This is a genomic window from Actinomadura sp. 21ATH (assembly GCF_041951345.1).
GTDB lineage: Bacteria > Actinomycetota > Actinomycetes > Streptosporangiales > Streptosporangiaceae > Spirillospora.
Genome location: NZ_JBGNUR010000005.1, coordinates 389473 through 445919, shown reverse-complemented (window position 1 = coordinate 445919; position 56447 = coordinate 389473). Strand labels below are relative to the sequence as shown.

At 73.2% G+C, this 56447-nt stretch carries 53 protein-coding genes and 1 tRNA gene (1 of these 54 running past the window's edge); 39 read left to right on the top strand and 15 right to left on the bottom strand.

The window, feature by feature from the left end:
• A protein-coding gene (locus ACA361_RS19315; protein ID WP_375013509.1) for a chorismate mutase crosses the window boundary here: on the bottom strand, positions 1 to 321 show its 5' portion. It extends 39 nt beyond the left edge of the window; the window shows 321 of its 360 coding nt (coding positions 1-321); its start codon is at positions 319 to 321; its stop codon lies beyond the left edge, outside the window.
• 334 nt (positions 322 to 655) lie between these two features.
• Here ACA361_RS19315 and ACA361_RS19310 point away from each other — a divergent pair, with 334 nt between their 5' ends.
• Complete coding sequence (locus ACA361_RS19310) at positions 656 to 1474, top strand: AraC family transcriptional regulator (RefSeq protein WP_375013507.1); 819 nt, start codon at positions 656 to 658, stop codon at positions 1472 to 1474.
• A gap of 242 nt (positions 1475 to 1716) precedes the next feature.
• Complete coding sequence (gene dnaE, locus ACA361_RS19305) at positions 1717 to 5247, top strand: DNA polymerase III subunit alpha (protein ID WP_375013505.1); 3531 nt, start codon at positions 1717 to 1719, stop codon at positions 5245 to 5247.
• A 180-nt stretch (positions 5248 to 5427) separates the two neighbouring features.
• Here dnaE and ACA361_RS19300 read toward each other — a convergent pair whose 3' ends face one another.
• Complete coding sequence (locus tag ACA361_RS19300) at positions 5428 to 6126, bottom strand: DUF6882 domain-containing protein (RefSeq protein ID WP_375013504.1); 699 nt, start codon at positions 6124 to 6126, stop codon at positions 5428 to 5430.
• Positions 6127 to 6255: 129 nt separating this feature from the next.
• Between ACA361_RS19300 and ACA361_RS19295 the strand changes: the two genes are divergently transcribed.
• Complete coding sequence (locus tag ACA361_RS19295; protein WP_375013502.1) at positions 6256 to 6858, top strand: hypothetical protein; 603 nt, start codon at positions 6256 to 6258, stop codon at positions 6856 to 6858.
• On the opposite strand, the gene ybaK is transcribed toward ACA361_RS19295, so the two are convergent.
• A complete protein-coding gene (ybaK, locus tag ACA361_RS19290) occupies positions 6742 to 7245 on the bottom strand; it encodes a Cys-tRNA(Pro) deacylase (RefSeq protein WP_375013500.1) in 504 nt (167 codons plus the stop codon). The two genes, ACA361_RS19295 and ybaK, sit on opposite strands and share 117 nt — an antisense overlap.
• Positions 7246 to 7313: 68 nt before the next feature.
• Positions 7314 to 7976 (bottom strand): LON peptidase substrate-binding domain-containing protein, encoded by a 663-nt coding sequence (locus ACA361_RS19285; RefSeq protein WP_375013498.1) that lies wholly within the window; start codon positions 7974 to 7976, stop codon positions 7314 to 7316.
• 184 nt (positions 7977 to 8160) lie between these two features.
• Between ACA361_RS19285 and ACA361_RS19280 the strand changes: the two genes are divergently transcribed.
• The 9 genes from ACA361_RS19280 (at position 8161) to hisF (ending at position 14770) form a co-directional block, all read left to right on the top strand.
• Complete coding sequence (locus ACA361_RS19280; protein WP_375013496.1) at positions 8161 to 8991, top strand: PhzF family phenazine biosynthesis protein; 831 nt, start codon at positions 8161 to 8163, stop codon at positions 8989 to 8991.
• A 73-nt stretch (positions 8992 to 9064) separates the two neighbouring features.
• Positions 9065 to 10381, top strand: coding sequence for a histidinol dehydrogenase (hisD, locus tag ACA361_RS19275; RefSeq protein ID WP_375013494.1), 1317 nt, complete (start codon positions 9065 to 9067; stop codon positions 10379 to 10381).
• Entirely contained in the window at positions 10378 to 11475 is a 1098-nt protein-coding gene (locus tag ACA361_RS19270) for a histidinol-phosphate transaminase (RefSeq protein ID WP_375013492.1), read from the top strand. The genes hisD and ACA361_RS19270 overlap by 4 nt, the downstream gene beginning before the upstream one ends.
• Positions 11472 to 12065, top strand: coding sequence for an imidazoleglycerol-phosphate dehydratase HisB (gene hisB, locus ACA361_RS19265; RefSeq protein WP_375013491.1), 594 nt, complete (start codon positions 11472 to 11474; stop codon positions 12063 to 12065). Before ACA361_RS19270 ends, hisB begins: the two co-directional genes overlap by 4 nt.
• Before the next feature lie 2 nt (positions 12066 to 12067).
• Positions 12068 to 12238 (top strand): hypothetical protein, encoded by a 171-nt coding sequence (locus tag ACA361_RS19260; protein ID WP_366619584.1) that lies wholly within the window; start codon positions 12068 to 12070, stop codon positions 12236 to 12238.
• Positions 12235 to 12876 carry an imidazole glycerol phosphate synthase subunit HisH gene (gene hisH, locus ACA361_RS19255; RefSeq protein ID WP_375013487.1) on the top strand — a complete coding sequence of 214 codons (642 nt, stop codon included), beginning with the start codon at positions 12235 to 12237 and terminating at the stop codon, positions 12874 to 12876. Before ACA361_RS19260 ends, hisH begins: the two co-directional genes overlap by 4 nt.
• Before the next feature lie 33 nt (positions 12877 to 12909).
• On the top strand, positions 12910 to 13629 hold the full coding sequence (priA, locus tag ACA361_RS19250; RefSeq protein WP_375013485.1) for a bifunctional 1-(5-phosphoribosyl)-5-((5-phosphoribosylamino)methylideneamino)imidazole-4-carboxamide isomerase/phosphoribosylanthranilate isomerase PriA: 720 nt from the start codon (positions 12910 to 12912) through the stop codon (positions 13627 to 13629).
• Positions 13626 to 14012, top strand: a complete 387-nt coding sequence (locus ACA361_RS19245) for a RidA family protein (RefSeq protein WP_375013483.1) — start codon at positions 13626 to 13628, stop codon at positions 14010 to 14012. Before priA ends, ACA361_RS19245 begins: the two co-directional genes overlap by 4 nt.
• Positions 14009 to 14770 (top strand): imidazole glycerol phosphate synthase subunit HisF, encoded by a 762-nt coding sequence (gene hisF, locus ACA361_RS19240; RefSeq protein WP_375013482.1) that lies wholly within the window; start codon positions 14009 to 14011, stop codon positions 14768 to 14770. Before ACA361_RS19245 ends, hisF begins: the two co-directional genes overlap by 4 nt.
• Positions 14771 to 14814: 44 nt before the next feature.
• Here hisF and ACA361_RS19235 read toward each other — a convergent pair whose 3' ends face one another.
• From ACA361_RS19235 to ACA361_RS19205, 7 genes are all read right to left on the bottom strand, one after another.
• A complete protein-coding gene (locus ACA361_RS19235) occupies positions 14815 to 16080 on the bottom strand; it encodes a YeeE/YedE family protein (RefSeq protein WP_375013480.1) in 1266 nt (421 codons plus the stop codon).
• Between the two features lie 250 nt (positions 16081 to 16330).
• The gene (locus ACA361_RS19230; protein ID WP_375013478.1) at positions 16331 to 18067 is read right to left on the bottom strand and encodes a CocE/NonD family hydrolase; all 1737 of its coding nucleotides are present in this window, start codon (positions 18065 to 18067) and stop codon (positions 16331 to 16333) included.
• Between the two features lie 90 nt (positions 18068 to 18157).
• Positions 18158 to 18496, bottom strand: a complete 339-nt coding sequence (locus ACA361_RS19225; protein ID WP_375013477.1) for a hypothetical protein — start codon at positions 18494 to 18496, stop codon at positions 18158 to 18160.
• 92 nt (positions 18497 to 18588) lie between these two features.
• Entirely contained in the window at positions 18589 to 19053 is a 465-nt protein-coding gene (locus ACA361_RS19220; RefSeq protein ID WP_375013476.1) for a hypothetical protein, read from the bottom strand.
• Between the two features lie 110 nt (positions 19054 to 19163).
• Positions 19164 to 20432 carry a hypothetical protein gene (locus ACA361_RS19215; protein WP_375013474.1) on the bottom strand — a complete coding sequence of 423 codons (1269 nt, stop codon included), beginning with the start codon at positions 20430 to 20432 and terminating at the stop codon, positions 19164 to 19166.
• A 70-nt stretch (positions 20433 to 20502) separates the two neighbouring features.
• A complete protein-coding gene (locus tag ACA361_RS19210) occupies positions 20503 to 22284 on the bottom strand; it encodes an ABC transporter ATP-binding protein (RefSeq protein WP_375013472.1) in 1782 nt (593 codons plus the stop codon).
• Positions 22281 to 24227 carry an ABC transporter ATP-binding protein gene (locus tag ACA361_RS19205; protein ID WP_375013470.1) on the bottom strand — a complete coding sequence of 649 codons (1947 nt, stop codon included), beginning with the start codon at positions 24225 to 24227 and terminating at the stop codon, positions 22281 to 22283. The genes ACA361_RS19210 and ACA361_RS19205 overlap by 4 nt, the downstream gene beginning before the upstream one ends.
• A gap of 198 nt (positions 24228 to 24425) precedes the next feature.
• On the opposite strand from ACA361_RS19205, the gene ACA361_RS19200 reads away from it, so the two are divergent.
• The 21 genes from ACA361_RS19200 (at position 24426) to ACA361_RS19100 (ending at position 46289) form a co-directional block, all read left to right on the top strand.
• On the top strand, positions 24426 to 25172 hold the full coding sequence (locus ACA361_RS19200) for a TIGR03085 family metal-binding protein (RefSeq protein WP_375013468.1): 747 nt from the start codon (positions 24426 to 24428) through the stop codon (positions 25170 to 25172).
• 255 nt (positions 25173 to 25427) lie between these two features.
• Positions 25428 to 25634 (top strand): cold-shock protein, encoded by a 207-nt coding sequence (locus ACA361_RS19195; RefSeq protein WP_018657218.1) that lies wholly within the window; start codon positions 25428 to 25430, stop codon positions 25632 to 25634.
• 107 nt (positions 25635 to 25741) lie between these two features.
• Entirely contained in the window at positions 25742 to 26140 is a 399-nt protein-coding gene (hisI, locus tag ACA361_RS19190) for a phosphoribosyl-AMP cyclohydrolase (RefSeq protein WP_375013466.1), read from the top strand.
• Positions 26137 to 26784 carry a Trp biosynthesis-associated membrane protein gene (locus ACA361_RS19185; protein ID WP_375013465.1) on the top strand — a complete coding sequence of 216 codons (648 nt, stop codon included), beginning with the start codon at positions 26137 to 26139 and terminating at the stop codon, positions 26782 to 26784. Before hisI ends, ACA361_RS19185 begins: the two co-directional genes overlap by 4 nt.
• Positions 26781 to 27464 carry a winged-helix domain-containing protein gene (locus ACA361_RS19180; RefSeq protein WP_375013463.1) on the top strand — a complete coding sequence of 228 codons (684 nt, stop codon included), beginning with the start codon at positions 26781 to 26783 and terminating at the stop codon, positions 27462 to 27464. The genes ACA361_RS19185 and ACA361_RS19180 overlap by 4 nt, the downstream gene beginning before the upstream one ends.
• Before the next feature lie 37 nt (positions 27465 to 27501).
• Positions 27502 to 27933 (top strand): DUF2752 domain-containing protein, encoded by a 432-nt coding sequence (locus tag ACA361_RS19175; protein ID WP_375013461.1) that lies wholly within the window; start codon positions 27502 to 27504, stop codon positions 27931 to 27933.
• A gap of 90 nt (positions 27934 to 28023) precedes the next feature.
• Entirely contained in the window at positions 28024 to 28845 is an 822-nt protein-coding gene (gene trpC, locus ACA361_RS19170; protein ID WP_375013459.1) for an indole-3-glycerol phosphate synthase TrpC, read from the top strand.
• 187 nt (positions 28846 to 29032) lie between these two features.
• Positions 29033 to 30295, top strand: a complete 1263-nt coding sequence (gene trpB, locus ACA361_RS19165; RefSeq protein ID WP_375013457.1) for a tryptophan synthase subunit beta — start codon at positions 29033 to 29035, stop codon at positions 30293 to 30295.
• Complete coding sequence (trpA, locus tag ACA361_RS19160) at positions 30292 to 31110, top strand: tryptophan synthase subunit alpha (protein ID WP_375013455.1); 819 nt, start codon at positions 30292 to 30294, stop codon at positions 31108 to 31110. The genes trpB and trpA overlap by 4 nt, the downstream gene beginning before the upstream one ends.
• 173 nt (positions 31111 to 31283) lie before the next feature.
• A complete protein-coding gene (locus ACA361_RS19155) occupies positions 31284 to 31769 on the top strand; it encodes a vitamin K epoxide reductase family protein (protein ID WP_375013453.1) in 486 nt (161 codons plus the stop codon).
• Between the two features lie 42 nt (positions 31770 to 31811).
• A complete protein-coding gene (locus ACA361_RS19150) occupies positions 31812 to 32582 on the top strand; it encodes a DsbA family protein (protein ID WP_375013452.1) in 771 nt (256 codons plus the stop codon).
• Positions 32583 to 32726: 144 nt separating this feature from the next.
• Complete coding sequence (locus tag ACA361_RS19145; RefSeq protein ID WP_375013450.1) at positions 32727 to 33461, top strand: DsbA family protein; 735 nt, start codon at positions 32727 to 32729, stop codon at positions 33459 to 33461.
• Between the two features lie 59 nt (positions 33462 to 33520).
• On the top strand, positions 33521 to 34816 hold the full coding sequence (gene lgt / locus ACA361_RS19140; protein ID WP_375013448.1) for a prolipoprotein diacylglyceryl transferase: 1296 nt from the start codon (positions 33521 to 33523) through the stop codon (positions 34814 to 34816).
• 24 nt (positions 34817 to 34840) lie between these two features.
• Positions 34841 to 35539 (top strand): VIT1/CCC1 transporter family protein, encoded by a 699-nt coding sequence (locus ACA361_RS19135; protein ID WP_375013446.1) that lies wholly within the window; start codon positions 34841 to 34843, stop codon positions 35537 to 35539.
• Between the two features lie 71 nt (positions 35540 to 35610).
• Complete coding sequence (locus ACA361_RS19130; RefSeq protein WP_375013444.1) at positions 35611 to 36420, top strand: hypothetical protein; 810 nt, start codon at positions 35611 to 35613, stop codon at positions 36418 to 36420.
• 1105 nt (positions 36421 to 37525) lie between these two features.
• Positions 37526 to 38257 carry a hypothetical protein gene (locus tag ACA361_RS19125; protein ID WP_375013442.1) on the top strand — a complete coding sequence of 244 codons (732 nt, stop codon included), beginning with the start codon at positions 37526 to 37528 and terminating at the stop codon, positions 38255 to 38257.
• 262 nt (positions 38258 to 38519) lie between these two features.
• Positions 38520 to 43076 carry a glutamate synthase large subunit gene (gltB, locus tag ACA361_RS19120; protein ID WP_375013440.1) on the top strand — a complete coding sequence of 1519 codons (4557 nt, stop codon included), beginning with the start codon at positions 38520 to 38522 and terminating at the stop codon, positions 43074 to 43076.
• Between the two features lie 17 nt (positions 43077 to 43093).
• Positions 43094 to 44557: a glutamate synthase subunit beta gene (locus tag ACA361_RS19115; protein WP_375013438.1), complete on the top strand. Its 1464-nt coding sequence runs from the start codon at positions 43094 to 43096 to the stop codon at positions 44555 to 44557.
• A gap of 114 nt (positions 44558 to 44671) precedes the next feature.
• Positions 44672 to 45250 carry a GNAT family N-acetyltransferase gene (locus tag ACA361_RS19110; protein ID WP_375013436.1) on the top strand — a complete coding sequence of 193 codons (579 nt, stop codon included), beginning with the start codon at positions 44672 to 44674 and terminating at the stop codon, positions 45248 to 45250.
• 60 nt (positions 45251 to 45310) lie between these two features.
• Positions 45311 to 45592 (top strand): hypothetical protein, encoded by a 282-nt coding sequence (locus ACA361_RS19105; protein WP_375013434.1) that lies wholly within the window; start codon positions 45311 to 45313, stop codon positions 45590 to 45592.
• Positions 45593 to 45605: 13 nt separating this feature from the next.
• Entirely contained in the window at positions 45606 to 46289 is a 684-nt protein-coding gene (locus tag ACA361_RS19100; RefSeq protein ID WP_375013432.1) for a helix-turn-helix domain-containing protein, read from the top strand.
• A 36-nt stretch (positions 46290 to 46325) separates the two neighbouring features.
• On the opposite strand, the gene ACA361_RS19095 is transcribed toward ACA361_RS19100, so the two are convergent.
• Positions 46326 to 47750: a pyridoxal phosphate-dependent decarboxylase family protein gene (locus tag ACA361_RS19095; protein ID WP_375013430.1), complete on the bottom strand. Its 1425-nt coding sequence runs from the start codon at positions 47748 to 47750 to the stop codon at positions 46326 to 46328.
• Between the two features lie 86 nt (positions 47751 to 47836).
• Between ACA361_RS19095 and ACA361_RS19090 the strand changes: the two genes are divergently transcribed.
• The gene (locus tag ACA361_RS19090; RefSeq protein ID WP_375013427.1) at positions 47837 to 48712 is read left to right on the top strand and encodes a hypothetical protein; all 876 of its coding nucleotides are present in this window, start codon (positions 47837 to 47839) and stop codon (positions 48710 to 48712) included.
• A gap of 18 nt (positions 48713 to 48730) precedes the next feature.
• Here ACA361_RS19090 and ACA361_RS19085 read toward each other — a convergent pair whose 3' ends face one another.
• Positions 48731 to 49447, bottom strand: coding sequence for a helix-turn-helix domain-containing protein (locus tag ACA361_RS19085; RefSeq protein WP_375013425.1), 717 nt, complete (start codon positions 49445 to 49447; stop codon positions 48731 to 48733).
• A gap of 61 nt (positions 49448 to 49508) precedes the next feature.
• On the opposite strand from ACA361_RS19085, the gene ACA361_RS19080 reads away from it, so the two are divergent.
• The 3 genes from ACA361_RS19080 to ACA361_RS19070 all read left to right on the top strand — a co-directional run bounded on the left by ACA361_RS19080 (position 49509) and on the right by ACA361_RS19070 (position 53197).
• Positions 49509 to 50063: a type 1 glutamine amidotransferase domain-containing protein gene (locus ACA361_RS19080; protein WP_375013423.1), complete on the top strand. Its 555-nt coding sequence runs from the start codon at positions 49509 to 49511 to the stop codon at positions 50061 to 50063.
• Between the two features lie 107 nt (positions 50064 to 50170).
• Positions 50171 to 51610 carry a pyruvate kinase gene (pyk, locus tag ACA361_RS19075; protein ID WP_375013421.1) on the top strand — a complete coding sequence of 480 codons (1440 nt, stop codon included), beginning with the start codon at positions 50171 to 50173 and terminating at the stop codon, positions 51608 to 51610.
• A gap of 201 nt (positions 51611 to 51811) precedes the next feature.
• On the top strand, positions 51812 to 53197 hold the full coding sequence (locus tag ACA361_RS19070) for an alanine/glycine:cation symporter family protein (RefSeq protein WP_375013418.1): 1386 nt from the start codon (positions 51812 to 51814) through the stop codon (positions 53195 to 53197).
• 63 nt (positions 53198 to 53260) lie between these two features.
• On the opposite strand, the gene ACA361_RS19065 is transcribed toward ACA361_RS19070, so the two are convergent.
• Positions 53261 to 54022 (bottom strand): helix-turn-helix domain-containing protein, encoded by a 762-nt coding sequence (locus ACA361_RS19065; protein ID WP_375013416.1) that lies wholly within the window; start codon positions 54020 to 54022, stop codon positions 53261 to 53263.
• Between the two features lie 63 nt (positions 54023 to 54085).
• Positions 54086 to 54160, bottom strand: a tRNA-Leu gene (locus ACA361_RS19060).
• A gap of 98 nt (positions 54161 to 54258) precedes the next feature.
• On the opposite strand from ACA361_RS19060, the gene ACA361_RS19055 reads away from it, so the two are divergent.
• Together ACA361_RS19055 and ACA361_RS19050 are read left to right on the top strand one after the other, a co-directional pair.
• Positions 54259 to 54876, top strand: a complete 618-nt coding sequence (locus ACA361_RS19055; RefSeq protein WP_375013415.1) for an ANTAR domain-containing response regulator — start codon at positions 54259 to 54261, stop codon at positions 54874 to 54876.
• A 355-nt stretch (positions 54877 to 55231) separates the two neighbouring features.
• Positions 55232 to 56347, top strand: a complete 1116-nt coding sequence (locus ACA361_RS19050; protein ID WP_375013413.1) for a branched-chain amino acid ABC transporter substrate-binding protein — start codon at positions 55232 to 55234, stop codon at positions 56345 to 56347.
• The last annotated feature ends 100 nt before the right edge of the window (positions 56348 to 56447 follow it).

The following is a 56447-nucleotide window of genomic DNA, read 5'->3' as shown; positions in this document are numbered from 1 at the left end:
GGCGGCGTCCAGCCCCGCCTCGATGACCGCGTTCATGATCTTGGCGAGATGGCCGGCCGCGAGGGAGGGGGCGCGCTCGGCCATCGCGGCGACGATCAGCCGCTCGCGCTCGGCGTCGCGGCCGGCGAAGCCGCCGACCGGCTTGAGCCGCTGGACGACCCCGGCGACCGCGGCGCGGCGCTCCAGCAGCGCGGCCAGGGCGGCGTCGATGCCGTCGATCGCGGCGCGGGCGTCGGCCAGCGTGGCCAGGCGGTCGGTCCGGGGCAGCGCCACGGTCAGTTCCTCGGCGGCGGCCGTGGTGGTGGCGGTGGGTTCGCTCATCGGTCGTCCCTCTCAGGCGTGTACGGCGGGTACGGCGGGGCGGGTACGGCGTGACGGGTGCGGCGCCGCGGCCGGCGTGCCGGAGGGGGATGCCTGCCCGGGGCCGCGCTCGCAAGAGAAAAGGCAGAGTCCGCGGGACTCTGCCTTCTGCCGGCTCCGGGGTCGTCGCTCAGGTCGCGGCGACCGGCTCGCCCGGAGCCGGCTGCGTAAACCCGAAATAGCGACGTTCCATGGCCCCGATGGTAGGCGACCGGAGTCCGGCGGCGCCAATCCGTGGACCTGATGTCTCAGCTCATGAGACAGGACGTTCTGGAGGAGAGCTAGCATTCCAGGCATGACAGGCGAGGTCGCACACTACTGGAGCCATCCCGGGCTGCCCGGGGTCGACCTGCTGCGCGCCCGCTTCGTGACCCACCGCTACGACCGGCACACCCACGACACCTACGCCATCGCCCTGATCGAGGACGGCGTCGAGGAGTTCGAGTACGCGGGCCGCACGCTGCGGGCCGGGCCGGGCTCGATCGCGCTGGTCAACCCCGGCGTGGTGCACACCGGGCAGGCCGGCGTCCCGGAGGGCTGGGCGTACCGCGTGCTCTACCCCTCCATCGAGGTGATGAGCGCGGTCGCCGCCGACCTCGGCGCGCCGCCCGGCACCCCGCACTTCCCCGAGACGCTGGTCGTGGACCCCGAGGCCGCCCGGCTCGTGCGCGCCGTGCACCGCGCCGGCGAGCACGGCGACGCGCTGGCGACGTCCTCGCTGTTCCGCGCGGCCGCGGAGAGCCTGCTGCGGCACGCCGGGCACCTCCCGGACGAGCGCGCCGCGGCGCGGATGCCCGCCGCCGTCGCCCGGGCCCGCGAGATCCTGCACGAGAGCCTGCTGGACCCGCCCCGCCTGGACGACCTGGCCGAGGCCGTGGGCGTCGGGACGTTCCAGCTGGCCAGGGCGTTCCGGGCGGTCACCGGGCTGCCGCCGCACGCGTACCTGAACCAGGTCCGGGTGCGCCGCGCCCGCGGCCTGCTGGACGCGGGGATGCGCCCGGCGGAGGTCGCCGCCCGCACCGGGTTCGCCGACCAGGCGCACCTGACCCGGCACTTCAAGCGCACCGTCGGCGTGCCGCCCGGCGCGTACCGCGAGGGCCGCGCGACCGCCTGAACGGGTCACGCCCGGTGGCCGGAACGAACCGGTGCGTAACGGTCCGGCGCGGGCCGGGCGCGCGCCGGAGTGTCGGGGTACGAGGCCGGCCCGGGGAGGGTTAGGCTCTCAGGACCGCGTCGTCCCGGACCCCGATCCGGGTCGGCGATCTTCCCCCGGAGACCGACCTTCGCGACACGTGCCACCGCACGTGGGCGGTCGCATGCGATGACAGGCTGCTGAGACCAGGAGGCGCACGAGGCATGGCCGACTCGTTCGTACATCTGCACGTTCATACCGAGTACTCGATGCTGGACGGTGCCGCCCGGCTGAAGCAGATGTTCGAAGAGGTCGGCCGGCAGAGGATGCCGGCCATCGCGATGACCGACCACGGCAACATGCACGGCGCCTACGACTTCCACAAGCAGGCCATGGCCGCCGGGGTCACCCCGATCATCGGCATCGAGGCGTACATGGCGCCCGAGTCCCGCTACCACAAGAAGAAGGTCCAGTGGGGCGAGCCGAGCCAGAAGCGCGACGACGTCTCCGGCGGCGGCCTGATCAACCACAAGACGCTGTGGGCGCGGAACAAGACCGGCCTGCACAACCTGTTCAAGCTCTCCAGCCGCGCGTTCACCGAGGGCTTCGTGTTCAAGTACGCGCGGATGGACGAGGAGCTGCTGGCCGAGCACGCCGACGGGCTGATGGCCACCACCGGCTGCCCGTCCGGCAAGGTGCAGACCCGGCTGCGGCTGGGCCAGTTCGACGAGGCGCTCAAGGCGGCCGCCACGTTCCAGGACATCCTCGGCAAGGAGAACTACTTCCTGGAGCTGATGGACCACGGCCTGGACATCGAGAAGCGCGTCCGGCAGGGCCTGATCGACATCGGCAAGAAGCTGAACATCCCGCCGGTGGTGACCAACGACTCGCACTACACCCACGAGAGCGAGGCCACGGCGCACGACGCGCTGCTGTGCGTCCAGGTGGGCAAGCAGCTGGCCGACCCCGACCGGTTCCGCTTCGACGGCAGCGGCTACTACATCAAGACCGCCGACGAGATGCGCGCGATCGACGGCTCCGACATCTGGCAGGAGGGCTGCCGGAACACCCTCCTGATCGCCGAGCGGGTCGAGCCGGAGGGCATGTTCGAGTACCGCGACCTCAGCCCCCGCTTCCCCGTCCCGGAGGGCGAGACCGAGGAGAGCTGGTTCCGCAAGGAGGTCTGGAAGGGCCTGGAGCGGCGCTTCCCGGACGGCCTGCCCGACGGGTACGCCGAGCAGGCCGAGTACGAGATGGACGTCATCCTCGGCAAGGGCTACCCGTCGTACTTCCTCGTCGTCGCCGACTTCATCATGTGGGCCAAGGAGAACGGCATCCTGGTCGGCCCGGGCCGGGGCAGCGCCGCGGGCTCGCTGATCGCGTACGCGATGGGCATCACCGACCTGGACCCGATCCCGCACGGGCTGATCTTCGAGCGGTTCCTCAACCCCGAGCGCGCGTCGATGCCCGACATCGACATCGACTTCCCTGAAGACCGGCGGGCGGAGGTGATCCGCTACACCACCGAGAAGTGGGGGGCGGACAAGGTCTCGTTCATCGCCACGTTCGGCACCATCAAGGCGAAGGCCGCCATCAAGGACGCCGGCCGCGTCCTGGGCTTCCCGTACGCGCTGGGCGACCGGATCTCCAAGGCGTTCCCGCCCGCCGTGATGGGCAAGGACATCCCGCTGTCGGGGATCTTCGACGAGAAGCACCCGCGCCACAGCGAGGCGGGCGAGCTGCGCAAGCTGTACGAGGAAGAGCCCGACGTCAAGCAGATCATGGATCTGGCGCAGGGCCTGGAGGGCCTGATCCGGCAGACCGGCGTGCACGCGGCCGGGATCATCATGTCCGGTGAGACGATCACCGACCATGTGCCGATCATGCGCCGGGACGCCGACGGCGCGATCATCACGCAGTTCGACTACCCGACCTGCGAGACGCTCGGCCTGCTCAAGATGGACTTCCTGGGCCTGCGCAACCTGACGATCATCGATGACGCGCTCAAGGGCATCAAGAAGAACAAGGGCATCGACGTCGACCTGCTCGCCCTGGAGCTGACCGACCAGCCCACCTACGACCTCCTCGCCCGCGGCGACACCCTCGGGGTGTTCCAGTTCGACGGCGGCCCGATGCGCTCGCTGCTGCGGCTGATGAAGCCGGACAACTTCGAGGACATCTCCGCGGTCGGCGCGCTCTACCGGCCCGGCCCGATGGGCGCCAACTCGCACACCAACTACGCGCTCCGCAAGAACGGCCAGCAGGAGATCACCCCGATCCACCCGGAGCTGGAGGAGCCCCTCAAGGAGATCCTCGACACGACCTACGGCCTGATCGTCTATCAGGAGCAGGTCATGGCGATCGCGCAGAAGGTGGCGGGGTACACGCTCGGCAAGGCGGACCTGCTCCGCCGCGTCATGGGCAAGAAGAAGAAGGCCGAGCTGGACGCCCAGTTCGTCGGCTTCGAGCAGGGCATGATCGACAACGGCTTCTCCAAGGAGGCCGTCAAGACGCTCTGGGACATCCTGGTCCCGTTCTCCGACTACGCGTTCAACAAGGCGCACTCCGCCGCGTACGGGCTGGTCTCCTACTGGACGGCCTACCTCAAGGCCAACTACCCGGCCGAGTACATGGCGGCGCTGCTGACCTCCGTCGGCGACGACAAGGACAAGAGCGCGCTCTACCTGAACGAGTGCCGCCGGATGAAGCTGACGGTGCTGCCGCCGGACGTCAACACCTCCGAGGCCGACTTCACCCCGATCGGCGACACCGAGATCCGGTTCGGCCTGTCGGCGGTCCGCAACGTCGGCACCAACGTGGTCGAGGGCATCGTGGCGGCGCGCAAGGAGAAGGGCGCCTACACCGACTTCAACGACTTCCTCAACAAGGTCCCGCCGATCGTCTGCAACAAGCGGGTGGTCGAGTCGCTGATCAAGGCCGGCGGCTTCGACGAGCTCGGCCACCAGCGCAAGGCGCTGCTCATGGTGCACGAGCAGGCCATCGACTCGGTCATCGACATCAAGCGCAAGGAGGCCATCGGCCAGGACTCGCTGTTCGGCGCCCTGGAGGACGACGGCGGCGAGGACGCGTTCGCGGTGGCGATCCCCGAGGGCGAGGAGTGGGACAAGACCACGCTGCTGGCCTTCGAGCGGGAGATGCTCGGCCTGTACGTGTCCGACCACCCGCTGCTGGGCGTGGAGCACATCCTGGAACGCGAGGCCGACTGCACGATCGCCGCCCTCAACGAGGGGAGCCGCCCGGACGGCCAGGTGGTGATCGTCGCCGGGCTGCTGAGCGGGCTCCAGCGCAAGGTCACCAAGCAGGGCAACTCGTGGGCGATGTTCCAGCTGGAGGACCTGGCCGGTTCGATCGAGGTGATGTGCTTCCCCTCGTCGTACCAGCTGTGCTCCACGCTGCTGGCCGAGGACGCGATCCTGGTCGTCAAGGGCCGGCTGGACCGCCGCGAGGACGTCGCCAAGATCATCGCGATGGAGGTGACCCAGCCGGACCTCACCGTCACCGACGCCACCGGCCCGCTCTCGGTCACCCTCCAGATCGGCCGCGTGGCCCCGCCGCTGGTCTCGCGCCTCAAGGAGGTGCTGGTCTCCCACCCCGGCACCGCCGAGGTGCACCTGCACCTCCAGAACGGCCCCAGGACGACGGTCGTCCGCCTCGACGACAAGCTCCGGGTGGCGCCGTCCCCGGCGCTCATGGGCGACCTGAAACAGCTCCTTGGCCCCTCCTGCCTGAGCTGACAGCGTTCAATGCATCGCCCTTGGCGTCAGGCCGTGGACGGCCTTCCTTCGGCGGGCACTGCGGCGATCGCTGGCATCGCTCCGGCTCGCCCGGGGGCTCGCTGCGCGATCAGCTGCTCGCTTGCGCTCGCATCTGCCTTCGGACGCGATCGCAACGCTTCAGGCTGAGTGAGAGGTGATTCAGAGGTTGGCCGGGGTCAGCTCCGACTGCCACTGGACGAACCGGCCGAGTCCGTCGAAGTGGGCGCGGGCGGTGCCGCCGCCGGGGAGGTCGAGGTCGATGCCGCCCTCGGTCTCGCGGTAGCCGACGCGGTGGCGGCTGAGGAGGCGGACCAGGGTGAGCCGGGGGTCGCGCGGGAAGAGGCTGACCGCGTTCGCCAGGAGGCGGGGGACCGGGACGGGGTCCCAGGGCGCGGGCGGGGCCTGCGGGTCGTCCACGTGCAGGTAGGCGGAGCCGCCGTCGTAGCCGGCGCCGATGTAGCCGCCGCCGCCCAGGACGCCGCCGGCGGCCATCGCCAGCAGCTCGCCGCCGTGCCCGGCGGGGCCGTCGTACCAGCTCAGATCCACCTCGGGGGTGGTGAACTCGGGGATGCCGAGCCGGGCGCCCAGGCCGCGGATGGCCAGGGTGGGCTCGACCGCCGGATGGGACTCGCCGAACTGCGGGTTGGCCCAGCCCCACAGCCAGGTGCGCTCGCGCGCGGCGTAGCTGCCCAGCAGCGCCACCTGGACCGTGACCCCGCCGCTGGAGTAGGTGCGCGCGGTCAGGTCGGCGCTCCAGTCCTCGCGCGGCAGGAACTCCGCCAGCGTCTCCTGCTGCTGGAGGACCACCGCGGCGAGCGCGGCGCCGAGGCGTTCGAACGCAGGGCTGAATCCGGACATGTCGGGCACATTATCTCAGTAGTCGGGCCGCTCGGCGGCGTGAACGGGGCAGCATCCGGTTGTCGATCGGCCGGTCGGGCCAGGCTAGGCTTTCGCTGTTCCGGCCAACCGTCAAAAGGAGCGTACGAGGTGCGGCGACCGACCGTGCGGACCTTGCGGACCTGGGCGGTCACCACCCTGATCATCGCACTTCTCGGCGTCCCCGCCGGGCTCCTCTGGGCGGAGATCTCCCCGAAGGTGACCCACGTGGTCGTCCAGGGCCGTGCGCTGCTGGCCGAACCCGAAGGTCAGGCGCCCATCGCGGTGGACGGCCGGTTCGCGCTGATCGCCCTCGTCGCGGGCCTGGCGTGCGGCGCGGCGGCCTACGCCGCCGGCGGCCGCGGCAACGACGTGGCGCTGCTGTTCGGGCTGGCGGCGGGCGGCCTGGCCGCCTCCCTGGTGGCCTGGCGGCTCGGCCAGCACATCGGCCTGGACGCCTTCCAGCGCGCCGTGCGGCGGGCCCCCGACGGCCGCACCCTCGCCGGGCCGGCCGAGCTGCGCGCGACCGGCCTGCTGGTGGCCTGGCCGCTGTTCGCGGTGGGCGCGTACGGGGTGCTGGAGGCGCTGGTGAAGCGGCTACCCGCGGGCGATCCCCGCGGTCACGGCGCCGGTGAGCCGGACAAGGTCGGCGGGGGAGAGCTCGATCTGCAGTCCGCGCCGACCGGCCGAGACGTAGATCGTCGGGAAGGCTGAGGCGGACTCGTCCACCACGGCCGGCAGCCGGCGCCGCTGGCCGAGCGGGCTGATCCCGCCCACCACGTACCCGGTGGCACGCTCGGCGTCCTTGGGGTCGGCCATCCTCGCCTTCTTGCCGCCGGCCGCCGCGGCCAGGGCCTTGAGGTCGAGCGTGGCCGAGACCGGCACGACCGCCACGGTGAGGCCGCCGTCCACCTCGGCGAGCAGCGTCTTGAACAGCCGCTCGTGCGGGACGCCCAGCGCGTCCGCCGCCGCCTGACCGTACGACTCGGCGGCCGGGTCGGCCTCGTAGGGGTGGAGTTCGTAGGTGATGCCCGCCTCGGCGGCGGCCACCGTCGCCGGGGTCCCCTTGCCCTTGCCGGCCTTGGACTTGCCTGAGCTCATGGGACCCAGTCTGCCGCCGATGATCGCCGAGTGCCCGCGGATTTCGGCGGGAGGGTCCCCGCGGCGCCTCAGTTGGGGTGGAACGAGGTGTCCAGGAACTGCCCCGCCGGGACGGTCGGCAGCGACCCGAGCAGCCGCGTCTCGCGGGCCAGCAGGTCCTGGAGGGCGCGCAGCCGGATGGCGGCGTCCTCGGCCTCCAGCAGCCGCTGCTTGTCGTGGCCGTCCAGGACGGCGGCCGCGGCGACCAGGTACGACAGCCGCACCGGATCGTCGGGCAGGGCGGCGGGCTCGGCGACCCGGGCGCCCGCCGCTGCGAGCCGGTGCCGGTAGAGCCGGAACAGCAGCCGGACGCGGTCCGCGTACGGGCGGGGGTCGGCGCCGGGCTCCTCGGGAAGGAACTCGACCTCGCCGCGCAGGTACGGCCGCGCCCGGTCCAGCTCCTTGATCCGGAACCGGGTCGCCCCGGTGGTGACGATGTCGTACCGGCCGTCGGGGCGGGGGTCGACGCGGCGCACCTCGGCGGCGCAGCCGACCTCGGCCAGCCGCATCCCGGCGGTGTCGCCGACCTCGTGGCCCAGCTCGATGCCCACGATGCCGAGCAGCCGCGGCTCGGGCCGCTCCAGCAGGTCGCGGACCAGCAGCCGGTAGCGCTCCTCGAACAGGTGCAGCGGGAGCACCAGTCCCGGGAACAGGACCGTGCCCAGCGGGAACAGCGGAAGCCGCTCAGTCACCGCACAACCCCCCACACGCCCGCCTCTGGCGTGCGTTCATCGAAAGAGCGCCTCGCGTTCCAGCGTACGCCGGGTTCGATGATCATGAAACGGTGAAATTCTCAGATACTGAAGAGTCTCCGGTGGGCCACTCCCTGCGGATTGGCCGTTTTCCCGGCCGCGGACGCTGGCTAGCGTCACGGGCATGCGAATGCTCGTCGTCGACGCCTTCACCGACCGTCCCTTCGCCGGAAACCCCGCGGGCGTGTGCCTGCTGGACGCCCCGGCCGACCCCGCCTGGATGCAGCGGGTGGCCGCGGAGATGCGGCACTCGGAGACCGCCTTCGTCCGGCCCCTGGAGGGCGACCCGGAGGCCGGTCACGAGCTGCGCTGGTTCACCCCGTCGGTCGAGATCGCCCTCTGCGGCCACGCCACCCTGGCGAGCGGCCACGCGCTCTACTCGGCCGGCCTGGTCCCGGCCGGCCGGCCGATCCGGTTCCGGACGCTGCGCAGCGGGGTGCTGACCGTCCGCCAGGGCGAGGGCGGCGGCCTGGAGATGGACTTCCCCGCCGACCCGCCCGAAGCCGCCCCGGCCCCCGCCGGCCTGGCCGGGGCGCTCGGCACGGAGATCGTCTGGTCCGGCCGCAACGGCCAGCCCGACCTTGTGGCCGAGGTGGCCGACGAGGACACCGTGCGCAAGCTCGACCCCGACCTCGACGCCCTCGGCCGCTTCGGCGCCCGCGTCGTGATCGTCACCGCCCGGGCCGACCCCGGGAGCCCGTACGACTTCGTCTCGCGGGCCTTCGGCGGCGCGGTCGGCGTCGGCGAGGACCCGGTGACGGGGTCCGCGCACTGCGCGCTCGCCCCGTTCTGGTCGGCGCGGCTGGGCCGCGACACGCTGACCGGCTACCAGGCGTCCGAGCGGGGCGGGCTCGTCGGCACCCGCCTGGACGGCGGCCGCGTCGTGCTGTCCGGCACGGCGGTGACCGTCCTGGACGGCGAGTGGACGGCGCCGGCCGCCGGGCACCCGGTGTGAGACTGGTCGCACGGGGCGTCTCGGCACGTGAGACGATGCGCGGGAGGGCGGCCGTCGTTCGTAGACTGGGCGGGTGATTTCCCGTATCGACCTGCGCGGCTCGCTTCCCGGCGACCTGCGCTCCGTGCTGCCCCGCGCCGAACTCGACGTCGAGGCCGCCCTCGAGAAGGTGCGGCCGATCTGCGAGGACGTGCGCCATCGGGGCGCCGCGGCGGTACTGGAGCACACGCGCCATTTCGACGGCGTCGAGCTGGAGAGCGTCCGCGTCCCGGTCCAGGAGATCCACCGGGCGCTGGCCGCGCTCGACCCGGCGCTGCGCGACGCGCTGGAGGAGGCGATCCGCCGCACCCGCCTGGTGCACGCCGACCAGCGGCGCACCGACGTGACCACCCGGGTCGTGCCGGGCGGCACGGTCACCGAGCGGTGGGTGCCGGTGCGCCGGGTGGGCCTGTACGTGCCGGGCGGCCAGGCCGTCTACCCGTCCAGCGTGATCATGAACGTGGTGCCGGCGCAGGAGGCCGGGGTCGAGTCCCTGGCCGTGACGTCCCCGGCCCAGAAGGAGTTCGGCGGGCTGCCGCACCCCTCGATCCTGGCGGCCTGCGCGCTGCTGGGCGTCGACGAGGTGTACGCGGCCGGCGGCGCCCAGGCGGTGGCGATGTTCGCCTACGGCACCGCCGAGTGCCCCCGCGCCGACCTGGTCACCGGACCCGGCAACGTCTACGTGGCCGCCGCCAAGCGGCTGCTCAAGGGCGTGATCGGGATCGACTCCGAGGCCGGCCCGACCGAGATCGCGGTGCTGGCCGACGCGACCGCCGACCCCGTCCACGTGGCCGCCGACCTGATCAGCCAGGCCGAGCACGACACGCTCGCCGCGGCCGTCCTGGTCACCGACTCGCCCGAGCTGGCCGACGCGGTCGAGGGCGAGCTCAAGGCCCAGGTGGAGCGGACGCGGCACGTCGAGCGGATCACCGCGGCGCTGGCCGGCCGGCAGTCCGGCATCGTGCTGGTCTCCGGGCTGGAGGACGGCCTCAGGGTCGTCGACGCCTACGCCGCCGAGCACCTGGAGATCCAGACCGCGGACGCGCGCGGGCTGGCCGCCCGGGTCCGCAACGCCGGCGCGATCTTCATCGGCCCGCACGCCCCGGTGTCGCTGGGCGACTACCTGGCCGGGTCCAACCACGTGCTGCCCACGGGCGGCTGCGCCTGCCACTCCTCGGGGCTGTCGGTGCAGTCGTTCCTGCGCGGGATCCACGTCGTGGAGTACGACGAGGCCGCCCTCGCCGAGGCCACCGCCCGCGTGGTGACGCTGGCCGAGGCCGAGGACCTGCCCGCCCACGGCGCCGCTCTCAAGGCCCGCTTCGGCTGGACGATCCCGGGAGGCGCCGCGTGACCTCGCTGAACGACCTGCCGCTGCGCGACGACCTGCGCGGGCTAAGCCCCTACGGCGCGCCCCAGCTGGACGTCCCGTACGCGCTCAACACCAACGAGAACCCGTACCCGCCGTCCGAGCGCCTCGTGAAGGCCCTCGGCGAGGCGGTCGCGGGCACGGCCGGGCGGCTCAACCGCTACCCCGACCGCGACGCCGTGGCGCTGCGCGCGGACCTGGCGGCGTTCCTGAACGCCGACACGCCCGGCGCCGGGCTCACGGCCGGGCAGGTGTGGGCGGCCAACGGCTCCAACGAGATCATCCAGCAGATCCTGCAGGCGTTCGGCGGCCCCGGCCGCAGCGCGGTCGGCTTCGAGCCGTCGTACTCGATGCACCCGATCATCACCCGGGTCTCCGGCACCCGCTGGATCGACGCGCACCGCGACGAGGACTTCGGGCTGGAGCCCGCGCGGGCCGTCGCGGCGATCGAGGAGCACCGGCCCGACATCGTGTTCCTGACCTCGCCGAACAACCCGACCGGCACCGCCCTGCCGCTGGAGTCGATCGAGGCGGTGCTGGAGGCGGCGCCGGGCATGGTGGTGGTGGACGAGGCGTACGCCGAGTTCCGCCGCGCCGGCACCCCGTCCGCGCTGACGCTGCTGCCGGGCAACCCGCGGCTGATCGTCACCCGGACGATGTCCAAGGCGTTCGCGATGGCCGGCACCCGCCTCGGCTACCTGGCCGCCGACCCGGCCGTCCTGGAGGCGCTGCTGCTGGTCCGGCTGCCGTACCACCTGTCGGCCGTCACCCAGGCCGTCGCCCGCACCGCGCTCGCGCACGGCGACGAACTGCTCGGCTCGGTCGACCGGCTGCGCGCCGAGCGCGACGCCGTCGTGGCCTGGCTGCGCGCCGAGGGCTTCACGGTGGCCGACTCCGACGCCAACTTCGTGCTGTTCGGCCGCTTCGCGGACCGCCGCCGGGCCTGGGAACAGATGCTCGAACGCGGCGTGTTGATCCGGGAGGTCGGCCCGCCCGAGTGGCTGCGCGTCAGCGTCGGCACCCCCGAGGAGATGGCCGCCTTCCGGACCGCCCTGACCGCAGTGAAGGAGATCTCGTGAGTCGCACCGGCCGCATCGAGCGGGGCACCAAGGAGACGCAGGTCCTGGTCGAGATCGACCTGGACGGGACCGGCGCCGTCGACGTGGCCACCGGCGTCGGCTTCTTCGACCACATGCTGGCCCAGCTGGGCAAGCACGGGTCGTTCGACCTGACCGTCAAGACCTCCGGCGACCTGTACATCGACAGCCACCACACGATCGAGGACACCGCGATCGCGCTGGGCCAGGCGTTCCGCCGGGCGCTGGGCGACAAGTCGGGCATCCGGCGGTTCGCTGACGCGTCGATCCCGCTGGACGAGGCGCTGGCCCAGGTGACCGTGGACGTGTCCGGCCGCCCGTACCTGGTCCACGTCGAGCCCGAGGGCATGGCGCCGATGATCGGCCCGGAGTACGACACCACGATGACCCGGCACATCTTCGAGTCGTTCGTGTCCAACGCGCAGGTCGCGCTGCACGTCCACGTCCCGTACGGCCGCAACGCCCACCACATCGTCGAGGCCCAGTTCAAGGCCCTGGCCCGGGCGCTGCGCGACGCCGTCGCGTTCGACCCCAAGGTGCACGGCATCCCGTCCACCAAGGGGGCGCTGTAGCCGTGACCATCGGCGGCCTCGAGTTCACCTACGGCAACGTCCTGCTCTTCGGCCTGGCCGTCTTCCTGCTGATGGGCGTGATCAGCTTCATCAAGCAGGGACTGAAGATCGCCGCGGTGGTGGTCTTCGTGCTGATGGCGCTGGCCTTCGCCGCCGGGGTGATGAACCTGTGAGCAAGAAGATCGTCATCCTCGACTACGGCTCGGGCAACCTGCGCTCCGCCGAGCGCGCCGTCGCCCGGCACGGCGTGGACGTCACCGTCACCCCGGACCGGGACGCGGCGCTGGACGCCGACGGGCTGATCGTTCCGGGCGTGGGCGCGTTCTCGGCCTGCATGGAGGGCCTGCGCGGCGTCCGCGGCGACCAGATCATCGGCCGCCGCCTGGCCGGCGGCCGGCCGGTGCTGGGCATCTGCGTCGGCATGCAGATCCTGTTCGCCAAGGGCATCGAGCACGGCGTCACCACCGAGGGCTGCGCCGAGTGGCCCGGCACCGTCGACCGCCTGGAGGCGCCGGTGGTGCCGCACATGGGCTGGAACACCGTCGACGCGCCCGAGGGCAGCGAGCTGTTCCGCGGCATGGACGCCGGCACCCGGTTCTACTTCGTCCACTCCTACGCGGCCCGCCGCTGGGAGCTGGCGCCCGACCCGTCCGGTCTCATCCAGCCGCCGCTGGTCACCTGGGCCGAGCACGGCGACCGCTTCGTCGCGGCCGTCGAGAACGGGCCGCTGTGCGCCACCCAGTTCCACCCGGAGAAGTCCGGCGACGCCGGCGCCGAGCTGCTGAAGAACTGGCTCGCCACCGTCTCCTGAGCCCGTCTCCCACCGTCGATAAGGTCTATCCCCATGACACTCACGCTCCTTCCCGCAGTCGACGTCGCCGACGGCCAGGCCGTGCGCCTGGTGCAGGGCGAGGCCGGCACCGAGACCTCGTACGGCGCGCCCCTGGAGGCCGCGCTGGCCTGGCAGTCCGCGGGGGCGGAGTGGATCCATCTGGTCGACCTGGACGCGGCGTTCGGCCGCGGCTCCAACCGGGAGCTGCTCGCCGAGGTCACCGGGCGGCTGGACGTGAAGGTGGAGCTGTCGGGCGGCATCCGCGACGACGCCTCCCTGGAGGCGGCGCTGGCCACCGGCTGCGCCCGCGTCAACATCGGCACCGCCGCGCTGGAGGACCCGGAGTGGTGCCGCAAGATCATCGCGTCCCACGGTGACAAGATCGCGGTGGGCTTGGACGTGCGCGGCACCACGCTGGCCGCGCGCGGCTGGACCCGCGAGGGCGGCGACCTGTGGGAGGTCCTCGACCGCCTGGAGGACGACGGCTGCCCCCGCTACGTGGTCACCGACGTCACCAAGGACGGCACGCTGCGCGGCCCCAACACCGAGCTGCTGCGCGAGGTCTGCTCCCGTACCGCCAAGCCCGTGATCGCCTCCGGCGGCGTGTCGTCCCTGGACGACCTGCGCGCCCTGGCCGGCCTGGTGGCCGACGGTGTCGAGGGGGCGATCGTGGGCAAGGCCCTGTACGCGCAGGCGTTCACCCTCGAAGAGGCGCTCGAGGCCGTGAAGTGATCGAGCGGATCTCGTCCGGCGGGCCGTGGGAGGACGAGTTCGGCTACTCCCGCGCCGTCATGGCCGGGAACCTGGCGCTCGTCGCCGGCTGCACCGCCACCGTGGACGGCAAGGTCGTCCACGTCGGCGACCCGTACGAGCAGACCAGGACCGCGTTCCAGATCGCCCTGTGGTCGCTGGAGCGGCTCGGGCTGACCCGCAACGACGTCGTCCGCACCCGGATGTTCATCACCCGGGCCGGCGACTCCGCCGACGTCGGCCGGGCGCACGGCAGCCTGTTCAAGCACGTCCGCCCGGCGGCGACCGTGCTCGTCGTGGCGGGCCTGATCGACCCGCGGATGCTGGTCGAGGTCGAGGTCGAGGCGTACCGGGGGGAATCATGACGGTTGCGGTGCGGGTGATCCCGTGCCTGGACGTGGACGCCGGGCGGGTGGTCAAGGGCGTCAACTTCCAGAACCTGCGGGACGCCGGGGACCCGGTCGAGCTGGCCCGCCGGTACGACGCCGAGGGCGCGGACGAGCTGACGTTCCTGGACATCACCGCGTCCAGCGGCGACCGCTCCACCACCTACGACGTGGTGCGGCGGACGGCCGAGCAGGTGTTCATCCCGCTGACGGTCGGCGGCGGCGTCCGCACCGTCGAGGACGTCGACCGGCTGCTCCGCGCGGGCGCCGACAAGGTGTCGATCAACACGGCGGCGATCGCCCGGCCCGAGTTCCTGCGGGAGGCGGCGCACCGGTACGGCTCGCAGTGCGTGGTCCTGTCGGTGGACGCCCGGCGCGCCGCGGGGACCGGGAGCGGTTTCGAGGTCACGACGCACGGCGGCCGCAAGGGCACCGGGATCGACGCGGTCGAGTGGGCGCGGCGTGGCGAGGAGCTGGGCGTGGGGGAGATCCTGCTCAACTCCATGGACGCCGACGGCACCAAGGCCGGGTTCGACCTGGAGATGCTGCGGCGGGTGCGGGAGGCCGTGACCGTCCCGGTGATCGCCAGCGGCGGCGCCGGGGCGCTGGAGCACTTCCCGCCGGCGATCGCGGCCGGGGCGGACGCCGTGCTGGCCGCCAGCGTGTTCCACTTCGGCGAGCTGAAGGTCTCCGAGGTCAAGGACGCGCTCCGGGCGGCGGGCAGCCCCGTCCGCTGACGGTCGCCCGGCCGGACCGGACGGTCCGGCCGGGGACGTGATCGTCAGCACACGCTGTCGCGCGGGGTGGGGTTGGCCAGGCCGAACAGGGCGCGGGCGCGCAGGCCCACGAAGGTGCCGCCGAGCGCCACCAGGCCCCACAGCCAGCCGTGCAGGCTGCCGGAGGCGATCCCGGCCAGGTAGGCGCCGATGTTGCAGCCGCCGGCCAGCCGGGCCCCGATGCCCATGAGGATCCCGCCGAGGACGGCGGCCGCGGCGGTACGCGCCGGAATGCCGCGGTGCAGGGTCCACGCCCCGCTCGCGGCGGCGGCGACGGCGGCGCCGAGCATGATCCCGATGTCGGTGAGGCTGGTCTTGTCGGCCAGCACCGGCCCGGCCAGCTGCGCGGCCTGCCGGGGCGCCTCCCAGTACGTCCAGGTCTCCGGCTGGAGCCCGATCGCCTGCAGGAACTTCGCGCCCCAGAGCGCGAACGCGCTGGTGATGCCCCAGGCGCCGCCGGACACCAGCAGGACGGCGCCGCCCAGCGCCGCCAGCACCAGGGCGCCGGCGAGCAGCGGCCAGGAGCCGCGGACGATCCGGAGCGGCCCGCGGGCGGTCGGGACGGCGCCCACCGGCGGCGGGTTGCGGCGCTTCTGGATCACCCGGGTGAGCGCGGCCACGGCCGCCAGCGCGGCGATGGTGACCGCCCACGAGCCGAACCAGCCGATGTGGTCGGACATCACCACGCCGGGGACGGCGGGCAGGTCCTTCACCAGGTCGAACTGCCAGGTGTAGAGGATCGAGCCGGCGATGAAGCCGCCGAGCGTCAGCACGATCGCCGACTGGCCGGAGCCGATGGCGAACAGCGTCCCGGACGCGCAGGCGCCGCCGAGCTGCATGCCGATGCCGAACAGGAAGGCCCCGGCCAGCAGCGCGACGCCGAGATCGCCGTCCGAGGGCGCCGGGGTCGAGCCGAACAGGCCGGTGCCGGTGCCGATGATGAGCGCGAAGAGGGTGGCGGTGGTGCCGAGCAGGAGGGCGTGGGCGCGCAGGCCGGTGCCGTTCCCGACGGCGACGAGCTGCCGCCAGGCGGAGGTGAAGCCGAACCGGGAGTGGAACAGCGCCAGCCCGAGGCCGAGCCCCAGCAGCAGGAGGACGCCCTGCTTGGCGCCGTGCTGCCACCACACGTACGCGGTGAGGGCGGCCGAGCCGAGCCCGGCCAGCGCCAGCGGGACGCGGTTCACGGGCTTGAGGCCGCCGGCGGCGGGCGGCGGGGCGGAGGTGGGCGGCGGGGCCGGCAGGCGCAGGCGCGAGGGCAGCGTCGCGGACAACGTGGATCTCCAGGGAGCGAACGGGACCCGGGCGGCGCGCGAGGGCCGCGCGGTCCGACCGGGGAGGCGGGGGAGGCGGGGAGAGCGGCGGGGCGGCGGATCAGGGACGTCAGGGCGTCAGTGACACCGGCGCCGGCGGTGCCGGCATCGCCGACACAGGCCGTCGTCGACGCAGGCCAGCGCCATGGTGAACAGCACCATGCGCAGGCTCGCCGTGGTTCCGGAACCGATCATGATTCCGACATTCTACCTAGGGTTCGCCGGGAAGGCCCGGCCCGGCCTCCTCGTCCGGGGCGGGGGAGGCGGCCTCCGGCGGCCGCCCGGCGACCGGCAGCAGGATCGCCGACGGGTGGTCGGGGTCGTGGAAGACCTCCTGGTCGGCGGGCACGGACGCGCGCGCGGTCGCGATCGGCTCCCCGGTGCCGGGGTTGGCCGCCACCTTCGGGTACGCGCCGCTGGTCACGTGGACGCGGACGCGGTGCCCGCGGAGGAACCGGTGCCCGGCCGGCCACAGGTCGACGGCCAGCCGCCGCACGCCCGCGGTCCCCACCGGCTTGTCGGCGGCCGGCCGGTCCGGATCCAGGCGCAGGCCGCCCTCGCAGACGTTGCGGGACGTGCCGTCCGGCGCCACGTCGCAGAGCCGGACGATGAAGTCGGTGTGCTCCCGGTCCGACCGGACGAACAGGTCGGCGCCGACCGGGCCGATGACGTCCAGGTCCGCGTCCAGCACGGGCGAGGAGAAGACCAGCACGTCCGGGCGCCGCTCCAGGGGCCGGTTGTCCACCGGCCGGGAGCTCCCCAGCAGCGTGGGGCCGCCCAGCGCGGGCGTGGGCCTCGTGGGATGGAAGCGGTACCGGCTGGGCGGCGCCTCCCGCGGCCCGTCCCGGCCGAGGCCGCCTCCCGAGTGCAGGTGCCAGCGCTCCTGCCGCATCCCGGGCGGCGGCCAGTCCCGGTAGTCGCGCCACTCGCGCGCCCCGGTCACGTACAGGCGCACGGGCTCGGCGCGCAGCCAGGAGGGGTCGCCGCGCAGGTGGGCGCGGAACCAGGCCAGGGAGTCGCGGAACGCCGCCAGGCCGTGCCGCGCGTCGGCGTGCCACCACGGGCCGATCGTGAGGTACGGGCGGTGCCCGGCCGCCCGCAGCGCCAGGTAGTCCCTGACCTCCCAGGGCAGGAACACGTCGTACCAGCCGCCGACCATCGACACCGGCGCCGCGACTTCGCCGACCGTCCCGCTGAAGTCCCGCTTGAGCCAGTACGCCGAGCCGGGGTCGCGGTGCGCGGCGAGGAGGTCCTGGTAGAAGCGCATCGGGGCGCCGCCGGCCAGCACGTCCAGCTCCGCCAGCGGCCGCCCGGTGCGGGCCGCGCGGATCGCGCGGCGCCGCGACAGCAGGGGAGCGGTGAGCATCCCGAACCGCCGCTGCTGCCGGTGGGTCAGATCGGTCCAGGTCAGCGTGGACTCCAGCGCGAACGAGCCGCCGACGTACGCCGCGTCCCGGAACGAGGAGGCGGTGACCTGCACCGCCATCGCCCTCAGCTCCGGCCCGGCCGCGGCGGCCAGCGCCCAGGCCGCGTACCCCAGGTAGCTGGCGCCGTACATGCCGAACGTCCCGCCGAACCACGGCCGCTCCCGCAGCCACGCCACGGTGGCCAGGCCGTCGTCGTGCTCGCTGCCGAGCGGGTCGAACTCGCCCTCCGACCCGAACGTCCCGCGCGCGCTCTGCACGACCAGCTGGAACCCGAACGGCACGAACGGCAGCCCGTTGAGCACGGCCGCCGGGCCGCGCCGCCCGTACGGGGTCCGCACCAGGATGGTCGGGGGCGGGCGGCGCGCCCCGAGCGGGACGTACCGGTCGGCGAGCAGCGTCGCCCCGTCCGGCATGGTGACCGGCAGGTCCCGCTCCACGTGGTACGGCCGGAGCCGGCGGGCGCGCTCGCGCGCGCGGGAGGCGGGTCGCGGCGGGGCGGCGGAAGGATCCCTGAGGGTCATGTCCGGTCTCCAGAACGCGGGCTACTGCCTAGTAACGTAACCGTTTCCGCGCGCCGCGACACCTGCCCGGGACGGGGCCGCCCCCGCGGATCAGCCGCCGCCGCCGTTGGAGATCTTGACGACCACGTTCTCCTGGGTGACCGACTGGACCGTGACGTTGAACCCGTCGGCCTGCTCGCCCTCACCGACCGGGACGGTGATCTGCTGGCCGGCGACCTTCATCGTGACGTTCTGCCCCTGCACGCTCACCAGCTCGGCCTTGACGCCGAGGATGGACGCGCTCGCGTCGACCCCGCGGTCGAAGGTCACCGTGCAGGAGTTGAGGTTGCAGTCGGTCTGGGCGCCCTCGCCACCGCAGGCGGCGGCCGCACCGAGCGGTAGCAGGACCAGGGGCAGTACGGCCAGTGTCCGTCGCAGAGGGGAGATCATGGCTGCGAGTCTAGACGGCGGTGCCCGCCCCGCCCCCCTCCCTCGGAGGGAACCTCGGGCGGCGGAAAGTAGTACCCCGCGGTGATGGCGGGTCAGCTCCCGTGGCCGCTGCCGTGCTGCTGCCCGCCGCCCCCGCCTCCGCCGCCGTGGTCGTCGCCCTTGACGATCCTGCCGCCGACGTCCTTGCGCAGCGTCTCCAGGATCTGCGGGGTGGCGACGGCGACCCACTTCGGGCCGACCAGGTACGTGCCGCCCCACGGCTTGGCCTCGGTGAGCCAGGAGTCCCTGGTCTTGTCGGAGGTGAAGCTGACCAGCACGTACCGGCCCTTGCCGTTCTTGCACTGGCCCTGCTTCAGTTCCGCCGCCTTGCGGGTGCCGGTGAGCGTGCAGCCGGTCCGCTCGGCGAGCTGCTCGATCGTGGCCTCCTTGGCGGCCGGGGCCCCGTCCGCGCCGTGCCCGCCGTGCCCGCCCGAGCAGCCGGCGGCGGCCGCCGGCAGGACGAGGGCGGCACCGCACAGCAGCACGGTCTTGACCGGGGTGTGGAACAGGGAGCCCATGGGCCGTCCTTCCGCGATGCAGATGCGCGATTCGACGGAAGGTACGCAGCGGCGGCGGGCCGGGTTCAGCGCCGCGGCCGCGGATCACATCGCGCGGTCAGGGCGGCCGGTCACAACAGGCGGCTCGCGGCGGTCGCGCGCACGCCCGGGTCCTCGGCGGCGTCATGGTGCAGGCGCTGCATGCGGATGCGCGTCTCGGCGGTGACGGGGGCGGTCCGGACGGCGACCTCCCGGACGCCCTCCTCGCAGTCCCACAGGCCCTCGACGGTGAAGGACTCGGCGGTGTGGGGGGCGGTGCGGGTCAGCGCGGTCAGCACCCGCGGCCGCAGGTAGGAGTAGGCCGACTCGGACCAGGCGTCCTTCAGCAGCGGGACGGACTCGCCCGCCCGCAGCCTCCCCAAGCCCTCGATGGGTCCGGCGGCATCACCCCAATCGCGGCGCTCCAGGGCGCCGTGCAGCTCGTTCATGAGCAGGGGGATGTCCTGCCTGGTGCCGTGCCTGGCGAGGATGCGCAGGCCGATGCCGGCGCAGCCGCCGTGCGTCGCCGCCCACGCGCGCGCCCGAGGCAGCGCCTCCGGCCCGTACTCGCGCAGCGCCCGGCACACCGCGCCGCCCCATCTGCCGGGACGCTGCGGCAGCAGCTCCTCGGCCAGGTCGAGCAGCCCCGGCGCGCGCCGCCGGCCCAGCTCGAAGATCGCGGCCACGGCGCCGTCGTCGCGCCGCCTGGCCAGGTCCAGCAGCTCCGCCTCGGTACGTTCCGCCCGCCCTCCGCGTACCGTGGCGCCGCCCCCCGGCCGCCGTGGCCGCCCCGCCGCCCGCCGTTTGGCGAGCGCGTCGGCGATGCGGGGCTGCCGCGCCGCCCAGCTCTCGATCACCGCGCCGCGCGCGCCCGCCGCGCCCGCCACCAGGCAGTCGAGCGTGGACTCGTCGCAGCGGTCCGCGACCAGCGCGTCCAGGCCGCCCGCCAGCGCCGGATCGCCCAGCTCCGCCAGCGCGTCCAGGGCGTCGAACCAGTGCGTGCCCTCCTCGGCGTACCGCCGCAGCGGCACCGCGGCCTCCCGCCGGCTCAGCCGCACCAGCTCCACCAGCACGTCCAGCGCCAGCTGCACGCGCCACTCGTCGCCGTCGGCCTGGTCGGCGGGGTCGAAGAGGTGCTCGGCCACCGGTCCCGCCGGCAGCTCCAGGTCGACCATCAGCCGGGCGTAATAGAGGCCGCGCTCCTCGCACTGCCGGTCCCAGCGCGGATCCCTGCGTATGCAGTCGAAGACGTACTCGCCCGCGCCCGGAGTGTCGGCGGCGCGCCGCGCCGCCCGGCCCAGACCCCGCTGCAGCTGACCGTGCAGCGTGCCCGCTGTTTGCATCACGACCTCGTTGTTCACGACAGCAGAATGCGCACCCGACCAGATAACGGGCAAGTGCTTTAGCCCTGATCGTTGTCCGTTGACCGGATCAGATCGCCCGCTGGGCGATCCACGAGGCGTGCAGATCCGCGTAGACGCCGGGCTCGGCGACCAGCTCGGCGTGCGGGCCCCGCTGGACGATCCGGCCCGCGTCGAACACGATCACCTCGTCGGCCGCCTCCGCGGTCGACAGCCGGTGCGCGATCGAGATCGCGGTGCGACCCCGGGTCACCCCGTCCAGCGCCCGCTGGATCCGGACCTCGGTGGCCGGGTCGACCGCCGAGGTGGCCTCGTCCAGGACGAGCAGGTCCGGATCCGCGACGTACGCCCGCGCCAGCGCGACCAGCTGCCGCTCGCCGGCCGACAGCGACTCGCCGCGCTGCCCCACCGGCGTCTCCAGGCCGCGCGGCAGCCCGTCCAGCCAGTCGGCCAGGCCCAGCTCGGTCATGGCCAGCACGAGGTCCTCGTCGGAGGCGCCCGGCCGGCCGTACCGGATGTTGTCGGCGAGCGAGGCGTCGAACAGGAACCCGTCCTGCGGCACCATCACGATCCGCTCGCGCAGCGACGAGAACCGGACCCGCTCCAGGGGGACGCCGTCGACGAGCACCCGCCCGGAGGACGGGTCCATGAGGCGGGTCAGCAGCTTGGCGAACGTCGTCTTGCCCGACCCCGTCTCGCCCACGATGGCGACCCTGCTGCGCGGCGCGATCGCCGCGTTCACCCCGTGCAGGACGGGCGGCCCGCCCGGGTAGGCGAACCCCACGTCCTCGAACCGCACCTCGATCGGGCCGCGCGGCAGCACCTCGCCGTCCTCGCCGGGGTCGGCCACGTCGGGCTCGGTGTCCAGGACGCCCAGGACACGCCGCCAGCCGGCGATCGCGTTCTGCGCCTCGTTCAGGACCTCCGTGGCGGTCTGCATGGGGCTGACGAACAGCGTCACCAGGAACAGGAACGCCACCAGCTTCCCGGCCGTCAGGTGCCCGCCCACGCCCAGCAGCGTCCCGGCGACGACCACGCCGGCCGTGGCGGCCGCCGCGACCAGCTCGCTGGAGGGGAACGTCAGCGCCACCAGCCCCTGCGCCTTCGTCTGCGCCTTCCGGGTGGCGTTCACCGTCCGGTCGACCCGCTCGGCGGTGCGCTCCTCCGACCCGTACGCGCGGATCACCGGGGCGCCCACCACCGACTCGCTGACCGCCGCGAGCAGGTCGCCCGTCCGCTCCCGGACCTGCGTGTACGCGGCCGACACCAGCCGCTGGAACCAGCGCAGCGCCAGCGCCAGCGGCAGGAACGTCAGCCAGACCAGCAGCGTCAGCTGCCAGGAGTAGACCGCCATCAGCACGCTCGCCACCACCAGCTGCCCCAGCGAGACGACGATCATCAGCCCGCCCCACTGCATGAACTGGCTGATCTGGTCGACGTCGCCGGTCACCCGGGACACCAGCGCGCCGCGCCGCTCCCCGCTCTGGGTGAGCATCGACAGGTCGTGCACGTGCCGGAACGCCTTGACCCGCAGCGTGGCCAGGCCCGTCTCGGTGGTCTTGTAGAGCCGCACGTTCATCAGGTACGCGCTCAGCGCCGTGATCCCCACCGCCACCGCGCACAGCAGCACGGCGGTCCGGATGAAGCCCACGTCGGGCCCGCCGGCGGCGCCCAGGCCCCTGTCGAGGGTCTGCTGGACGGCGATCGGCACCACCACCCGGCCCGCGGTCGCGACCAGCGCCAGCAGCAGCGTCCCGGCCAGCCCGGCCTTGAACTCCGGGCTCAGCCGCAGCCCGCGCCCCAGCGTGCGGAGCGCGCCCTCGCCGGCGGCGACCTCGTTCAGCGTCGTCATCGCAGCGCCTCCACTTCCTCGCCCTCCTCGCCACCGGGGCGCTCGTCCGTTCCGGCGCCCGCGCCGCCGGCCTGGGCCTGGGCCTCGGCCTCGGCGTCCAGGGCCTCCTGCTCGGCCTCGGCGCGCTCGTAGGCGTTGACGAGGTTGCGGTAGCCCTCGGAGCGGTCCAGCAGCTCCGCGTGGGAGCCGCGGTCGATCACGCGGCCGTGCTCCATGTAGACGACCTCGTCCGCCAGGGCGATCGTGGCCTTGCGGTAGGCGACCACGACCACCGTCGCGCCGCCCTCGCCGCTCTCCTGCGCGTCCCGGATGCCCTGGAGGATCCGGGCCTCCACCTGGGGGTCCACGCTGGACGTCGCGTCGTCCAGGACCAGCAGGCGCGGCCGCCGCACCAGCGCGCGGGCCAGCGCGAGCCGCTGCCGCTGGCCGCCCGACAGCGTCGCGCCGCGCTCCCCGACCCTGGTGTCCAGGCCGCCCGGGAGCGCCGCGACGAAGCCGTCCGCCTGGGCCAGCCGCAGGGCCTCCCAGACGCGCTCGTCCGGCACGTCCAGGCCCAGGGTCACGTTGCCGCGGACGTCGTCGTCGAACAGGAACGTCTGCTGCGGCACCAGCGCCGCGGTCGCGGCGATCCCGCCGCGCCGCACGTCGCGCGCGTCCACGCCGTCCAGCAGCACCGAGCCGTCGGCCGGGTCGACGAGCCGGACCAGCAGGGACGTCAGCGTGGACTTCCCGGAACCGGTCGGGCCCACGACCGCGACCGTGCGGCCGGGCTCGGTCGCGAAGCTGACGTCGTGCAGGACCGTGGGCGCGGGGGCCCGCCCGCCGTCCGCGCCCTCGCGGTCCCCGCCGTCCTCGCCGTGCCCGCCTTCCTGGAGGTCCTCGCCGCGCTCGCCCGCCGTCTCGTAGGCGAAGCGGACCTCGCGGACCTCCAGGGCGGCCGCCTTGCCGCCGCCGCCGTCCAGGCCGTCCTCGCCGTACGGCAGGGAGCCGCCCGCGTCCAGGACGCCGCGGACCCGCCGCCAGCCGACCACGCTGCGCGGCACCTCGGCCAGCACCCAGCCGAGCGCCCGGATCGGCCAGGCCAGCAGGGTGAACAGGTACGCCACGTGCACCAGGTCGCCCGCCGTCATCGCCCCGGCGTCCAGCCGGGCGGACCCGACCAGCAGCACGGCCAGCACGCCCAGGTTGGGCAGCGCCTCCAGGACCGGGTCGAACAGCCCGCGCACCCGCCCCACCGCGATGTTGGCGTCGCGCAGCGCGTCCGCCGCGGCGGCGAAGCGCTCGGTCTCGGACCGCTCGCGGCCGAGGGTCTTGACCACCAGGCCGCCCTCGAAGCTCTCGTGCGCGACCTCGCTCACCTCGGCCCGCAGCTGCTGGGCGCGCGTGGCCACCGGCGCCAGCCTCCGCTGGTAGAGGACGTTGAGCAGCGCGATGGCCGGGAACACCAGGAACCCGACGATCGCCACCGTCACGTCGGTCAGCACGATGGACACCGCCGCGATCACCAGCATGAACACCACGCCGACGGCCATCGGGAGCGGCGCGATCGGCGCCCAGGCCGCCTCGACGTCGGCGTTGGCGTTCGACAGCAGCTGCCCGGTCGGGTGGCGGTGGTGCCAGGCGAGGGGGAGCCGCAGGTACTGGCGGGTGACCGCGCGCCGGTAGCGCGCCTGCATCCGGTACTGCATGAGCCCCGCGAAGAAGCGGCGGCCCGCCACGCCCAGCGCCTTGAACAGCGCCACGGCCATGATCGCCACGGCGGCGGCGGCGAGCGCCCCCGCGGTGGTGTCACCGGACCGGAAGGCGGGCAGCATCACCTCCTCGGTCGCCCACCCGAGGACCTGCGCCGTCCCCACCGTCATCGCCGCGTACACCCCGCTGGCGATCACCGAGAGCGCGAACACCCGGGGCTCGGCGCGAATCGCCACCCCCAGCACCCGCATTCCCTCTCTGAGTATGCGCGGGTCGACGCGCGGTGACCCAGCTGGCACGGCCACTCCTCCTCATAGACCTCAAAAGCTCGACGCCCAGGGTTTCCCCCGGCGCCGGGCGCCGGCGGGGGGAGTTGCGGGCCTGCACATGCCTACCATCCACCCAGGGCGCTTATTCCCGGCGAGCAGCGCGCGATTTACCATCGCCGGATGAATCCGACATCCGGCCCGGACGACTCCCCGGCGCCGCCCCCGGAGCCCCGGCGGGCCCCGGGCGACCCGGTACGGCGGGAGCGCGAGCTGCTCTGCGACGCCCTCCTGGCCGCCGGGCCCGGCGCGCCCACCGAGTGCGCGGGCTGGACGGCCGCCGACCTGGCCGCCCATCTGGTGGTCCGGGAGGGCCGGCCGGACACCCTCCCGGGAATAGCGGTGCGGCCGCTGGCCTTCCATACCGAGCGGGTACGGCGGCGCACCGTCCGGAAGGTCCCGTTCGAGCGGCTCGTCGACCGGATTCGGCAGGGACCGCCGAAGTGGTCGCCGTACGCGGTTCCGGGCGTGGACAAAATCGCTAACGGGGTGGAGTTCTTTGTTCACCATGAGGACGTCCGGCGTGCACGGCCCGGCACCGACCCCAGGCCGCTGAGCCTGCCCCTGGAGGAACTTCTGTGGCGGCGCATAAGAATTGCCCGCTTTGCCCTCAGAAAAGTGCCCGTTGACGTGACCTTGATCCGGCCGGATGGAAGAAGCGTGCGGATCTCGGCGGGACGCCCCAGGGGGTCTGTCCGTAAACCCCGTTCCGGACCCCGTTCGGCCCCCGGAGGCGCCGCCGTGCGCGTGCACGGACCCGTGGGGGAACTGATGCTCTGGGCGCTCGGCCGCACCGATGTCGCACAGGTCCGCCTCACCGGTTCCCAAGAGTCTGTCAAGGCCCTCACCGAGTCGGGTTGGGGCCTTTAACGGCTCGGTAACGACGAGGTTCGCCGAGAGGTGAATCGCGCGGCTTGTAGCTCCTCCGCTTTACGGGGAAGCGGTGATACGGTGGGGCCTGTCGGTTGCAGTCGTGGTTCTCGATCGTTTGTCCAGACGCCCGCGGACTGATGGCAGCGGGCGTTTTGGCTTTTCCGGGACCGTACCGGGAGGCGAGAGCGTTCCGCAGCGACCGCGCTGGGCCCGCGAGGTGTGTGGCCCATGTTTTGCCGCAAGGAGAAAGACATGCCCCAGCAGGGCACCGTGAAGTGGTTCAACGCCGAGAAGGGCTTCGGTTTCATCGCCGTCGACGGTGGTGGCCCGGACGTGTTCGTGCACTACTCGGCGATCCAGAGCTCCGGGTACCGCACCCTGGACGAGAACCAGCGCGTCCAGTTCGAAGTGACGCAGGGTAACCGGGGTCCGCAGGCCGACCAGGTCGTCCCCCTGTAACAACAGTTACACCCTAGCCGTGCGCAGGGCCCGCACCCCGGTTCCGGGGTGCGGGCCTTGTCGTGTCCGGTGCGGGACACGGGGCGGGAGCGGGCACAATGGATCCCATGTCCGCACCCGCGTCCAATCTGGACCCCAAGATCGCCGACCGTCTCAAGCGCGACGAGAACGGCCTCTTCCCGGCCATCGCGCAGCAGTACGACACCGGTGAGGTGCTCATGCTGGCCTGGATGAACGACGAGGCCCTGCACCGCACCCTGACCACCGGCCGCTGCACGTACTGGTCGCGCAGCCGCCAGGAGTACTGGGTGAAGGGCGAGAGCTCGGGCCACCAGCAGTGGGTCAAGTCGGTCGCGCTCGACTGCGACGGCGACGCGGTGCTGGTGAAGGTCGACCAGGTGGGCGGCGCCTGCCACACCGGTGACCGCACCTGCTGGGACGCCGACGAGCTGGACGCCGTGGTGGGCGAGCGCCCCGAGGAGCCCGGGGAGTCTGACGCGCAGTGACGCCGAGCCGTGAGCGCGGCCTCGCCGCGCTGGTGTGCGCGGCCGGGGCCGGGCTCACGCTGCTGGCCGCCGGCCGGCCCTGGGCCTCGGTCCGCGCGCGCGACGCCATCACCCCGTTCGCGCAGGAGCTGGCCGGGCGCGATCTGAGCACCGTCCCGGGCGCCCTGGGCTGGGCCGCGCTGGCCGGGCTGGCGGCGCTGTTCGCGACGCGCGGCCGGGTGCGCGCCGGCGTGGGCGCGCTGCTGGCGCTGTTCGGCGCCGGCATCGGGTACGCCGCCGTGACGTCCGTCCAGCGGGCGGACGTGGCCGCCGCCGCGGGGGAGAAGAGCGCCATGCTGCGGCTGGCGGGGAGCCTCTCGGTCGATGTCGCGCCGTGGTGGGCGGTCTCCCTGGCGGGGGGCGTCCTGCTGGTGGCCGCGGGCCTGTTCACGCTGGTGCGGGGCGCGCGCTGGCCGGGGATGTCCGCGCGGTACGAGCGCACCCGCGCTCCGGAGGGGGAGGCCAAGGCCGCCTCCAAGGGCTCGGGCTCGGGGGCGGGCTCGAAGGGGAAGCGTCCCGCCGCGCCCGAGGCCGACCCGGCCGGGCTCTGGAAGTCCCTGGACCGGGGCGAGGACCCCACGGCGGCCGAAGAACGCCGGGCATGACCGCCGACGGCGGCGGGCTCGTCCTGGTGGTCGAGCACGAGGCGGCCGTGGCGGAGCTCCAGCGCCGCTACCTCGCCCGCGCCGGCTACGACGTGCGGATCGAGGCCGACCCGGCCCGGGCCCCCGCCGAGACGGGGCGGCTGCGGCCGGATGTGGTCGTCCTGGACCTGTCGGACGCCGCGCGGCCCGCCGATCTGTACCGGCGGGTGGCCGAGGCGGCGGGCGCCGCCCCCGTCGTGGCCGTCACCGCCGGGCCGGGCGAGCCGGACGCGACCGGCGCGGCCGCCGCGTGCGGCCTGGGCGAACATCGGGTGGCGCGCCCGTTCAGCCCGCGCGTCCTGGTGGCGACGGTGGCCGAGGCGCTGCGCCGCGGCGCGCCGGGAACGCCGCCGGGGGAGCTGCGGGCCGGTCCGGTCGTCCTGGATCCGCGCGCCCGCAGCGTGCTCGTGGGCGAGCGCGGCGTCGCCCTCACCGTCACCGAGTTCGACCTGCTGGAGTTCCTGATGGGGAACGCCGGCCGCGTGTTCACGCGCGAGCAGCTCCTGGACGCCGCGTGGGGGCCGGGGGCGGGCGCCGGCAGCCGCACCGTCGACGTCCACATCGCCCAGCTGCGCGCCAAGCTCGGCGAGGGCAGCCCCATCCGCACCGTGCGCGGCGTCGGGTACGTCCTGGACGCCTGACGCGCGCCCCGCGCGCCGCACGTCCTACGCTGGACGCGTGGCAGAGGCACCCGTGCGACGTCCCCCGGCGCCCTCGCGGCGCGCCCTGGCCGCGCCGCTGGGCGTGCTGGGCGCGGTGTCGGCCGCGGCGGCGGTGGTCGCGTTCCTGGACCCGCACGAGCCGGGGCACTACCCCACGTGCCCGTCCCTGGCGCTGACGGGCTTCTACTGCCCCGGCTGCGGCGGGCTGCGGATGGCCCATTCGCTGCTGCACGGGGACGTGCCGGCGGCGTTCGGCATGAACCCCCTGGTCATGCTGCTGCTGCCGGTCGCGGCGTACCTGTGGGCCCGGTGGACGGTGAGCGCGGCGCGGGGCGTCCCGATGCGGTCCGTCCTCATCCGGCCACCGGTGCTGTACGGGTTCCTTGGGGTGCTTGTTTTGTACGGGATTGTACGGAATATGCCGTTTGCCCAGGTGCTCGCGCCGTAGCGCCCCGGCGCTCAGGGGCGGGTGCGGGCGGTGTCCGCGGGTGCGGCTACGATCGGTCCACGGAACGACCGGAGCGAGGGGGCCTACAGCGTGAGCGGGCAGACCGGCAGCGTGCTCGACGAGATCATCGAAGGCGTCAGGGCCGATCTCGCCGACCGGCAGCGTGAGGTTTCGCTCGACGACCTCAAGCGCAAGGCGGAGGCCGCCCCGGCCCCGCGCGACGCCCTGGGCGCCCTGCGCGGCGCGGGCGTCTCGGTCATCGCCGAGGTGAAGCGCAGCAGCCCGTCCAAGGGCGCGTTGGCCGCGATCGCCGACCCGGCGGCCCTGGCCCGCGACTACGAGGCCGGCGGCGCGAAGGTGATCAGCGTGCTGACCGAGCGCCGCCGCTTCGGCGGCAGCCTCCAGGACCTCGCCGACGTGCGGGCCAACGTCGACATCGCGGTGCTGCGCAAGGACTTCATCGTCAGCTCCTACCAGCTGTGGGAGGCGCGCGCGTACGGCGCCGACGTGGCGCTGCTGATCGTCGCCGCCCTGGAGCAGGACGCGCTCGTCTCGCTGGTCGAGCGGGCCGAGTCGATCGGCCTGCTGCCGCTGGTCGAGGCGCACACCGAGGAGGAGGTGGCGCGCGCCGTCGACGCGGGCGCCAAGGTCATCGGGATCAACGCCCGCGACCTGAAGACCCTCAAGGTCGACCGCGACGTGTTCGCCCGGCTCGCGCCGCTCGTCCCCAAGAACGTCGTCCGGATCGCCGAGTCCGGCGTGCGCGGCCCGCACGACCTGCTCGCCTACGCCTCGCGCGGCGCCGACGCGGTGCTGGTCGGCGAGAGCCTGGTGACCGGCCGGGACCCGCGCGCCGCCGTCGCCGACCTGGTCGCCGCCGGCGCCCACCCGGCGCTGCGGCAGAGCGGCTGACCGGCGCCGGGCGGGGCGGCGGGACCGAGTAGGGTACGGGCATGCGGAACGAGTCATTGGAGGGGGCGGGCCCCTCCCGGGGACCGGCGGTGTCACTGCGCGAACGATGGCGGGTCCATCCGGCATCTCACTGAGATGTGAACGCTGACCGGAACGGCCTCCCATCACTTCGACAGGACAATCTCTGATGACCACCGACACCGGCCCCGGCGCCCCCGGGGCCTCCGCCGCCGTGCCCGACGCCACCGGCCACTTCGGCCTCTTCGGCGGGCGGTTCGCCCCCGAGGCGCTGATGGCCGCGCTGGACGAGCTGGACCGCGCGTTCGCCGAGGCCCGCCGGGACCCGGCCTTCGTCGCCGAGCTCGACGGCCTCCTCAAGGACTACGCCGGGCGGCCCAGCCTGCTGACCGAGGCCCGGCGGTTCGCCGAGCACGCCGGCGGCGCCCGGATCCTGCTCAAGCGGGAGGACCTCAACCACACCGGCTCGCACAAGATCAACAACGTGCTGGGCCAGGCGCTGCTCACCCGCCGGATGGGCAAGAAGCGCATGATCGCCGAGACCGGCGCCGGCCAGCACGGCGTGGCCACCGCCACCGCCGCCGCGCTGCTCGGCCTGGAGTGCACCGTCTTCATGGGCGAGGTCGACACCGAGCGGCAGGCCCTCAACGTCGCCCGGATGCGGATGCTGGGCGCCGAGGTCGTCCCCGTGCGGAACGGCAGCCGCACCCTCAAGGACGCCTGCAACGAGGCGTTCCGCGACTGGGTCGCCACCGTCGAGGACACCCACTACTGCGTCGGCTCCACGATGGGCCCGCACCCGTTCCCGATGATCGTCCGGGAGCTGCAGCGGATCATCGGCGTGGAGGCCCGCGCCCAGGTGCTGGAACTGGCCGGCCGGCTGCCGGACGCGGTCGTCGCCTGCGTCGGCGGCGGCTCCAACTCCATCGGCGCCTTCCACGCCTTCGTCGACGACGCCTCCGTGCGGCTGTGCGGCTTCGAGGCCGCCGGCGACGGCGTCGAGACCGGCCGGCACGCCGCGACGATCTCCGCCGGCCGGGTCGGCGTGATCCACGGCATGCGCACCTACCTGCTGCAGGACGAGGACGGCCAGACGATCGAGTCGCACTCGATCTCGGCCGGCCTGGACTACCCGGGCGTCGGCCCCGAGCACTCCTGGCTGCACGACACCGGGCGGGCCGAGTACGAGCCGATCACCGACGCCGAGGCGATGGAGGCGTTCTCGCTGCTGTGCCGCACCGAGGGCATCATCCCGGCGATCGAGTCGGCGCACGCCCTGGCCGGCGCGATCAAGGTCGGCCGGGAGCTCGGCCCGGACGGGCTCATCGTCGTCTGCCTGTCGGGCCGCGGCGACAAGGACATGCACACGGCCGCCGAGTACTTCGGGCTGATGCCCGGGAGCACCGGCGGGACCGAGGGAGAGGCCAAGTGACCGCCCAGCTCGCCTACGACAGGGCCAAGGCGGAGGGGCGCTCCGCGCTCGTCGGCTACCTGCCCGCCGGCTTCCCCAGCTACGAGGGCGCGATCGAGGCCGCCAAGGTCATGGTCGACGCCGGCTGCGACGTCATCGAGCTCGGCCTGCCCTACTCCGACCCGATGATGGACGGCCCCGTCATCCAGGACGCCGTCCACCGGGCCCTGCTCGGCGGGATCCGCGTCGCCGACGTGCTCCGCACCGTCGAGGCCGTGGCCGCCACCGGCGTCCCCACCCTCGTCATGACGTACTGGAACCCCGTCGACCGGTACGGCGTGGACGCGTTCGCCCGCGACCTGAAGTCGGCCGGCGGCGCGGGCCTGATCACCCCGGACCTGTCGCCCGAGGAGGCCGGCCCCTGGCTGGAGGCGTCCGACGCGCACGGCCTCGACCGGGTCTTCCTCGTCGCGCTCAGCTCCACCGACGAGCGGATCGACACGATCACCCGGAACTGCCGCGGCTTCGTGTACGCCGCCTCCCTCATGGGAGTGACCGGCGCCCGTACCGCGGTCGACACCGGCGCGCCCCGCCTCGTCGAGCGCACCCGGACGATCATGGAGCGGAACGGGAGCACCGTCCCGGTCGGCCTCGGCCTCGGCGTCAGCGACGGCGCCCAGGCCGCCGAGGTCGCCGCCTTCGCCGACGGCGTCATCGTCGGGTCGGCGTTCGTCCGCCGCCTCCTGGACGCCCCCGACCTGCCCACCGGCCTGAAGGACCTGCGCGTCCTGACGACCGAGCTGGCCACGGGCGCCCGGAACCCGGCCGGCCGCTGAACCGTTCTCCCCGGCGGGGCCCCACCCGGCCGCACGAAGGCGCCGCGGCGCCGTGTTCCGAACGCGGAACTTATGCGGCGTCCCTTAAGGTGAGTCCCGCCGGGAGCGGCGCGCCCGCACACCGGCACCCCTGAACGGCTTCCCGGTGATGTGCGCGCACGGAAGGATCAGCGATGGTGCAGCACGCCGAGGCGCGGGACGAGCAGACGGCCGCGCCCCCGGCCCGCCCGCGATGGCTCCTCGTCGCGATGTGGGCCCTCACCCTCGCCGGCCTCGGCGTCTCCGCCTACCTGACGGTGACGCACTACAACGAGGGCGCGATGGTGTGCTCCACCACCGGAACGGTGGACTGCCACTCCGTCACCACCAGCGAGTACTCCGAACTGCTCGGCATCCCGCTGCCGCTGCTGGGCCTGGCGTTCTTCGCCGGCTTCGCCGCGCTGATCACGCCGCCCGCGCTCCGCGCGGAGCACCCGGCCCTGCGCTGGGGGCGGCTGGCGAGCGTCTGCGTGGGCCTGCTGTTCGTGGTCTACCTGCTGACCGCCGAGTTCATCCTGGGCAAGATCTGCCTGTGGTGCACCGGCGTGCACGCCATCACTATCCTGCTGTTCGTCCTTGTCCTGTTCGATGAGTTCCGGCGGATCGGCGATGCCGACTAGCAGGGTCGGCCCCTCCGCACGGTGTCCCCATAGGAGATCCACATGAGCAAGGCCGCACGAGAGCGGAGCGCGCGGGAGCGGCTCGCCGCCGAGCGCAAGCGCCAGGCGGCGCGCGCGAAGCAGCGGCGGCTGCTGGGCATCGTGATCGGCGCGGTGGTCGCGGTGGCGCTGGTCGTGGTGGTCACCGTGATCGTCCTGGACCAGCGGGGCAAGCGCGACCAGAAGGCCGTCGCCTACACCGGCCCGCAGGCTCCCCTCTCCCGCGAGGCCGACGGCTCGATCGTGATGGCCAAGCAGGGCGTCACCGCCCCCGTCCTGGAGGTCTTCGAGGACTTCCAGTGCCCGGCCTGCAAGAGCATGGAGGAGGCCACCGGCAAGACGATCAAGGAGCTGGCGGCCGAGGGCAAGGTCAAGGTCGTCTACCGCCCGTTCCACCTGTTCGGCGAGCAGCGCGACCCGATCAAGAGCAACTCGTTCCGGTCGGCGGCCGCCGCCCTGTGCGTCCCGGCCGACAAGTGGCTCTCGTACCACGACGCCCTGTTCAAGTTCCAGCCGCGCGAGGGCTCGGCGGGCTTCGCCAACGAGGACCTGGTCGCCTGGGGCAAGGACGTCGGCGTGACCGACCCCAACTTCGAGAAGTGCGTGACCGACCAGCAGAAGAAGGCCCAGGTCGACTCGATGACCAAGTACGCGCTGGAGGAGCGCAAGGTCACCGGCACCCCGAGCGTCTTCCTCGACGGCCGCAAGCTGGAGAACGAGGTCGGCGACCCCGACGCCCTGCGCAAGGCCGTCACGGACGCCGCCAAGAAGTAGCCCGCCGCACGAGCGCGCGAGCGCCGCGGATCCCGGCCGGGGATCCGCGGCGCTCCTCTTGACGGACTCTTCACCGCCGCCTTCCTCCCGCGCCCCGCCGGTTTCGTTAGCCTCGATCCCGCGGGTTCCGAACAGGGGGGACGGATGAGCACGTCGCGATGGGACCGCCGGGGCCCCGGCGAGGCGGGCCGCCGGCTGCTGGCCGTGCTCGGCGCCGTGGCCGTCCTCAGCGCCACCGTCGGCGCGTTCGCCCTGCTGCGCCGCCCGGCCGAGACCGGCGCCGCCGCCACGGCCGGCTCGTACGACGCCCCCGTCTCCAGCGTGTGGCGGGCCTCCGACGGGTCCGTCGCGGTCGCCGGCGGCGGCGTCCGGTGGCCCCTCCTGGAGATCTACACCGACTACCGGTGCGCGTCCTGCGCGGAGATGGAGGACGTCACCGGCTCCACGATCAGGCGGCTGGCGTCCCAGGGGCGGGTTCGCGCCGTCTACCGCCCGGTGGCGTTCGAGGCCGCCGAGCCGGCCGCGTCCGCCGCCCGCCGCGCCGGCAACGCCTCCCTGTGCGCCCCGCCCGGCAACTGGCTCGCCTACCACGGCGCCCTGTTCACCCGCGGCCCGATGGAGGGCGCCGGCGCCTTCACCGCCGCCGACCTCGTCGCCCTCGCCCGCGACACCGGCATCGCCGACCCGGCGTTCGGCGGCTGCGTCACCGGCGGCCTGCGGACCGCCCTGCTCGACCGGACGACCCGCGAGGCGCGCGGCGCGCGCGGCGTCCAGGAGGTCCCGGCCGCGTTCCTGAACGGCACGCGCCTCGACCTCCGGGAGCAGCTCCTGGACCCGGCCCGGCTGGAACGGGCCATCCACACCGCCGCCCGCCCCTGACGGGCGATCTTGCCGGGGCGGGACCACGTGCTCCGCCAAAGGCGGTAACGTCATCGCTCATGCAGCCGGTGGCCTTCATCCCGAGTCCCTCCCAGGGCGTCTGGCATCTGGGACCCGTCCCGCTCCGCGCCTACGCCCTGATGATCATTCTTGGCATCATCGTCGCGGTCTGGCTGGGCGAGCGGCGCTGGGCGGCCAAGGGCGGCACCCCCGGGACGATCATCGACGTCGCCGTGTGGGCCGTGCCGTTCGGCCTGGTCGGCGGCCGGGTCTACCACGTGGTCACCGACTACCAGCGGTACTTCGGCGAGGGCCGCGACCCGGTGGACGCGCTGAAGATCTGGGAGGGCGGCCTCGGCATCTGGGGCGCGGTCCTCTTCGGCGGCATCGGCGCCATGATCGCCTGCCGCCGCCGCGGGATCTCGGTCGCCGCGCTCGGCGACGCCGCCGCGCCCGGCATCGTGCTCGCGCAGGGCATCGGCCGCTGGGGCAACTACTGGAACCAGGAGCTGTACGGGCGGCCGCTCGACGCGTTCTGGGCCCTGGAGATCGACCAGGCGCACCGCCCCCGGCTGTCCGACGGCAGCCCCGACCCGCAGTACGCCGACCTCGCCACCTACCACCCGGCGTTCCTGTACGAGTTCCTGTGGTGCACCGTGCTGGCCGTCGTCCTGGTCTGGGCCGACCGGCGCTGGAAGCTCACCCACGGCCGCCTGTTCGCCCTCTACGTGGCGGGCTACACCCTCGGCCGCTTCTGGATCGAGTGGCTGCGCATCGACGACGCCCACGAGATCCTGGGCCTGCGCCTCAACAACTGGACGGCCCTGCTCGTCTTCCTCGGCGCCGTCGCGTACATCTCCTGGGCCCGCACGAAGACCGGCCCGGAGGCCGTGGGCGCCCCGCCCGAGTCCGGTGTCCCGGCGCCCGAGGCCCCCGCCACGGCCGGGCAGGAGCCCGCGGCGGAGGAGGCGGTCACGCTGACGAAGCCCGCCGGCTCCGCCGAGGAGGACACCCCGCCCGCCCCCGCCGAGGAGAAGGCGGAAGAGGCGGAGGAGGCGGACGAGAAGGCCGAGGACGAGGCGGAGGACGAGAAGCCCGCCGAGGCCGAGCCGACCGACGAGGAGCCCGCCGCGGAGGAGGAGGCCGAGGCGCCTCAGGAGTCCGCGGCCGCGGAGAAGCCCGCCGAGCCGGCGGACGCCGAAGAGCCCGCGGCCCCCTCGGCCGGCACCGCGGACGCCGCGGAGGAGCCGGAGGACGGGCCCGCCGGCCCCGCCGATGACGCGGCGGGGAAGAATCGGGACAGTGAGGGCGACGGCGAGGCCGCCAAGGGCGAACCCGTCAAGGACCCGAAGTAGCGGAGAGTCCGGCGAGGGGGCGCGTTGACGGCCGAGCACCACCACCAGCACCGCGACGTCACCGGAGGCTGGCTGCGCCCGGCGGTGTTCGGCGCGATGGACGGGCTGGTGTCCAACTTCGCGCTGATCGCCGGGGTGGCGGGCGGCCAGGCGTCCCGCGAGGTCGTGCTGCTCACCGGGATGGCGGGCCTGGCGGCGGGCGCGTTCTCGATGGCCGCGGGGGAGTACATCTCCGTCTCCTCCCAGTCCGAGCTGGCCGAGGCCGAGATCGAGGTGGAACGGCTCGAGCTGGCCCGGCACCCCAAGGCCGAGCTGCGGGAGCTGGCCGAGGTCTTCGAGGGGCGCGGCGTGGACCCCGAGCTGGCCGCCGAGGTGGCGCGGCAGCTGTCGCGCGACCCGGAGGAGGCGCTGGAGATCCACGCCCGCGAGGAGCTGGGCGTCGCGCCGGGCGACCTGCCCTCGCCGACGCTCGCGGCGGTGTCGTCGTTCCTGTCGTTCGCCGTGGGCGCCCTCCTGCCGGTGCTGCCGTACCTGTTCGGGACGGGCTCGCTGTGGCCCGCGGCGGTGCTCGCGGCGCTCGGGCTGTTCGGCGCGGGCGCCCTCGTCGCGCGCGTGACGACCCGTTCCTGGTGGTTCGGCGGGCTGCGCCAGCTGGCCTTCGGCGCCGCCGCGGCGACCATCACCTTCGGCGTCGGAGCGCTCATCGGCGCGAACGGTCTGTGACCGCGGATCGATCTGGGCGAAACGACCTTTTGGGCCCGCGAGGGGCACCTGTACCGCTAAGCTCCCGGACTGTGATCGAGGCTCGTGACACAGACGCATCCCCCAAGGACGGCGGTACGGACATCCGGCCCGGAGGCGGCAGAGCCGATCGCCGCGCCAAGCCCGCACGGTCGCGGCTGCCGCTGATCATCGGGGCGGCCGTGCTCGCGGTCGCGGTGGCCGGCGGTGTCATCGCGTTCTTCGTGCTCGGCGGCGAGGAGGAGGCGACCGGCGCGCCCGGCAACGGCGCCCAGATCTCCCCGGTCGCGTACACGCCGCAGACGTCCGACAAGGACATGGCCAAGCTCGCCCAGCGCAGCGCCGACCAGCGCCCGGTCACCCAGGGCGAGGCGTTCCCGGCGGACGTGAAGAGCGTCGCGTACCAGAAGTACACCTTCACCCTCGCCGCCTCGCAGCTGTCGAACGACTGCAAGGCCGTCACCTGGGGCCAGCGCCTCCAGGCGGACCTGGCCAGGCACCAGTGCTCGCAGATCGCCCGCGGCGCGTACGTCAGCCAGGACAAGCAGCACGTCGGCCAGTTCATCGCGGTGAACCTGGCGTCCCAGGACGGCGCCGAGCAGATCGTCCGCACCCTGGACCCCGCCACCGGCGCCGGGTTCGTGCTGCCGCTGACCGCGCCCGGCACGCCCGACTTCGCGAAGGGCTTCAGCGCCGCGTACGCGCAGGCGTACGGCCACTACGCGGTCATCACCTGGGTCCAGCGGGCCGGCGGCGCCCAGCCCGCCTCGCTCAACGAGATGATCGACACGAGCCTGGCGATCGAGAAGCCGGCCGACTTCGTCTGGGGCCGCCTGGAGCTCGTCGACGGGACCCAGCGTTGACCCCCGCCGGACGCTAGCCCGCGCCACCGTGGACCGGAACGAACCCCGCCGCCCGGCCGCCCAGGACCAGCCCCGGATCCCGCGCCCGCGCCGCCCCGCTCCCGAAGCCGCCCGCCCCCGCCCGGAGGCCCCGCCCCGTCCCGCACGCGGCGGCCGCCCCGCCGCTCCCCGCCAGAGCGGCCCGCAGCGCCTCCCGGGCGGCGCGCCCCAGGGCCCCGCGCGCCGCGACCCGGTCCCCGACCCGCGCCGCCCCCAGCCGCCCGAGGCCCGCGCGGAGGGCGGCGACCGCCGCCGCCGCGGCCGCCCGCCCGAGTCCCGCGAGACGGGCCCGCAGCGGCCCTCGCGCAGGCCTTCCCCTCGGGACCCCGGCCGGACCCCGCGCCGCGACGGCGCCCCGGAAGGCGCCCGCCCCTCCGGCCCGGGCGAGAACGCCCCGCAGCGCCCGCCGTCCGGCGGCCCGCGGCGACGCGGCGACCGTCCGGCGGACGCGAGGAAGAGCGGCCCGCAGCGGCTGCCGGGCGCCGAGGGCACGAGCCGTCCCGGCCCCAGAAAGCGACGAGACGACCGTCCCGCGGAAGCCCGGGAGAGCGGCGCGCAGCGCATGCCGGGCACGGACGGCGCCGGCCGCTCCAGGCCGGGAAAGCCTGGCCGGCGGGACGACCGCTCCGCCGAGGGCGGCCGCTCCAGGCTAGGAAGGCCCGGGCGGCGGGACGACCGCCCTGCGGAAGCCCGGGAGAGCGGCGCGCAGCGCCTGCCGGATACGAAGGGCGCAGGGCGTTCCGGCCCCAGGAGGCCCGGGCGGCGGGACGAGCGTTCCGCTGAGGTGCGGGAGAGCGGCGCGCAGCAGCTGCCGGGCGCGGCGGGTGCGGGACGTTCCGGTCCTGGAAGGCCGGGGCGGCGGGACGAGCGCCCGGCCGAGGGGCGCGGGCGGGCCGGGATCGGCGGGACGCGGCGGGGTGAGCGTCCGCCGGGAGGGCCTCGCGGGAACGGTGCGCGGCCGGCGGCGCGGGATGATCGACTCGGTGAGTCGCGGGAGGGTCTGGCAAGCTCGGACGCTGTGTCTTCTTCCAAGCGGAGCCGTTCCGGCCCAGGGCGCGGTGGTGAGGTGCGCCAGAAGGGCGGCCGGAAGGGTGGAACGTACCAGCGTTCACGTGTCTACTTCCTCGCCGCGGGCGGGCTCGGGGCGGTCATCGTCCTCGCGCTCGCCGTCGTGCTCGTGACCGGCGGGGACGGCGAGGCGCCCGCGAGGAAGGGGCCCGCGGCGTCGGTCGGGCAGGTGGCGCAGAGCGGGGTCTCGCCCGCGTCCTACTCCAGCTCGCCGTCCACCGGGGCCTACGCGAAGATCGAGCAGCGGTCGGCCGACGCGGCGCCGCTGACGGAGGGGGAGGCGTTCCCCGACGCGAAGCTGCCGGTGCCCGGCGCGGACGCGGAACTCTCGCTGAAGGGCAAGCGGCTGGACGGCGACTGCGGCGCGGCCGTCTGGGGCACGGGCGTGGCCGAGGTGCTGCGGCAGGGGGCCTGCACGCAGGCGGCGCGGGCCGTGTACGCGGACGGGGATTACGCGCTGACCGTCGCGGTGTTCAACCTGGCGGGCAAGGAGAGCGCGGACCGGCTGGTCGCGACGCTCGGGACGGGCGGCGGGTTCGTGCGGCCGCTGGACGGGTCCGGCCAGGGGTTCTCGATGGCGCGCGGGCTGGCGATGGGGCACTACGCGGTCGTGTCGTGGGCGCAGCGCGCGGACGGGAAGGGCGACGCCCAGGACGAGGCGCTGCTCTCGCTGCTGATCGAGGGCGGGAAGGCGCCGGGGCCGCTGGGACGGGCGGCGCGCGCCTCTTGACCGGCTCCTGACCGGGCTAAACATCCACCGGTCGTGATGATGATCACCGAGGTCACGGCGAAGCGCTGAAAATCGGGCCCGCTATCCTGGTCTAAACCAGTCGGGGATCCCCATAAGTGATCGACGCGTGGAAGTTTCGCGATCCGGTCCGGTCGGGCATGATCCCGGCAGTGAGGTAATGTCCTCATACCGCAGCAGGGCCAACGTCGTCCCGAGCCTGCACTGACCTAGAAGCAGTGACATGACGACGACGGGAGGGTTGATGGCTGCTGCCGCCCTCGGACCCGGCCTGCCCCAGAACCAGGGGCTGTACGACCGGGCCAACGAGCACGACGCCTGCGGGGTCGGCATGGTCGCCGATCTGCACGGCCGCAAGAGCCACGACATCGTTCAGAACGCCCTGACCGTCCTGAAGAACCTCGATCACCGCGGCGCCGTGGGCGCCGAGCCGGACGACGGCGACGGGGTCGGCATCCTCGTCCAGATCCCGGACGCGTTCTTCCGCGAGGTCTGCGACTTCCCCCTTCCCGAGGCGGGCGGGTACGCCGCCGGCATCGCGTTCCTCCCGGTGGACGCCGAGGAGCGCGCGGCCGCGGTGGCGCACGTCGCGAAGCTGTGCGAGGAGGAGGGCCTGGCGGTCCTCGGGTGGCGCGAGCTGCCGTTCGACCCCGCCTTCGCGGGCCCGGCGGCGCGCCGGGCGATGCCGCACTTCGCGCAGCTGTTCATCGCCCCGGCGGGGGACGGCCCGCACGCGGGCACGACGGGCCTCGAACTGGACCGGGCCGTGTTCTGCATGCGCGAGCGCGCCGAGCAGGACGTCCGGGTCTACTTCCCGAGCCTGTCCAGCCGGACGATCGTCTACAAGGGGATGCTGACGACCCCGCAGCTGGAGCCGTTCTTCCCCGACCTGTCGGACCGCCGGTTCGCGAGCGCGATCGCGCTGGTGCACTCGCGGTTCTCGACGAACACGTTCCCGGCGTGGGAGCTGGCGCACCCGTACCGGTTCATCGCCCACAACGGCGAGATCAACACGGTCAAGGGCAACCGCAACTGGATGCGCGCCCGCGAGGCGCTGCTGAAGTCGGACCTGCTGCCCGGCGACCTGTCCCGGATCTACCCGGTGATCGACATCGAGGCCAGCGACACGGCGTCGTTCGACGAGTGCCTGGAGCTGCTGCACCTGGGCGGGCGGTCGCTGCCGCACGCGGTGCTGATGATGATCCCCGAGGCGTGGGAGAACCACACCGAGATGGACCCGGCGCGCCGGGCGTTCTACGAGTTCCACTCGACGCTGATGGAGGCATGGGACGGCCCCGCGAGCGTCACGTTCACCGACGGCACCGTGGTCGGCGCCGTCCTGGACCGCAACGGGCTGCGCCCCGGCCGGTACTGGGTGACCGACGAGGGCTTCGTCGTGCTGGCCAGCGAGGCCGGCGTGCTGGACATCCCGTCCGACAAGGTGGTGCGGAAGGGCCGGCTCCAGCCCGGCAAGATCTTCCTGGTGGACACCGCGGCCGGCCGGATCGTCGAGGACGACGAGGTCAAGGCCGAGCTGGCGGCGGCGCACCCGTACGGGGAGTGGCTGCACGAGGGGCTCGTCCGGTTCGAGGAGCTGCCGCGCCGCGACCGCGAGGTCCCCACGCACGAGACGCTCGTCAAGCGGCAGCAGACGTTCGGCTACACCCTCGAAGAGCAGCGGATCATCCTCACCCCGATGGCGCGGACGGGCGCGGAGCCGATCGGCTCGATGGGCACCGACACCCCGATCGCGGTGCTGTCGGAGCGGCCGCGGCTGCTGTTCGACTACTTCAAGCAGCAGTTCGCGCAGGTCACCAACCCGCCGCTGGACGCGATCCGCGAGGAGCTGGTCACCTCGCTCCAGTCCACGCTGGGGCCGGAGGGCAACCTGCTGGAGCCGGGTCCGGAGTCGTGCCGGCGGCTGGTGCTGCCGACGCCGATCCTGGACAACGACGAGCTCTCCAAGATCATCCATATCGATGACGAGGGCGACCTGCCGCACCTGCGGGCGCACGTCGTGCACGGCCTGTACGACGTCACCGGCGGCGGTGAGGCGCTGGAGCACCGGCTGGAGGAGATCTGCGCCGAGGTGTCGGACGCGATCTCCGGCGGCGCGCGGATCATCGTGCTGTCGGACCGCGGCTCGGACGCCTCCCGCGCGGCGATCCCGGCGCTGCTGCTCACCGGCGCGGTGCACCACCACCTGATCCGGGAGAAGACCCGCACCCGGGTCGGCCTGGTGATCGAGACGGCCGAGGCCCGCGAGTGCCACCACATGGCGCTGCTCATCGGGTACGGCGCGTCCGCGATCAACCCGTACCTGGCGCAGGAGACCATCGAGGACCTGATCGCCACCGGCGTGGTCGAGGACCTGGACGCCCCCACCGCGGTACGCAACCTGATCAAGGCGTACGGCAAGGGCGTCCTGAAGATCATGTCCAAGATGGGCGTCTCCACGGTCGCGTCGTACACCGGCGCGCAGATCTTCGAGGCGATCGGCCTGGGCGCCGAGGTCATCGACCGCTGCTTCACCGGGACGACGTCCCGGCTGGGCGGCGTCGGCTTCGGCGTGCTGGCCCGCGAGGTCGCCGAGCGGCACCGCCGCGCGTACCCGGCGAACGGGAACGAGGCGGCGCACCGCACGCTGGAGGTCGGCGGCGAGTACCAGTGGCGGCGCGAGGGCGAGCGGCACCTGTTCAACCCGGAGACGGTGTTCAAGCTCCAGCACGCCACCCGCACCCGCAGGTACGAGATCTTCAAGGAGTACACCTCGTCGGTGGACTCCCAGTCCGAGGCGCTGATGACGCTGCGCGGGCTGTTCGACCTGAAGGAGGGCGAGCGGCCGCCGGTCCCGATCGACGAGGTCGAGCCGGTCTCGGAGATCGTCAAGCGGTTCTCGACCGGGGCGATGTCGTACGGCTCCATCTCGGCGGAGGCGCACGAGACCCTCGCGATCGCCATGAACCGGCTGGGCGGCAAGTCCAACACCGGCGAGGGCGGCGAGGACCCGCGGCGGTTCACCCCCGACGCGAACGGCGACCTGCGGCGCAGCGCGATCAAGCAGGTGGCGTCCGGCCGGTTCGGGGTGACCTCCGAGTACCTCACCAACGCCGACGACATCCAGATCAAGATGGCGCAGGGCGCCAAGCCCGGCGAGGGCGGGCAGCTGCCCGGCCACAAGGTGTACCCGTGGATCGCCAAGACCCGGCACTCCACGCCCGGGGTGGGCCTGATCTCGCCGCCGCCGCACCACGACATCTACTCGATCGAGGACCTGGCGCAGCTGATCCACGACCTGAAGAACTCCAACCCGGCGGCGCGCGTGCACGTCAAGCTGGTCGCCGAGGTCGGGGTCGGGACGGTCGCGGCGGGCGTGTCGAAGGCGCACGCCGACGTGGTGCTGATCTCCGGGCACGACGGCGGCACCGGCGCGTCGCCGCTGACCTCGCTGAAGCACGCCGGCACGCCGTGGGAGCTCGGCCTGGCCGAGACCCAGCAGACGCTGCTGCTGAACGGCCTGCGCGACCGCATCGTCGTGCAGACCGACGGGCAGATGAAGACCGGCCGGGACGTGGTCATCGCGGCGCTGCTGGGCGCCGAGGAGTACGGCTTCGCGACCGCGCCGCTGGTGGTGTCGGGCTGCATCATGATGCGGGTCTGCCACCTGGACACCTGCCCGGTGGGCGTCGCCACCCAGAACCCGGTGCTGCGGCAGCGGTTCAGCGGCAAGGCCGAGTTCGTGGTGAACTTCTTCGAGTTCATCGCCGAGGAGGTCCGCGAGTATCTCGCGGCGCTGGGCTTCCGGTCGCTGGACGAGGCCATCGGCCGCGTCGAGATGATCGACACCCGCCGCGCGGTCGACCACTGGAAGGCGAACGGCCTGGACCTGACGCCGATCCTGCACAGGCCCGAACTGCGCGAGGGCGCGGCGCTGCGCCGCACCGCCGAGCAGGACCACGGGCTGGAGAAGGCGCTGGACAACACGCTGATCCAGCTGGCCGAGGGCGCGATCGCGTTCGGCGACAAGGTCACCCTCGACCTGCCGATCCGCAACGTCAACCGCACCGTCGGCACGATGCTGGGCCACGAGGTGACCAGGAAGTGGGGCGGCGAGGGCCTGCCCGACGACACCATCGACGTCACCTTCACCGGGTCGGCGGGCAACTCGTTCGGCGCGTTCCTGCCGCGCGGGATCACGCTGCGGCTGACCGGCGACGCCAACGACTACGTCGGCAAGGGCCTGTCCGGCGGGCGCCTCACGGTGCGGCCGCACCCGGACGCGGCGTTCGCGGCCGAGGAGCAGATCATCGGCGGCAACGTCATCCTGTACGGCGCCACCTCGGGCGAGCTGTACGCCCGCGGCATCGTCGGGGAGCGGTTCTGCGTCCGCAACTCCGGCGCCACCGCGGTGGTCGAGGGCGTGGGCGACCACGCCTGCGAGTACATGACCGGCGGCCGCGCGGTCATCCTCGGCCGTACCGGGCGCAACCTGGCGGCCGGCATGTCCGGCGGCATCGCGTACGTGCTCGACCTGGTCGCCGAGCGGGTCAACCCCGGGATGGTCGACCTGGAGCCGCTCACCGGGGACGACGCCGACTTCGTCCGTACCCAGGTGGAACGGCACCTGGCCGAGACCGGGTCCGAGGTCGCCGCGAGGCTGCTGGCGGACTGGGACGCCGCCGCGGCCCGCTTCACCAAGATCATGCCGCGGGACTACCGCCGCGTCCTGGAGGCCGCCGCCAAGGCCGAGGCCGAGGGCCGGGACGTCGACGAGGCCATCATGGCCGCCGCGCAGAGCTGAGAGGGGGACTCCGAGATATGGCAGACCCGAAGGGCTTCCTGACCGTACAGCGGGAACTCCCGAAGCGCCGCCCGGTCGACGTGCGGATCAAGAGCTGGTCGGAGGTCTACGAGAACTTCGGCGAAGGGAAGCTGGAGAAGCAGGCGAGCCGCTGCATGGACTGCGGCATCCCGTTCTGCCACCAGGGCTGCCCGCTGGGGAACCTCATCCCCGAGTGGAACGACCTGGTGTACCGCAAGGACTGGCAGGAGGCGATCGAGCGCCTGCACGCCACCAACAACTTCCCGGAGTTCACCGGCCGGCTGTGCCCGGCGCCGTGCGAGAGCGCGTGCGTCCTCGGCATCAACCAGGACCCGGTGACGATCAAGCGGGTCGAGGTCGAGATCATCGACCGGGCGTGGGCCGAGGGCTGGGTCGGCCCGAAGCCGCCGGCGGTCCGCACCGGGAAGAAGGTCGCGGTCGTCGGCTCCGGCCCCGCCGGGCTCGCCGCCGCGCAGCAGCTCACCCGCGCCGGCCACGACGTGCGCGTGTACGAGCGGGCCGACCGGATCGGCGGCCTGCTGCGGTACGGCATCCCCGAGTTCAAGATGGAGAAGCGGCACGTCGACCGGCGGATCGCGCAGATGCGGGCCGAGGGCACCGACTTCAAGACCTCGGTGAACGTCGGCGCCGACGTCACCGGCGACGAGCTGCGCGAGAGGTACGACGCGGTCGTGCTGGCCGGCGGCGCCACCGTGTGGCGCGACCTGCCCGTGCCCGGGCGCGACCTCAAGGGCATCTACCAGGCGATGGAGTACCTGCCCCCGGCCAACCGGGTGCAGGAGGGCGACTTCGACGAGTCGCCGATCTCCGCCGCGGGCAAGCACGTGGTCGTGATCGGCGGCGGCGACACCGGCGCCGACTGCATCGGCACCGCGATCCGCCAGGGCGCGAGGTCGGTCACCCAGCTGGAGATCATGCCGATGCCGCCGGCGGCGCGGTCCGACTCCCAGCCGTGGCCGACGTACCCGATGCTGTTCAAGATGGAGAGCGCCCACGAGGAGCTCGCCGAGCAGGGCGGCGACCGGCTGTACGCGGTGTCCACCACCGAGTTCGCCGGCGACGCCGACGGCAACGTCCGGGCGCTGCGGCTGGTGGAGGTCGGCCGCCCCGAGACCGGCTTCGCGCCGGTCGAGGGCACCGAGCGGGAGATCCCGGCCGAGCTGGTCACCCTCGCGATGGGCTTCCTCGGCCCGCAGAAGGAGGGGCTGCTGGAGCAGCTCGGCGTCGAGCTGGACGGGCGCGGCAACGTCGTCCGCGACGCCGACTACGCGACGTCCGTCGAGGGCGTCTTCGCGGCCGGCGACATGGGCCGCGGCCAGTCGCTGATCGTGTGGGCGATCGCCGAGGGCCGCGCCGCGGCGCACGGCGTGGACAAGTTCCTCGCCGGTGAGTCCGCGCTGCCGTACCCGATCCCGCCGACCGCGCGTCCGATAGCCTGACACCCGGGTGACCAGGCCGGACAGCACCGGCCCGCCCCGATACGACACCCCGCCGCGACCCCGCGCCCCGACCAGGGCGCGGGGCCGCGGCGGCTTTCTTGTGTGAGGAACAGCGTGCCGATCAGACGAGTCGACGTGACCACCTGGTACCTGGAGCAGCGCGCCCCCGGCGAGCTGCGCCCGGCCGGCCGGGCCCCGGAGGTCGCGGTGGACATCGCCCGCGCGGAGGTGCCCAGCCCCGAGCTGAACCGCTTCCTCTACACCGCGGTCGGGGGCGACTACTACTGGGTCGACCGGCTCGGCTGGACCTACGACCAGTGGATGAACTGGCTGGAGCGCCCCGGCGTCGAGACCTGGGTCGCCTACGTGCGCGGCACCCCGGCCGGCTACGTCGAGCTGGACCCGCAGGCCGGCGGCGAGGTGGAGATCGTCCACTTCGGGCTGCTCGGCGCGTTCCACGGCCGGGGGATCGGCGGCCATCTGCTGGCCGCCGGCGCCGCCCGCGCCTGGGACCTGGCGGACCGCTGGCCGGGCCGGGAGCCGACCGCCCGCGTCTGGGTGCACACCTGCTCCAACGACGGGCCCGCCGCGCTGGCGAACTACCAGGCGCGGGGCTTCCGGGTGTACGACACCAAGGTCGAGACCGAGACCGTCGAGCACACGCCGCCGGGACCCTGGCCGGGGGCCCGCTGACCGCGTTCACTACAGTGGGAGGTCGTTCAGTCTCGCAGAGTGACTCCTCGGTGGTGGACCATGGTCATCCGTGCCCGGATCATCGTTCCGGCGGCCGTCGCGGCGGTGCTGTCCGCGGCCGTCGCGGGCGCGCTCGCCGCCGCGGCGGCCGGGCCGATCTCGCGGCCCGTGGCGCCCGCCCGCTGCGCGTTCGACTGCCCGCCCGGCCGGCAGCCGGTCACCTGCGCCTTCGACAACGGCCGCACCGCCGCGTTCGGCGACGCCTGCCGGGCGCGCGCGTACGCCTGCCGGCACGGCCTGCGGATCATCGGCTGCGCGGACGGGAACGTCAGAGCCGTGTGACACGATCGCGGCCATGGGCGCCACGAGGCCGGCGAGCGCGTCCGGCCAGGTCAGAAGCCTGGACGTCGGCGTCCTGCGGCGGCTCCGGCTGGCCAGGGACGCCATGGACCGCGAGTGGGACCGGCCGCTGGACGTGGCCGCGGTCGCCGCCCGGGCGGGCTACTCGCGCTACCACTTCGTCCGGCTTTTCCGCCAGGTGTACGGGGAGACGCCCGGCCGGTACCTGTCCCGCAGGCGCATCGAGCGGGCCGGTGACCTGCTCGCCTCGGCCAACCTCACCGTCACCGAGATCTGCATGCTGGTGGGGTTCACCAGCCTCGGCACGTTCTGCACCCGGTTCAAGCGGCAGACGGGGATGACACCCGGCGAGGGCGGGATGCGCTGGCTCACCGTCGGCCCCAGGAGCCAGCCCGAGCTCCAGATCGCGCTGATGGTGCCCGGCCCGCCCTCGCTCGACCCCGAGTCCGCCGAGCAGCTGCGGGCCCTGCTCGCCAAGGGCGTGCTCGGCGCCGGCGCCTTCCACACCGACGACTGCCAGGCCGAGTACGACCGCCTCTCCGCCCGCGGCGTCACGTTCGTCCACCCGCCCGAGAAGCGCCCGTACGGCATCGAGGCCGTCTTCCGCGACGACTCCGGCAACTGGTTCAGCCTCACCCAGCCGTTCGCGAAGCTCGACGAGAACGCCTCCTGGGGCTGACCGCGGCCCACACCCCGCAGGCCGGGTCCGGCGGGCCTACAGGCGGGCCGCCAGCTCGCGGAGCACCTCCACCAGCGCCGCCACGTCCGCGCGCGTCGTGCGCCAGTTCAGGGCCGCCGGACGGAACACCGTCATCCCGCGATAGGTGGAGGTGCCCGCGTACACCCGGCCGTCGGCCAGCAGTGCCTCGCCCAGCCGCGCGTTCAGCCCGTTCAGCTCCTCCTCCGGCACCCCCGGCGGCCGGTACCGGAAGCACACGACGCACAGCCGAACCGGCGCCAGCAGCTCCAGATCCGGCGCCTCCTCCACCAGCCGGCCCAGATGCCGCGACACGTCCAGATGCCGCTCGACCATCTCCCGGTGGCCGTCCCGCCCGTACGCGCGCAGCGTCGCCCAGATCGGGAACGCCCGCGCCCGCCGCGACGACTCCGGCCCCAGCGAGTTGTAGTTGACCTGCTCACCGCCCGCGTCCGGCAGGTACGCCGCCCCCCACGACCCGAACGTGCGCGCCAGCATCGCCGGATCCCGCACGAACGAGAAACCGCTCTCGTACGGGACGTTCAACCACTTGTGCCCGTCCGCCGTCACCGAATCCGCCCGCTCCACACCCCGCGCCAGATGCGCCGTACGGGGCGAGACCGCCGCGAACATCCCGAACGCGCCGTCCACGTGCAGCCACGCGCCGTAGCGCTCCGCCAGATCGGCCAGCTCCCCGATCGGATCCGAGTCGCCGGTGTTGACCTCCCCGAGGTTCGCGACGATCACCGCCGGATCCCCGCCCAGCGCCGCCAGCGCCCCCTCCATCGCCGCCAGGTCGACCCGCCCCCGGTCGTCGCGCTCGAACGTCCGCAGCGTGTCCCGCCCGCACCCCAGGATCTGCAGCGCCTTGCGCGTGCTGGCGTGCACCAGCCCGCTGCTGAACACCGGCATCCGCGGCAGCCCCGCCAGCCCGTCCGCGACCACGTCCGCGCCGTGCCGCCCCGCCCACCACGCGCGGGCGCACGCCAGCCCCGTCACGTGCGCGAACGTCGCGCTCGGCGTCAGCACGCCGCCGTACGACGCGGGCAGCCCGAACAGCTCCTTCAGCCACCCCAGCACGACCGTCTCCACCCGCGCCGCCAGCGGCGAGGTCAGCCACAGCCCCGCGGCCTGGTCCAGCAGCGACGCCGTCCAGTCCCCGGCCATCGCCGCCGGCGTCGACCCGCCCACCACGAAATGGAAGAACCGCGGCCCCGACGAGTGCGTCGCCGCCGCCGTGCCCACCCGCACCAGCCGCTCCACCGCCGCCGCCGCGCCCTCGCCCGCGGCCGGCAGCGGCCCGTCCAGCTCCGCGAACAGGACGTCCCGCGACCGGTCGTGCACCGGCCGCCCCGCCAGCCCCTCCAGGTACGGCCCGGCCGCGCGGAACACCGGCTCCAGCGCCGCCGCGGCCCGCTCGCGCTCGTGCAGCGGATCACTCATCCCGCCAGTCAACCAGGAAGGATCATGGTTCGTACATGGCCGTTCCCTCCAAGACCCGCGCCCCGCCCGCCCTCTACGGTCGGAGCATGAGAACACTCCACGCCAAGGACCTCGACGCCGCCGAGGACTTCCTCCGGCTCAACGCCCGCCTGATCGACCGCCGCCGCTTCGCCCTCCACTTCCGCGGCGGCCCCGCGGCCGCCGTCGTCGCCGCGCTCCGCCCCTACGAGAACCCCGACGGCGGCTACGGCCACGCCCTCGAACCCGACCTGCGCGGCGAGGCCAGCCAGCCCGTCCCCGCCCAGCACGCCCTGGAGATCCTGCACGAGGCCGGTGCCGACACCGACCCCGCCGTCGACCGCATCGGCGACTACCTGGCCTCCATCACCCGCACCGGCGGGGGAGTGCCCTTCGTCCTGCCGACCGTACGGGACGCCCCCCGCGCCCCCTGGTGGCAGACGCCCGACGACCCGCCCGGAAGCCTCAACCCCACCGCCACCCTCGCCGGACTCCTCCACCTCATGGGCTCCCGGCACCCCTGGCTGGCGGCCGCCACCGAGTTCTCCTGGAACCACCTGGAGAACGGCGAGCACGAACTCGGCCCCTACGACGCCCTCGCCGCGCTGCGCTTCCTCGACCACGTGCCCGACCGCGACCGCGCCGACGCCGCGTTCGACCGCATCCGCGGCCCCCTGCTCGCCTCCCTCGACCCCGGCGCCCCCGGCGCCCACCACTCCCCGCTCGACTACGCGCCCGCACCCGGCGGCTACGGCCACCGGCTCCTCGACCCCGCCGCCATCGACGCCGACCTGGACGCGCTCATCGACGCGCGCCTCGACGACGGCGGCTGGACCGTGCAGTTCCCGTTCTGGACGCCCATCACCGAACCCGAATGGCGCGGCCACGTCACCGTCGAGAACCTCCGCACCCTCCAGGCGTACGGCAGGCTCGAAAACCCCTGAGCCGCCCCCTGAACCGGCTCAGAGCAGCGTCCGGATCGGCGCGCCGGCCAGCGCCCGCACCTCGTTCGCCAGATGCGCCTGATCGGCGTAGCCCGCCGCGTACGCCACCTCCGCCAGCGGCACCCCGGACCGCGCCATCCCCAGCGCCCGCTGGAACCGCAGCACCCGCTGCAGCGTCTTGGGCCCGTACCCGAACGCCGCGTGCGCCCGCCGGCGCAGCTGCCGCTCGCTCACGCCCAGCGCGCCGGCCACCGCCCGAACCGGACCCGCCTCCAGCCCCGCCAGCAGCGCCGGCACCAGCGGGTCCGGCGGCCCCGCCGAACGGGCCCGGACCGCCTCCACCAGCAGCGCGTGCGGATCCGCCGCGGCCGCCATCGCCTCGCCCAGCCGGCTCGCCGCGTCCCCCCACAGCTCCCGCAGCGCCGGCCGGGCGTCCCGCACCGCGTCGGCGGGCACGCCCAGCACCGGCGGCGCAGCACCCGGCCGGAACCGCACCGCCACCAGCCGCTCGCCCGGCTCCAGCCGCGCCGGCGCCGGCCCCGTGTCCGGCCCGGCCACCGTGATCTCGGCGCTCCGGCCCCACCAGATCAGGTCCACGCAGCCGTCCGGCACCACCCGCTGGACGAACGGCCCCGCCGCACCGCCGGGATGCCGGTGGCTCCACAGGCAGGCCAGCCCCGTCCCCTCGGGTGCCGGGAACTCCCGGTAACGCGCCTCCTCCACATCTCCCTGCATACCACCCGCTCTCGCGGGCAGTGCAGGGAAGAACCATCCGATCACGTGACGAGGAGGTCACATGGGCACCGAACTCCAGGGCAAGACCATCGCGTTCCTGGCCGCGCCCGAAGGCACCGAGCAGGTCGAGCTCACCGAACCGTGGAGCGCCGTCCAGCAGGCCGGCGGCACGCCCCGGCTCGTGTCCACCCAGTCCGGCCGCATCCAGGGCTTCGACCACCTGGACAAGGCCGACCACTTCGACGTCGACACCACGGTCGAGGTCTCCGACCAGGGCGAGTTCGACGGGCTCGTGCTGCCCGGCGGCGTCGCCAACCCCGACTTCCTGCGGACCCAGCCCAAGGCCGTCGCGTTCGTCAAGGGCTTCTTCGACGCCGGCAAGCCCGTCGCGGCCATCTGCCACGCCCCGTGGACCATGATCGAGGCGGACGTCGTCCGCGGCCGCCGCGTCACCTCCTGGCCCAGCCTCCAGACCGACCTGCGCAACGCCGGCGCCGACTGGGTCGACGAGGAGGTCGTCACCTGCGAAGGTGGACCCAACACGCTGGTGACCAGCCGGAAGCCGGACGACCTCAAGGCGTTCTGCCAGGCCGCCGTCCGCGTCTTCGCCGGGTGAGATTCGCCACTGGTCTAGACCCTTGAGCTAGACCAGTCCGTGAATCTTCGGCGACCGTATCCTGCATGAATATCCCTACCGGCAGGTAACTAAGTAGCGTTGTGCATGTGACCCGTCGAGCGAAGATCGTCAGCACCATCGGCCCCGCCTGCTCCACCGCCGAGCAGATCCACGCACTCGTCGAGGCCGGCGTCGACGTCGCCCGGCTCAACATGAGCCACGGCGACCACGCCGGCCACGAGGACGTCTACCACCGGATCCGCGCCGCATCCACGGCCACCGGCCGCGGCGTCGGCATCCTGGCCGACCTGCAGGGCCCCAAGATCCGGATCGGCCGCTTCCCGGACGGCCCCGTACGACTCACCCTCGGCGACGAGTTCACCATCACCACCGAGGACGTCCCCGGCACCCGCAAAGAGGTCTCCACCACCTACGAGGGCCTCCCCGGCGACGTCCGCCCCGGCGACACCGTCCTCATCGACGACGGCCGCGTCGCCCTCCGCGTCACCGACGTCGACGGCACCCGCGTCCGCACCACCGTCGAAGTCGGCGGCATGGTCTCCGACAACAAGGGCCTCAACCTCCCCGGCGTCCCCGTCAGCGTCCCCGCCCTCACCTCCAAGGACGAGGAAGACCTCCGCTGGGCCCTCCGCCTCGGCGTCGACATGGTCGCCCTCTCCTTCGTCCGCACCCCCGCCGACGCCGACATCTGCTACCAGATCATGGAAGAGGAAGGCGTCCGCGTCCCCCTCATCGGCAAGATCGAAAAGCCCCAGGCCGTCGAACAGCTCCCCGCCATCGTCGCCGCCTTCGACGGCCTCATGGTCGCCCGCGGCGACCTCGGCGTCGAACTCCCCCTCGAACAGGTCCCCATCGTCCAGAAGCAGGTCATCGAACTCTGCCGCGAGAAGGCCCGCCCCGTCATCGTCGCCACCCAGATGCTCGAATCCATGATCTCCGCGCCCCGCCCCACCCGCGCCGAGACCTCCGACGTCGCCAACGCCGTCTTCGAAGGCGCCGACGCCGTCATGCTCTCCGGCGAGACCAGCGTCGGCCAGTACCCCATCGAATCCGTCCGCACCATGAGCCGCATCGTCTCCACCGCCGAGGAAGCCTCCCTCCACGCCACCCACACCCTCGACCGCATGCCCGAGACCGTCGGCGGCGCCATCGCCCGCGCCGCCGCCGAAGTCGGCGCCATCATCAAGGCCGAGGCCCTCGTCGCCTTCACCATGTCCGGCGAGACCGCCCGCCGCCTCTCCCGCTACCGCTCACCCATCCCCCTCCTCGCCTTCACCTCCGTCCCCGCCGTACGCGGCCGCCTCGCCCACGTCTGGGGCGTCGAGACCCACATCGTCCCCTTCGCCAACCACACCGACGAGATGGTCGCCCAGGTCGAACAGGGACTCCTCGAATCCGGCCGCTGCCAGAAGGGCGACCGCGTCGTCATCGTCGCCGGCTCGCCCCCCGGCACCCCCGGCTCCACCAACGCCCTCCGCGTCCACCGCATCGGCGACGCCATCGCCACCGCCACCGCCACACCCTGACCCCCGCGGGGGCCCGCCCACCGGGCCCCCAGGGTCACCGCCCGATATCGATCCGGCGACGCTCCGGCCACCCACCTGGGTCAAGGCATGAAAAAGCCGTAAAGACGATCCCGTAACGGCTGCACCCAGGGGCTTCTCAACCGGCCCGCACTTGTCTACGGTCCGTAGGTTGCTCCTGCTACTCCCGTTACCGGTGGTGTGATGAACGACTTCCTCTCCGACGCCAGCTCCTTCATCTGGGGACCCTGGCTCCTCATCCCCCTGCTCCTCCTGACCGGCCTCTACCTCACGACCCTCCTCCGCGGCATCCAGGTCCGCCGCTTCCGCCTCGCCTTCTGGCTCGCCTTCATCAAACGCTCCGACGCCGACAAAGAAGGCGCCGCCGGCGACATCTCCCACTACCAGGCCCTCGCCACCGCCCTCGCCGCCACCGTCGGCGTCGGCAACATCGCCGGCGTCGCCACCGCCATCGCCCTCGGCGGCCCCGGCGCCGTCTTCTGGATGTGGTTCACCGGCATGGTCGGCATGGCCACCAAATACAGCGAAGCCTTCCTCGGCGTACGCTTCCGCCGCACCGACGCCGCCGGCGAACAGAGCGGCGGCCCCATGTACTACCTCCGCAACGGCATCAAAGGCCCCGTCGGCCTCATCCTCGGCGGCTTCTTCGCCATCGCCGGCGCCTTCGCCGCCTTCGGCATCGGCAACATGACCCAGGCCAACGCCGTCGCCGCCAACCTCAACGACGAATGGGGCGTCGACCACCGCATCACCGGCGCCGTCATCGTCGTCCTCACCGCCGTCGTCATCCTCGGCGGCATCAAGAGCATCGGCCGCGTCACCAGCGGCTTCGTCCCCCTGATGATCGTCCTCTACATCGTCGGCGGCCTCGCCGTCCTCGCCTTCAACCTCGACGAGGTCCCCTCCGCCATCGGCCTCATCTTCACCGACGCCTTCACCGGCACCGCCGCCACCGGCGGCTTCGTCGGCGCCGGCGTCGCCGCCGCCATCCAGTACGGCGTCGCCCGCGGCATCTTCTCCAACGAATCCGGCCTCGGCACCGGCGGCATCGCCGCCGCCGCGGCCAAGACCACCCACCCCGTCCGCCAGGCCCTGGTCTCCATGACCCAGACCTTCATCGACACCCTCATCGTCGTCAGCATCACCGCCCTCACCATCGTCGTCACCGGCGTCTGGAAGGAAGGCGGCGAGGACGACGCCGCCACCTTCACCGGCCGCGCCTTCGACGCCGGCCTCCCCGGCGACTGGGGCAGCATCATCGTCACCATCAGCCTGATCTTCTTCGCCTTCTCCACCCTCCTCGGCTGGTCCTACTACGGCGAACGCTGCATGGAGTACCTCTTCGGCCGCAAAGCCGTCCTCCCGTACCGCATCGTCTTCATCGTCGTCTCCTACATCGGCGCGACGACCACCCTCACCACGGTCTGGACCTTCTCCGACGTGATGAACGGCCTCATGGCCCTGCCCAACCTCATCGGCCTGCTGATCCTGTCCCCGCTCGTCTTCCGCGAGACCCGCGACTACTTCCGCAGCCCCTCCCCGGACGACCCCGTCCGCGTGGACACATAGCGAAACTCCCCGAGGCCGCCGCGCCCGCCGCCCGCCGGCGAGCACGGCGGCCTCCTGCCCTCCTCAATGCTTCGGCCCCACGAACTCGTCCAACCGCGCCACCCCCTCCCGCCGCGCGACGGAGATGTTCTTTTTGTTCATCTGCTTCCACGGGATCCCGAGCCGATCGAGCGCATCCGTGAAGAGCCTCTGGATGTCGAGCGAGACGTTGGTGAACTGGTAGCGCGGATACTCGTACCAGCGGTCGCCGTCCTTGCCCGGGCGCCGCACCCGGTTGGTGCCGCGCCAGCCGTCAGAGTGCAGCAGGCCGCGCACGAACTCCTCGGTGTACTCGTCCACGATCACCCGCTGCCAGGGCGCGAGCTCGATCTTCCGGGTGTGCTTCCTTCCTGGTCCGTGCTGCGGAAACAGGCACGGCCAGTGCACGGAGTACGCGTTGACGATCGTGCAGCCGGTCTTCTGCCTCCTGCCGACCTGGAGGCCGGGCATGATGGCCGCGACCGCGACGGCCGCCATCTCCATCAGGCCGGGCCAGCTGTCACAGCACGCGATCTCCAGCCGGTAGACGCCCTTGTCTCCCGGTGCATTGGCGAGGTTGCCGTCACCGAGATAGAGCCCGAGGAGGTAGGAGTAAGCCTTTCCGTCGAGATCGCGTTCGTGGCAGCGCGGGCAGAGAGCTCGGGTGCGGGGATCAGGTCTTTGAGATTGCGATCTCCACTGGCTCAGCGTGGACGCGGGCACGCCCGTTCGCCGATTCACCTCGCTCAGGGGGATGCCCTGGGCTAACAGGACCAGGGCCGTCTCGCGCAGAGTGATGTCGTCCATGCGGAGAGTGTCGACGATGGGTGTGACAAAACCGCCGCCCAGGAGTGGACGGCGGTCTGTTTGTGCCCCGGGTGGGACTCGAACCCACACTGTACGGGTTTTGAATCCGCCCTCTCATGCCAATTGGAGTACCGGGGCATTATCCAAAGTAAATCGGACATCCTGGTTGAATTATAAGCCGAGCCGGAGCGGGCCCTGCCCTGCCGGGGACCAGGGTAGCGGGTCCCGGTAGTCTCGTGCGCGTGACGGAGAGCGCTCGGCGAGTTGTGATCGCAGAAGATGAGGCCCTGATCCGCCTGGACTTGAAGGAGATGCTCCAGGAGGACGGGTACGACGTCGTGGGCGAGGCCGGGGACGGCGAGGCCGCGGTGCGGCTGGCGGCCGAGCACCGTCCGGATCTGGTGATCCTGGACGTCAAGATGCCCGTGCTGGACGGGATCTCGGCGGCCGAGCGGATCTCGGCCGAGCGGATCGCGCCGGTGGTGATCCTGACGGCGTTCTCGCAGCGGGAGCTGGTGCAGCGGGCGACCGACGCCGGGGCGATGGCGTATCTGGTCAAGCCGTTCACCAAGACGGACCTGGCGCCGGCGATCGAGATGGCGGTGAGCCGCTACACGGAGCTGCGGGCGCTGGAGGCGGAGGTCGCCGATCTGCAGGACCGGCTGGAGACCCGCAAGGTGGTCGATCGGGCCAAGGGGCTGCTGCAGGAGGCGAACGGCTGGAGTGAGCCGGAGGCGTTCCGGTGGATCCAGAAGACGTCGATGGACCGGCGCCTGACGATGCGGGCGGTGGCGGACGCCGTGGTGGCGGGTGCGCTGGGCGGGTCCGGTAAGGGCGAGGCCGCCGGGGGTTGATCCCGGCTTCATCTGGTCGCCGCTTCGCTGTGGTTCGCGGGCGGCTTTCTCACCTGCGCGTTCGAGGGCGTCACTGCGTGTGATCGTCGCTGGCCGTGCGGGGGTTGGCTGAGCACGGAGCCGTAACGAACGAGTAACCCTTCTGCTCGGGGGTCCTCCTCTGGAGCGGCCGCTCGGTGTACGACTGACCTGCTCCCTGACTGACCGATTCCTCCCGAGAGAACCCGGGAGGGGGCGGTTGTTGGGGCATGACTCGTACCCGATCCCCTCCCGGATCCGGATGGAAAGGTTGGGCACCTTGCGGCGCAACATGATGAGAGTCACCGGTGCGGTTGCGGTGAGCGCGATGCTGACTATGGGCGTCGCTGCGTGCGGCGGCGGCGACGAAGGCGGGTCGGACGGCAACGAGGTCACGATCGGGTTCATGGGTGACCTGACCGGGGAGAACTCGGGCCTGGTCATCCCGCCGCGGAACGGCGCGCAGCTGGCCATCGAGCAGTACAACGCGACCAACCCGAAGGTCAAGATCAAGTTCAAGCCGTACGACAGCCAGGGCAAGCCGGAGCAGGCGACGACCCTGGTGCAGGGCGCGATCAAGCAGGACAAGATCGTCGGCCTGATCGGGCCGGCGTTCTCGGGCGAGTCGCAGGCGACGGGCCCGATCCTGGAGGAGGCGAAGGTCCCGAGCGTGTCGCCGTCGGCGACGCAGATCACGCTGGCCGAGAAGGGCTGGAAGTTCTGGCACCGGGTGGTGGCGGACGACGCGGTGCAGAGCGCCGGCGCGGGTGAGTTCATCACCAACCAGCTGAAGGCGAAGAAGGTCGCCACGATCCACGACAACCAGGAGTACGGCAAGGGCCTGGCGGACGCGATCGCGGGCGCGGTGAAGCCCAAGGGCGCGCAGACCATGGCCGAGGGCGTGGACGACAAGGCCACGGACTACTCCGCCACGGTCAACAAGATCAAGTCGTTCGACCCGGACGTGGTGTACTTCGGCGGCTACTACGCGGTCGCGGGGCGGCTGTTCAAGCAGCTGCGCGAGGCGGGCGTGGACGCGCGGCTGATGTCGGGCGACGGTTCGCTGGCGACGGGCCTGATCGAGGGCGCGGGCGAGAAGAACGCTCAGGGCGCGATGCTGAGCTGCGGCTGCCTGATCGACGAGGCGGGCACGAGCAACGCGAAGGCGAAGAAGTTCGCGTCGGACTACCAGGCGAAGTTCGGTTCGCCGGTGGCGATCTACTCCGGTGAGGGGTACGACGCGGCGACGGCGTTCATCGAGGCGATCAAGGCCGGCAACACCGAGCCGGAGAAGATCAACCAGTTCCTGTCGACGGTGAACTTCGAGGGTGTCGGCAAGCCGATCAAGTTCGACGCCAAGGGCGAGCTGGCTTCGCAGGACATCTACGTGTACGAGGTCAAGGGCAACAAGCTGCCGCTGCTCGGCAACACCAAGGAGGCGAAGGTCGAGTAGGCCGTCCGGCCGCTCGGCAGCGCCCCTCCGAGGCGCCCTAGGCGCGGGAGCGGGAGCGCCGTGAAGCGCTCCCGCTCCTTTTTCACGAAGGCGACCAAAG

Bases quoted from the DNA above. Each gene is read 5' to 3' on its own strand.
- ACA361_RS19080 (WP_375013423.1), top strand. From the start codon at position 49,509: ATGGGCACCGAACTCCAGGGCAAGACCATCGCGTTCCTGGCCGCGCCC.
- ACA361_RS19100 (WP_375013432.1), top strand. From the start codon at position 45,606: ATGGGCGCCACGAGGCCGGCGAGCGCGTCCGGCCAGGTCAGAAGCCTG.
- ACA361_RS19225 (WP_375013477.1), bottom strand. From the start codon at position 18,496: ATGATCTCCCCTCTGCGACGGACACTGGCCGTACTGCCCCTGGTCCTG.
- ACA361_RS19300 (WP_375013504.1), bottom strand. From the start codon at position 6,126: ATGTCCGGATTCAGCCCTGCGTTCGAACGCCTCGGCGCCGCGCTCGCC.
- ACA361_RS19210 (WP_375013472.1), bottom strand. From the start codon at position 22,284: ATGACGACGCTGAACGAGGTCGCCGCCGGCGAGGGCGCGCTCCGCACG.
- ACA361_RS19070 (WP_375013418.1), top strand. From the start codon at position 51,812: ATGAACGACTTCCTCTCCGACGCCAGCTCCTTCATCTGGGGACCCTGG.
- hisI (WP_375013466.1), top strand. From the start codon at position 25,742: ATGTCCGCACCCGCGTCCAATCTGGACCCCAAGATCGCCGACCGTCTC.
- ACA361_RS19205 (WP_375013470.1), bottom strand. From the start codon at position 24,227: ATGCGGGTGCTGGGGGTGGCGATTCGCGCCGAGCCCCGGGTGTTCGCG.
- trpB (WP_375013457.1), top strand. From the start codon at position 29,033: ATGACCACCGACACCGGCCCCGGCGCCCCCGGGGCCTCCGCCGCCGTG.
- gltB (WP_375013440.1), top strand. From the start codon at position 38,520: ATGGCTGCTGCCGCCCTCGGACCCGGCCTGCCCCAGAACCAGGGGCTG.
- ACA361_RS19200 (WP_375013468.1), top strand. From the start codon at position 24,426: ATGAATCCGACATCCGGCCCGGACGACTCCCCGGCGCCGCCCCCGGAG.
- ACA361_RS19155 (WP_375013453.1), top strand. From the start codon at position 31,284: ATGGTGCAGCACGCCGAGGCGCGGGACGAGCAGACGGCCGCGCCCCCG.
- ACA361_RS19280 (WP_375013496.1), top strand. From the start codon at position 8,161: ATGCGAATGCTCGTCGTCGACGCCTTCACCGACCGTCCCTTCGCCGGA.
- ACA361_RS19050 (WP_375013413.1), top strand. From the start codon at position 55,232: ATGGGCGTCGCTGCGTGCGGCGGCGGCGACGAAGGCGGGTCGGACGGC.
- ACA361_RS19085 (WP_375013425.1), bottom strand. From the start codon at position 49,447: ATGCAGGGAGATGTGGAGGAGGCGCGTTACCGGGAGTTCCCGGCACCC.
- ACA361_RS19145 (WP_375013450.1), top strand. From the start codon at position 32,727: ATGAGCACGTCGCGATGGGACCGCCGGGGCCCCGGCGAGGCGGGCCGC.
- ybaK (WP_375013500.1), bottom strand. From the start codon at position 7,245: ATGAGCTCAGGCAAGTCCAAGGCCGGCAAGGGCAAGGGGACCCCGGCG.
- ACA361_RS19065 (WP_375013416.1), bottom strand. From the start codon at position 54,022: ATGGACGACATCACTCTGCGCGAGACGGCCCTGGTCCTGTTAGCCCAG.
- ACA361_RS19310 (WP_375013507.1), top strand. From the start codon at position 656: ATGACAGGCGAGGTCGCACACTACTGGAGCCATCCCGGGCTGCCCGGG.
- ACA361_RS19105 (WP_375013434.1), top strand. From the start codon at position 45,311: ATGGTCATCCGTGCCCGGATCATCGTTCCGGCGGCCGTCGCGGCGGTG.
- priA (WP_375013485.1), top strand. From the start codon at position 12,910: ATGACACTCACGCTCCTTCCCGCAGTCGACGTCGCCGACGGCCAGGCC.
- ACA361_RS19115 (WP_375013438.1), top strand. From the start codon at position 43,094: ATGGCAGACCCGAAGGGCTTCCTGACCGTACAGCGGGAACTCCCGAAG.
- ACA361_RS19195 (WP_018657218.1), top strand. From the start codon at position 25,428: ATGCCCCAGCAGGGCACCGTGAAGTGGTTCAACGCCGAGAAGGGCTTC.
- lgt (WP_375013448.1), top strand. From the start codon at position 33,521: ATGCAGCCGGTGGCCTTCATCCCGAGTCCCTCCCAGGGCGTCTGGCAT.
- ACA361_RS19095 (WP_375013430.1), bottom strand. From the start codon at position 47,750: ATGAGTGATCCGCTGCACGAGCGCGAGCGGGCCGCGGCGGCGCTGGAG.
- ACA361_RS19150 (WP_375013452.1), top strand. From the start codon at position 31,812: ATGAGCAAGGCCGCACGAGAGCGGAGCGCGCGGGAGCGGCTCGCCGCC.
- hisF (WP_375013482.1), top strand. From the start codon at position 14,009: ATGACGGTTGCGGTGCGGGTGATCCCGTGCCTGGACGTGGACGCCGGG.
- ACA361_RS19180 (WP_375013463.1), top strand. From the start codon at position 26,781: ATGACCGCCGACGGCGGCGGGCTCGTCCTGGTGGTCGAGCACGAGGCG.
- ACA361_RS19220 (WP_375013476.1), bottom strand. From the start codon at position 19,053: ATGGGCTCCCTGTTCCACACCCCGGTCAAGACCGTGCTGCTGTGCGGT.
- dnaE (WP_375013505.1), top strand. From the start codon at position 1,717: ATGGCCGACTCGTTCGTACATCTGCACGTTCATACCGAGTACTCGATG.
- ACA361_RS19090 (WP_375013427.1), top strand. From the start codon at position 47,837: ATGAGAACACTCCACGCCAAGGACCTCGACGCCGCCGAGGACTTCCTC.
- ACA361_RS19230 (WP_375013478.1), bottom strand. From the start codon at position 18,067: ATGACCCTCAGGGATCCTTCCGCCGCCCCGCCGCGACCCGCCTCCCGC.